We start from the raw sequence: 57209 nt of genomic DNA, 5'->3' as shown, positions 1-57209 counted from the left end.
ATGCGGTAACAAAATGTGTGATTAAGGGCGCCGACTTTCCTGGCATCAATCCTTGATCTTCATCTTGAGAGTGGAGTATTAGGCGGATCACAGGTAGCGATCCGCGAGAATGCTTACTCTGGCATTGTCCAGGATTGTAGCTTGTAGCCCTCCTGGCTCAACTCGGCGCGCACCTCTTCCAGCAGGCTTTCCAGCTGCACCGGGTCGGAATAGGCACTGCTTGGAATCTGTTTGCGACAAATACGAGTGTTGGCCTGGTCGATGACGGTCAGGCTCAGTTCGCCATTACCGTCTTGCGGAGCCCAGGCGACGCATTGAAAAGGTTCGAATGCGTGGCCGGCAATCAAAAGTGCTTCGTTGATACGGAACGGGGTGCTCATGGGTCGTCTCTCCTTGTACCCAAACAAATGATGTGCCGTCGGTTGGGCCTACCGGTCGGCTGTTTATTGGTAGGGGTGGGGCGGGTCACACGTAATAAGAAGTTGGCGCTGATTGAAAACTGACCCAGGGCGGACTGCTGATTTTGCAGCAGCAATAGTGGATAAACTTTGCAGCGTGCCGATCATATGAGCCGCAGTAGACCTGCTGCATGCAGTCATGCAGCAGGGTATTTCAGTCTTTCATTGCTTTACATAACTGCCAGGCGCCGGCTCCAGAGGCGGGAATTTGTCATTCCCTATGTGCGCAACCGCTGGTTGGCGCTCGCCGGAGTGTCCCTCCAGCCAGTTGAACCAATCACTCCACCAGCTACCGGGTTGCTGCTCAGCATTCTTGAACCAGGTCTCCGGGTTTTTCGTGACCCGATTATTGGTCCAGTAATGGCGCTTCTGCTTGGCCGGTGGATTGATGACGCCGGCGATATGCCCTGAAGCTCCTAATACAAAACGCTTGGCCCCGGAGAGCAGGTTGGTGCTGGCGTAGGCGCTTTTCCAAGGCACGATGTGATCATCATGGGTGGCGAGGATGTAAGCGGGAGCGTCAATTGCACGCAAATCCAGCTTGACCCCACAGCACTCCAGCTCGCCTGATTTCAAATCGTTCTGCAGATAGGTGTGGCGCAGATACCAGCAGTACATCGGCCCCGGAAGGTTGGTGCTGTCGTTGTTCCAGAACAGCAGATCAAGCGGGATCGGCTTCTGCCCCTTGAGGTATTTGTCGACGTTGTAGTTCCACCACAGCTCGTTGGGGCGCAGTAGGGAAAAGGTATTGCCCATGTCCTCACCACGAAACAGACCGATGGGACCATTCATGCCGCCGATGGTGCGCTCTCGATAGGCCACCAGTTCTTCGTCGACGAATATGTCGATGGGACCGGTATCCAGGTAGTCAAGGAACGTGGTGAACAGGCTCACGCTGGCGATCTCCCTGTCGCCGCGTGCAGCAAGTACTGCCAGCGCCGTGCTCAGCAGGGTGCCGCCGATGCAGAAGCCCACGCAATTGAGTCGCTGCTCGCCACTGATATCGCGGGTCACCTGCAAGGCGTCGATAACCCCGTGCTCAATCAGGTCATCCCAGGTGGTGCCAGCGTGTTCCTCGTCAAAGTTGCGCCAGGACATCAGGAATACGGGATGTCCCTGTTCCAGCAGGTGGCGGACCATCGAGTTGTCCGGGCGCAGATCAAGGATGTAGTACTTGTTGATCGACGGAGGTACGACGAATACCGGGTGTCGGTACTGGGTTTCGCTTTGCGGGTAGTACTGAATTAGCTGGAATAGGTGATTCTCAAAGACGATTTCGCCGGGGGTGTTGGCCAGATCGACGCCAACCTTGAAGGCGCCGCTATCACACTGGCGCATTTTGCCTTCGTTCATGTCGCTGGCCAGATGCTGCATACCTGTTAGCAGGCTGGCACCTTGAGTCTCGACCGCACGCTGGAGCGCATCAGGGTTACTGACCAGGAAATTGCTTGGCGCACTGGCGGCAATGGCTTGCTCCACCAGATAGCGCAGGCGTTGGCGCGGTTTTTTTTCGTCGATCAGCAGCTTGTCGAGCAGTTTCAGGAGAAAGCTTGCGTTGAGCAGGTAAAACGCAGCGAGGGAGCCGAACAGTGGCTCGCTCCAGTTGCCGCTGGAGAAGCGTCGATCATCGAAGCTGAAGGGTTGGCCGGTCAGCAGTTTTTGGCCGAGTTGGCCCCATTGAACCTGGTAGTCCGCTTGAAGGCTGTCCAGGGTTTCGCGAGGCAACTCGAACCAGGTGCCGTGCTCATGCCCGGAAAACCACGGATTAGTGCTGACCCATAGGCGTAATTGTTGCACTGCAAAGGAAGCGATGAACGGAACCTGGCCTGACCAATAGGTTTTGAATGTATGCGCGTTATTGTCCATAAAGTTCCTTGCCCATACAGATGAGCCGGGCAGAAAAAAAGCCGCGCTTTGCCGGACTCCGGCGTAGCGACGGCAGGAATGCGGGCAGCGTTGTTTGACGCCAATCTGATGCGCGGAACAAGGATCCCAAGTCCGCGCATGGGCTACTCAGATGTCGTTGGTTAGCGCTCGATAGCCAGGCCGACGCCTTGTCCGCCGCCGATGCACAAAGTGGCCAATCCCTTCTTGCCGTCGCGACGGATCAGTTCGTGCACCAGCGACACCAGAATCCGTGCCCCCGACGCGCCGATCGGATGGCCAAGGGCGATCGCGCCGCCGTTGACGTTGACCTTGCTGGTGTCCCAACCCAACTCTTTACCAACCGCCAGCGACTGGGCGGCGAAGGCTTCATTGGCTTCGATCAGGTCCAGGTCCTCGACACTCCAGCCGGCCTTTTGCAGAGTCAGACGTGTAGCCGGGACTGGGCCGATGCCCATGATCGACGGGTCCACGCCGGCGCTGGCATAGGCTTTGATCCGTGCCAGTACCGGAAGGCCCAACGCTTGTGCTTTAGCGGCGCTGGCCAGCAACAGCCCGGCCGCACCATCGTTGAGGGTCGAAGCGTTGCCGGCGGTCACGCTGCCGTCCTTCTGGAATGCCGGTTTGAGTTTCGCCAACGCTTGCGCAGTGCTGTCGATACGCGGCTGTTCGTCGGTGTCGAAGACCAGCGGTTCGCCCTTGCGCTGAGGAATCAGGATCGGGGTGATTTCGCTCTGGAAACGCCCGCCCTCAATGGCTGCGGCGGCCTTCTGTTGTGAGGCGGCAGCGAAGGTATCCTGTGCTTCACGAGAGATCTCGTACTTCTGCGCCAGATTCTCGGCGGTGATACCCATGTGATAGTCGTTGAAGGCGTCCCACAGGCCATCCTGGATCATGCTGTCCTGCAGTTGCGCATGGCCCATACGCAGGCCGGTGCGTGCCTTGGGCAGAACATAGGGCGCCAGACTCATATTTTCCTGACCGCCAGCGATTACCAGTTCCGCGTCGCCACAACGGATTGCCTGGACGGCGAGATGGACCGCCTTGAGACCGGAGCCGCAGACCTTGTTCAAGGTCAGGGCAGGCGTGGTGTGTGGCAAGCCAGCCTTGATCGCTGTCTGGCGTGCCGGGTTTTGCCCAGCGCCGGCAGTGAGTACCTGGCCGAGTATCACTTCATCAATCTGAGCAGCATCGATACCCGTCTGCTCCAGCAAGCGGCGAATCACTGCGGCACCCAGTTCGGTCGCGGGAATTGCAGACAAAGCACCCTGGAAACTGCCAATGGCGGTACGAGTAGCGGCAACGATTACGACTTCGTTCATGCGTGACCTCATCGAAAAGACAAAATTCGTCGAGCAAACCAGGGCATTCCTGCCCTGATCGGGGTTATTGCATGTTCATGCCGCCGTTTACCGAGAAATCGGCACCGGTGCTGTAGGCGGACTCATCGGAAGCCAGCCAGGCCACGATTGAGGCGATCTCTTCGGGTTGGCCAAGGCGACCAACCGGAGTTGCAGCGATCATGCCTTCGAGAATGTCCGGGCGAATTGCCGCGGTCATGGAGGTCTGGATGTAGCCTGGGGATACGGTATTGACGGTCACGCCCTTGCCGGAGACTTCCCGGGCCAGTGCCATGGTGAAACCATGAATGCCAGCCTTGGCGGCGGAGTAGTTGGTCTGACCGAACTGGCCACGCTGACCGTTGATCGAGGAGATATTGATGATCCGCCCCCAACCCTTGGCCAACATGCCTTCAATGACTTGCTTGGTAGTGTTGAACAAGCCCGTCAGGTTAGTCCCGATCACGCTGTTCCAGTCTTCCGGGGTGAGCTTGCGAAAAGAGGCGTCGCGAGTGATGCCGGCGTTGTTGACCAGCACATCGATTGGGCCGAATTGTTCACGAGCCATCTCGAAAGCCTTGCGGGTGGTCTCCCAATCGGTGACGTCGCCATAGATGCATTCGAACTGATAACCCGCTTCCAGCTGGCTGGCAATCCAGTCGTTCTTGCGGCTGGAATCAGAGCTGCAGCCGACGATTACCTTGAATCCTTCCTTGTATAGACGTTGGCTGATTGCCGTACCAATGCCGCCCATACCACCCGTTACCACAGCAATACGACTACGCGACTCCATACTTCTACTCCATTTTTTTTGCGCTGCAGGAGAGAAGATTGTTGGTTATCTACGGGCCGTGCGGAAGTGTTTGAAGGTGACGTTCTCCTGTCCTTCGGTGCCACGCGGGGGAGGTACCCGCTGGCAAAAAATGAGGAATACCTATACTGGGATCAATACTTGAAACTGAATGGATAGTTAATATTTCTGCAACACAGTTGAAATATGTTCAACGCATGTCAGTATCGGCTCCGGACAGGACGTTCGGTTCCACTGGTCATTGAGGACGCCATGTATAGAATGAGTTCAGGTTATGCCAGCATGCTGGCGAATACGTTTTTGGCCCAAGGACTGGATCTTGCCGGTCTGTGCCAAGAGGTGGGACTTGATGTCGAGTTCGTGAATAAACCAGGAGCATTCTGCGAGCGAAGCGTTATCTATCGTCTTTGGGATCTGGCTGCTCAGGCTTCGGATGATCCGAATATCGGTTTGAAAGCCTACGGGGAATTCCATCCCAGTAGTTTTCAGATCGTGGGCTACACGATGATGTCCAGTTCGAATCTGAAAAGGGCGCTTGAACGTCTGGTTCGTTTCAGCCCGTTGATCGGTACCGGATTCAGCCTTTTCCTTGTCCAGGAGCAGCAGCATTACCGATTGGCCAGTCTCGATCATCAGCAACATGGCTCGGTCAAGCCCCGGCAATACACGGATGCAGCCTTGGCTTCGCTGCTGGGTTTCTGCCGTTGGCTGACAGGTGGCAAGTCACCGCAACCGTTGAGTGTGGAGTTCACTTATCCCGAACCTGAAGACACGTCGGAGCATCAGCGACTTTTTGGCTGTCCGCTGAGTTTCGGGGCGGCATATGACAGCATCTTGTTCGATGGCCAGGAGCTTCTGAGTCCGTTGAGTATGGCCAACGAGGCATTGGCCACGCTCCATGACAGTTTTGCCATGGCTCAATTGGACCTGTTGTCCGGTTACTCCATTGTTGGCAGGATTCGCGCGCTGGTTACCGAGCGCTTGAGCCAGGGACAAGGCCAAGGGCAATGTGATATGGAATCGATTGCGGCAGCACTGAACATCAGCAAGCGAACGCTTCAACGAGGCCTTGAGAAGGACGGCACGCAATTCAAGGATGTCCTGAACGATGTGCGCCGGCAGATGGCCGACTTCTATTTGCGCCATTCTCATTTCAACCTGAAGCATGTGACTCACCTGCTCGGCTTTCATGATCACAGCAGCTTCCATAAGGCATGCACCCGTTGGTTCGGTATGACCCCCGGTCAATATCGAGCCCGCGAGTTGTTGCCTGTGCACAAGGAAGTCGCGCCGGTCCGAACCATGAACCTCGTCGGTCTGCGCAGAGATTATAAGATCGCAGGCTTCGCCAACGACTACGCCGAACGGATGCACCGCTAATCCCTTGTGAAGGGTCATTGAGGCTTGGGGCCTGTTGTCCCTTTGCTCGCTTTGCGCTTCGGGGCTTTAACTACGATGGCGGGAGCGGGCAGTGGTGTGATCTGCGGCGACAGCGTTACTGCAAGCGGAGATGGCTCCAAAGGGGTCTCCTGCGGGATGACAACTGTTTCACTGGGTGGTTGGGTCAGGCTGAAGCCCGGCAGGGGGACTTCGAGCAACGCGTGCAGTTCACGCCAGAATTCGCCTTCAGCTCCAACGGTCGCTAGCAGTTCAGGCATCAATTGCCCAACGGCTGTCAGGACCTGGTGGCGTTCCTTTGCCTCTGGTAGCAACAAAGGCAGGCTGCGCAGGCTTTCTTGCGGGTAGGCAAAAACCAGCAGGTTCTGCAATCGGATGGCTTCGCGCAGCGCCGTGGGCTCATTGCTGGAGTCCTGGACCAGCAGATGCACCTGCTGGATCAATTTTTCGATGCTTTCCTTGCCCGCCTTGTCGCTGTCGCGGCCCAGCAAAAACAGAATCCGCACCAACGCTTCCAAGGGGCCACCATGGGGCAGCGAATCCTGCAGGCGTTCGATCAGGGCCTGGTCCTGCTGGTCGGCATGTGCCTGGAGATTTCGCGCAGGCTTGTTGCTGGTGAGGGCGCTCAGTGCGCCGTAAATACCGTAAAAACATATTTCTTGAGTGGCGTCACGCGCATCGCGGTACGCATTCAGGGTGTCTTGCATCTGGTTGGAGAACAGCTCCTGCCAGGCCAGCAACGGGTTGTCTTTGCGTGCGGGACGACGATCACTGCTGACTTTTGATTTGGTCCCGGCTAACCACCACAGCGCCGGATTCAGGCTACTCCATAGCAATTGCTGCTGGTGGAAGGGGTGCGTCCTGCGCATCAATTCGGCAATGGGCTCGTTGACTATCTGACGTAGCCACGGACGTATCAATCCGTCGTAAAACTCGCTGTTGATTTCAGAGGCGCGCTCTACCAGAGAGAATTCGCGATCGTCATCACGGGCCGGTTCGATGTCATCATGGATATCGGCAATTAGCCTTGATTCGAAACGCACTCGATATTGCACGTCACTGCTGCCTGAAGGGGGCGGCAGATCGTCAATCAGCATTTCATACAGCCCCGCCGGCAGCGCATTGATGGCTTCGACCGCGCCGAGCAACCCTCGGTGTTCGCGCCGCGCCACCTGGCCGGAGACAAAAATACCTAAATGGCCGATGCTGGCGTGCCGAAGGTAGACGATGGTACGTCCTGCCTCATGCAAAGCGAGATCGCTGGGATAGACATCGGCGATCCAGTTCAATGCTTGCTGGGGAGGGGTGATGTTGTCTCCGTAGGAACAGAACACCACCACCGGTACTTCGATCCGTTTCAGGTCGATACCGCTGCTCTTGCGGTCGAGACCGCCGGACAATTGGTTGCCGATGAAAAGATCATCGACAATCATCTCGATCTCTTCGCCATTGAGCAGGGTCGGGCTGCCCCACCAGCGTTCGAAGTCGAGGAAGCGCGCAGCCTCGCTGTCGACCTGGCTGAACAACTGGTAGTACTTGCCCCAATAGGTGTTGGCCGGGTCCAGGTTTTCGAAGTTGCTGACCAGCCAGGTACCGTCAAAACGGCCATTGCCCAAGTCGCTGCCAAGGTGAGCCATCCAGCCACCACCCAGCAGGCCACCGGTATAGCGCATCGGATTGCGTCCATTGACACCGGCCCAGTATGACAGGGGGGCGCCATTGATAATGATCAATCCCGGTAGTTCCGGTCGTGTTGCCGCCAGTCCCATCAAGGCCCAGCCGGCCTGGCAGTTACCGATGATGATCGGCTTGCTGTTGACCGGGTGAAGGGCGCTGACGGCTTCGATGAACCGGGCCTGGGCTTCGACGATATTGGCCAGGGTTTGCCCAGGCTGTGGCGAGTGACTGAAAGAGATGAAATAGGTGGGGTGGCCGGCTCTGAGGCTTTCACCTAATACCGAATCCTGTTTGAAGCCGCCGATTCCCGAGCCATGGCCGCCGCGTGGATCAATGATGACCACCGGCTGGCTGTTGCTGTCGATTGTTTGCTCTGGTCCGGGGAGGATTCGCAGCAGTGAAAAGTTGACCGGGCGTGGAAGATCAGAGCCTGCGATCAAGGTTTCATGATCGAACTTGAGCAGCAGCGGATACCCTGCGCGTTCATGGGCCAGCATATTGTCGCCGCGCTGGCGCAGGGTGTCCCAGAACAGTAGGCAGCGTTGGCCGAAGTCGGTGACATATTCCTGCCATTCAGCGGGTGTAGGTTGTCTGAGTTGACCTCGTTTCAGAGGCGCGAGGGTTTTTTTCTGGCGCTGGCGCAAAGCATCAAGGAGGTTCAGCGTGTTGAGGCGTTGCAGGTGACTCAGGTGTTCCCATAGGCCGCGTTGTGAGGAAGGCTTTTCATGTTGCGGTGCAATAATGTCTTCCTGGCCCATGGTGATCTCCTGATGATATGCATGAGAAGCAGGTGCCTGCGGCTCATTAACAAACAGAGCTTTGGCTGTCCGTTCGATGTCAGGAGTCTATAGCGAATATCGGCAGGAGGGGAAAGTCTTTTGTGCGCCGCACAAAAAAATCATTGCCAAAATGATTTGTGCACTGCAATATCAAGTCTAACGCGATGATCGGCAGGATCGCTATCGCGTCCTCAGGCCCATGTCGGCCTTCCAGTATCAGGAGATTCAAGCATGTCTTTTTTCAACTCGGAAAAATTGCAAGACGCTCAGAAAGCCAATCTCGACCTCCTGCAGCAAATCAGCGGCAAAATCTTCTCCAGTGTTGAACAGCTGAGCCAGTTGCAGTTCAAGACCCTGCAAACCTCCACCGAGGAGCAGTTCGACGGCTTTCGCAAGCTGCTTGCGGTACGTGATCCACAAGGATTCGCTGAGCTGCAGGCTTCTTTCACCCAGCCAAATGTGCAAGCCGAACGCTTGGCTAATTTCAATCGCCAAGTGCAAGCGTTGATTGTCGATACTCACTCGGAAATCGCCAAACTGACCTCGCGTCAGGTCGAGGCGGGCACCCAGCAGGTGCAAGAGTTCGTTGAAGTGATCAGCAAGAATGCACCGGCTGGCTCCGAGCCTGTTGTGGCCGCGTTCAAGTCGTCGCTGGCGAATGCCGGTACCGTTTTTGAAAGCGCACAGAAAGCTGTAAAACAGGCTGCTGACGTTGCCCAGAGCGGTTTTGACGCAGCGACCGCCGCAGCCGGCAAAACCGCTCCTGGTGCCAAGGCTACAAGCGGTAACAAGTAAGTCACATTAGAGCAGTTACACTGATGGCGATGGGTTTACTCCCCATCGCCATTTTTTTTCGGCCCGCCACCGGCACCTGGCTTGCCTGGAGGCATGCCGCCGAACAGGCCGAAGAGGTTCTGAGTGTTCAGGTAGAGGGCTTTTGACTGGTCGACATACTGGCGCATCAAATCCTGCATGACCGGTGCCTGCTGGTGCATGAACTCGCTCCAGGTTTCGGAGGACTGAGCGCCGGTCTGGGACTGGATGTCGATGACCGTCTGGATGCTTTTATCCAGGTAGCTGCCGAGGACGCTCTGGTAGGGACCGTAGAACTGGATAATCCCCATCAGCATCTCACTGGAGAATATCGGCTCACCGCCACTTTCGGCTTCCAGAATGACCTGCAGCAAAATACTTCGGGTCAGATCCTCGCCAGTCTTGGCGTCGACCACCTCGAACGGGATTCTATCGACGACCAATTGACGTATATCCGCAAGGGTCAAATGACTGCTGGTGTGCGTGTCATACAGACGGCGATTCGGGTACTTCTTGATCAGACGGGTGGTGTTCCGACTGTTTTCTGTCATGCGGGGCTACTCACAGCGAGCCTGATTTGCAGGCATCTTATCCTACTCTGACCACTGCCACTCCAATGCGTCGCCTCACGCGGCACGCGCTGGGTGGTCAGCGTAAGAACTTTCGGATGCTTTGTGCGCAGTGCCGGGTCGGCAGCTTCGCCAAGGCCGCTTGATGCATGAGCGATATCAGCTGCGGGGCCAAGAGTGTCGCCAAGCTGGAGGTTTGCTTCAGAATGCGGCTGTTCAGCGCCGCACCGCGAAAATTCCTCTAGCCATGGCACGACATCACGACATAAAACATTTCACACACGGCGCCCATGCTGGCCTTTAACGTTCCCGTGACACGGCAGGCTATGGCTGGCTGATTCCATTCTTAGTGAAAAAAATTCCAATCGAAGTGAAAACTCATGAAAACCCTTTGTGCACAGGAGGGCCCATGCGCGCACTTGCCAAGGGTTGCTGCACATTTCGATCATTAATTTGTCAGTTTCGGTCATTGAGCGACAGCGGCGCGGCTCTTAGTCTGTGCCACATGACTGACAGGGGCCGAAGAGTTCCTGCACTTTTTCCGTGATCGCTCGATGTGGAGTTACAAATGGCCGCCGCTCATTACCCGCACCTCTTGGCCCCGTTGGACCTGGGTTTTACCACGCTGCGCAACCGCACCCTGATGGGTTCGATGCACACAGGTCTTGAGGAAAAACCCGGCGGTTTCGAACGCATGGCGGCGTACTTTGCCGAACGTGCCCGTGGCGGCGTTGGCCTGATGGTTACCGGCGGCATCGGCCCTAACGATGAAGGCGGGGTGTATTCCGGGGCGGCCAAGCTGACCACCGAGGAAGAAGCACTCAAGCACCAGATCGTGACTCGTGCGGTGCATGAAGCGGGCGGCAAGATCTGCATGCAGATCCTCCACGCCGGGCGTTATGCCTACAGCCCGAAACAGGTCGCGCCGAGCGCCATTCAGGCGCCGATCAACCCGTTCAAACCTAAAGAACTGGACGAGGAAGGCATCGAGAAGCAAATCAGCGATTTCGTGACCTGTTCGACCCTGGCGCAACAAGCCGAGTATGACGGCGTCGAGATCATGGGCTCCGAAGGTTATTTCATTAACCAGTTCCTCGCCACCCACACCAACCACCGCACCGACCGTTGGGGTGGCAGCTACGAAAACCGTATGCGCCTGCCGGTAGAAATCGTGCGCCGCGTGCGTGAAGCGGTGGGGCCGAACTTCATTATTATCTTCCGCCTGTCGATGCTCGACCTCGTGGAAGGTGGCAGCACTTGGGAAGAAATCGTCACCCTGGCCAAGGCTATCGAACAGGCCGGTGCAACCATCATCAACACCGGAATCGGCTGGCACGAAGCGCGGATCCCGACCATCGCCACCAAAGTACCGCGAGCGGCGTTCAGCAAAGTCACCGCTAAACTGCGTGGCTCGGTGAGCATTCCTCTGATCACCACCAACCGCATCAACACCCCGGAAGTGGCCGAACAAATTCTGGCCGAAGGCGATGCCGACATGGTGTCGATGGCGCGGCCGTTCCTCGCCGATCCGGACTTCGTCAACAAGGCCGCTGAAGGGCGTGCCGATGAAATCAACACCTGCATCGGCTGCAACCAAGCGTGCCTGGATCACACCTTCGGCGGCAAGTTGACCAGTTGCCTGGTCAACCCGCGCGCTTGCCATGAAACCGAGCTCAACTACTTGCCGGTGCAGCAGATCAAGAAAATCGCCGTGGTCGGTGCCGGTCCTGCGGGGCTTTCCGCTGCGACGGTGGCCGCCGAGCGTGGGCATCAAGTGACGCTGTTTGATTCGGCCAGCGAAATCGGCGGTCAGTTCAACGTTGCCAAGCGCGTGCCGGGCAAGGAAGAGTTCTTTGAAACCCTGCGCTATTTCAACCGCAAATTGCAGACCACCAACGTTGAGGTGTGCCTGAACACCCGCGTTGACGTGGCGCAACTGGTCGAGGGCGGTTACGACGAGATCATTCTCGCCACCGGCATTGCGCCAAGAACCCCGGCGATTCCCGGCGTGGAAAACGCCAAGGTGTTGAGCTACCTGGACGTGATCCTTGAGCGCAAACCGGTGGGCAAGCGCGTCGCGGTGATCGGCGCTGGCGGTATCGGTTTCGACGTGTCGGAATTCCTGGTGCACCAGGGCGTGGCCACCAGTCAAGACCTCGAAGCGTTCTGGAAGGAGTGGGGCATCGATACTCACCTTGAAGCGCGCGGTGGCGTGGCGGGCATCAAGGCTGTGCCGCATGCACCGGCCCGTGACGTGTTCCTGCTGCAACGCAAAAAATCCAAGGTCGGCGACGGTCTGGGTAAAACCACGGGCTGGATTCACCGTACCGGGCTGAAGAACAAGCAAGTGCAGATGCTTAACAGCGTCGAGTACCTGAAGATTGACGACGAAGGCCTGCACATTCGTATCGGCGAAACCGGCGAGCCGCAAGTGCTGCCAGTGGACAACATCGTGATCTGCGCCGGGCAGGATCCGCTGCGCGAATTGCAGGACGGGTTGGTGGCGGCGGGGCAGAACGTGCATTTGATTGGCGGCGCGGACGTGGCGGCGGAGCTGGATGCCAAGCGCGCGATCAACCAAGGGTCGCGGTTGGCTGCTGAGTTGTAATCAACCCCCTCGCCACAGGTTGGCTGCTAAGATGCCAGCTCTTTACCCAGAGCCGGCATCGATGCTTCTCCCTCCCAACGACTGGCTACCCCAGGCCCCCCTCGAACCCCTCAAGCTCGACTGGCTCACCGCCGCCGGTATCGAAGTCGCCACCCTGCGCCTCGACCAGATCGACCCGCTGATCAGCGGTAACAAGTGGTTCAAGCTCATCGAACACCTCCACGCCGCTGACCTCGCCGGTGCCAACGGCATCATCAGCCTGGGCGGTGCGCACTCCAATCATCTGCACGCATTGGCTGCTGCCGGCAAACGTTTCGGTTTCCGCACCGTCGGCCTTTTGCGCGGTCACCCTCAAGAAACCCCGACGGTGAAGGACTTGCAGGCATTCGGCATGCAATTGCACTGGTTGGGTTACGGCGGCTACCGGGCGCGGAATGAGCCAGGTTTCTGGCAACCCTGGCAGGCGCAATACCCCGATCTGCATCCGGTACCCGAAGGGGGCGGCGGTCTACGGGGTGCGCGCGGCTGCATACCGTTGAAGGCAATGGTTGACGATCAACTGAGTCATTTGGATTGGAGCGACTACGACGGCTGGTGGCTGGCCTGCGGAACCGGCACCACCCTGGCCGGCCTGGTGCTGGCCGAGGCTGGCGAACGCAAGGTGTACGGTGCGATGGCGGTGCCCGACGATCACGGCGTTGCGCAACACGTCGAATCGATTCTGCAAGAAGCGGGGGTAGCGCTGCGCAACTATGAACTGCTGGACGCCAGCCGTGGCGGCTTTGCCAAAGTCGATCAGCCGTTACTCGACTTCATCGATCAAACTGAACAAGTCAGCGGTATGCCACTGGAGCCGTTGTACACCGGCAAAGCGCTGCTGATGCTCAAGCAGCAAATCGAGGCTGGAAATTTCAAAAAGGGTACACACTTGATCTTCATCCACACCGGCGGCTTGCAGGGACGCCGGGGGTTTCAATAACTACGCCACCGTGGCGCAAAGACGCCTCGGCTTGGGCGAGTCCATCCAATTACAGGAACGCGTTCAACCGTGCTCATTTGCTTTTAGGCATCATCCGCAGCAAGGTGTTATCGCCCACCACATAGTGGTGATAGATCCCGGCCACGGCGTGCAGGCCGATCAGCCAGTAGCCGATGGTGCCACCGAGCACGTGCCAGCCCTGGAGCTGTTTGGCGAAGTCCTTGTCTTCCGCCACCAGCATCGGGAGGTCAAAGCCGTAAAACATCACTTGATTACCCTTGGCGCTGGTCACCAGCCACCCGAGAATCGGCATTGCGATCATAAAAATGTACAACGCCCAGTGCATCAACTTCGCGAGTGTGGTTTGCCAGTGAGGCGAGGCGGGGAAGATCTGCGGTGCGGGCCCCAGGCTGCGGGCGAATAACCTGAGCCAGACCAGCACGAACACAGTCAGGCCCAGCAAGAAGTGCGATTCGACGATCAGCGTTCGACCGCCACTGCCTTTAGGGAAGATCCCGCGAAACTCGATACTGGCGTATACCAGCGCCAGCAAGACCAGCATCAACCAATGCAGCGTGATCGATACGGTGCTGTAGCGTGATTCGGAATTCTTCCATGGCATAGGGTGTTCCTCACAGGTCTGGTCTAAAGCCACCGTTCTTGTCCGACGGTGTTCCTTTACTGTAATCCGATTTGGTGGATTTGCCTGTGGCTATTTGAGTGTTCAAGGCTCTGGATCAAGTGATTGGCAATAAAAAAGCGCCCGTTCCTTTGGGGGACGGGCGCTTTTTATGCGCAGAGAACCGCGATCAGCTGCTTTGCGGCATCTCACCATTGGCCAGGCGCTTGTTGATGTCGGCAATCACTTCCGGCAAGTCGGTGATGGTGTCGATCATGTAGTGCGGGCGTGAGCTTTCGAACATCGCGTGGATACGCTTGCGTTCGCTGTTCAGTTTCTCGCTGCCGAGGGCGCGATAGCCTTCGTAGTCCAGGCCCAGCGCGTTGCCCGAGCAGATCAGCGCCACGGTCCACATGCCGGCACGACGACCTTCGAGAATGCCCGGCACGGTGTCGTCGATCTTCACACAGGCGGCGACATCGTCGATGCCCAGCGCAATCACGTTCGCTAAAGCCTGAGCAGGCCACGGACGACCGTTGGGGACTTCGTCAGTGGCGACCACGTGGTCGGCGACGTAACCGTTGGTGGCGGCCAGCTCGACCACTTTATCCATGACCTGTTTCGGGTAACCGGAGCACGAGCCGATCTTGATCCCTTGTTGGCGCAGGTTGGCGATGGTCTCCAGTGCTCCCGGAATCAGGGCCGAGTGTTCGGCAATTTTTTCGATTTGCAGCGGCATGAAGCGTTTGTAGATGGCGGTGACATCGTCGTCGGTCGGTGCGCGGCCGAACACGGCGCGATAACGCTCGGCGACTTTCGGCTGATCGCACAGGGTGCGGATGTGGTCCCACTTGCCCATGCCCATCGGCCCTCGGGCTTCTTCGATGGAGACCTGAACGTCGAATTCGGCGAAGGCTTCGACAAAGATCTGGGTAGGTGCGAAGGAACCGAAGTCAACGACGGTGCCGGCCCAGTCGAGGATGGCGGCTTGCAGTTTGGTTGGGTTTGCGTAGTTCATGGTGACTATTTTCCTGTGAAAACTGGCTATGGGGAGCAGCTTTTTGTGGGAGTGAGCCTGCTCGCGATGAGGCTCTGTCAGTTGACATTGATGGTGAATGTCGGACCGCTATCGCGAGCAGGCTCGCTCCCACAGGGGAAGGTGGTGTGGTTTAGATCTCTAACACTTCCATCTCGCGCAAAGCTTCGGCAACCGCCGCCACGGCCGCGTGCATCTCGGTCTGATTGACGTGGCCGATGCAGCCGACACGAAAGGTTTCAACCTGAGTCAATTTGCCGGGGTAGAGGATGAAACCCTTGGCCTTGACCCGTTCGTAGAATTCCTTGAACTGGTAACGCGGATCTTTCGGTGCGTGGAACGTGACGATGATCGGCGCCTGAATCGCGGCGGGCAGGAAGCTGCGCAGGCCAAGTTGGGCCATGTCATCAAGCAGCACTTTGCAGTTGTCGGCATAGCGCTGATGACGCGCCGGCAAGCCACCTTCTTCGTTGTATTGCAGCAAGGCTTCGTGCAGCGCCGCGACCACATGGGTCGGCGGAGTGAAGCGCCATTGACCGGTCTTGGCCATGTAGGTGTGCTGGTCGAACAGGTCCATCGCCAGCGAGTGCGAGTTGCCGGCGGCGTTGGCCAATGACTCTTTGCGAGCGAAGACGAAACCCATGCCCGGTACGCCTTCCAGGCATTTGCCGGACGCGGCGATCAGGGCGTCGAACGGCACCTGTTGTGCATCCACCGGCAGCGCGCCGAACGAACTCATGGCGTCGATGATCAGGCGTTTGCCGTGTCGGGCAATGACGTCGGCAATTTCCGGCAGCGGGTTGAGGATGCCGGTGCTGGTTTCGCAGTGAATCAGTGCGACATGCGTGATGCTGGGGTCGGCGTGCAGCAGGCGGTCGACGTCGGCAGCGGTGGTCGGTTCGTCTTCAGCGGTCTCGAAAGTGCTGAAAGAGCGACCGAGCACTTCGCAGATTTTCGCCAGGCGTTTGCCGTAGGCGCCGTTGATCAACACCAGCACTTTGCCGTCGCGGGGCACCAGCGTGCCGATCGCTGCCTCGACCGCGAAGGTGCCGCTACCTTGCAGGGGCACGCAGTGGTGGCTGGCGCCGCCGTTGATGATGGCCAGCAATTGCTCGCACAGGCTGGCGGTCAGTTGATTGAAGCGGTCATCCCATGAACCCCAGTCGACCATCATCGCCTGACGGGTGCGGGTCGATGTGGTCAGTGGGCCGGGGGTGAGCAGGATGGGTTCGGCAGTACTCATTCTCGTGTCCTCGCATTTGATGGGATGAAGCTACGGGACATAAATTGCAATTTGCGGTTGTATCAATCAAATTGTTTGTTGTTATGCCAACCATCAGCGAGAGTTATTCATGAACCTGTTCCAGCTTCGAGCCTTTGACGCCGTGGCCCGCGAAGGCAGCTTCACCCGAGCTGCGACGCGGTTGTTTATCAGTCAGCCGGCGGTGACCGGGCACATCAAGGCCCTGGAGGAGCATTACCAGATCACCTTGTTGCGTCGTACCGCACGACGAGTGGAGCTGACGGAAGAGGGCACCAAACTGGCCGCGATCACTCGGGCCATGTTCGGCCTGGCGGAAGAGGCGCAGGTGATGCTTGAAGCGAACCGGCAGTTGCTGACCGGGCGCCTGGAAGTGGCGGCAGATGGACCACACTTGGTGATGCCGATGTTGGCCAGTCTGCGCGCGCGCTACCCGGGCATCACCGTGAACCTGCGGCTGGGCAATGCCCAGGAAACCCTGACGGCGTTATTGTCCGAGCATGCTGACGTGGCGGTGCTGACCGAGGTTGAACCGCGCAAAGGCCTGCATTTGCAGGCGCTGAGTGAATCGCGGATTTGTGCGTTGGTGCCTGAAAGCCATCCTTGGGCCAAGGCGAACAGCGTGAAGCTCAATGAACTGGATCAGGTGATCATGGTGTTGCGTGAACCGAGTTCGATTACCCGACGCACGTTCGATGAAGCCTGCGCGGCGGCGGTGGTCAATCCACGGGTGTTGCTGGAACTTGACAGTCGGGAAGCGGTGACCGAGGCCGTGGCGGCGGAATTGGGGGTGGGCGTGGTGTCGTCGGTAGAAGTCAGCCATGACCCACGGGTGGCGGCGGTGCCGATTGTGGGGGAAGGACTGGTGAACCGGCACATGATCGGGTGCATGGAGCGGCGGCGGGATTTGCGCTTGATACAGGCGTTTTTTGGATTAGCACCTTCCAGATAAACCGAGGCGCGGTCATCGCGGGCAAGCCTTGCTCCTACAGGAATGGCGTTTCCTCCCGTAGGAGCAAGGCTTGCCCGCGATGGGGCCGGACCTGCCTAAACAAGACTCTCGCGAAGCATCTCCAGAAACGTCGCCACCACCCGCCGCGAGCTCTGCTCGCGCAAGCACACCAGTGTCTCGGTCAATCGCCGTGTGCAATCGGTAATCGGCAACGCACACACCCGCGAGTCAGCACCAAATTCCGCCGCCGACACCACCCCAACGCCAATCCCGACCACCACAGCCTCCCGCGCCGCTTCCCGTCCTTCCACCTGGATCGCCGGGCGAATGCGAAACCCCGCCCGGGCCATTTCCTCTTCCAGTGTCTGGCGCGTCACCGAACCGATTTCCCGCAGCACCAACGGCGTGTCATCCAGGTCCGCGAGACAGATCGACTCGCGATCCGCCCACGGATGATGGCGTGAAACAAACGCCACCATCGGGTCATTGCGCAGTGGCAATGAGATCAGCCGTTCATCGCTGACATCCCGCCCCAGCAAAGCGAGGTCAGCCTGATAGTTGAACAGGCGAAACAGCGACTCATCGGTGTTGCCGGTTTCAATCTTCACACTGATGCCCGGATAGCGTTCGCAGAACCGCGCGATCTGCGGCAGCACGTGCACCGGTGCATCCACCGCGAGGATCAGGCTGCCGGTTTGCAGCGCCTGGGAATCCTGCAACAGCTCCTGCGCTTCGGCCTCAATCACGAACAGTCGCTGCGTGATGGCGAGCAAGCGCTCGCCCAGATCCGTCAGGCGCACCGAGCGTTTGTTGCGGTGGAACAGCAACACACCGAAGCGCTCTTCGAGTTTGCGTACCTGGTCGGAAATGGCCGGTTGCGTGAGGAACAACCGCTCGGCGGCTTTGGTAAAGCTTCCGTGGACGGCCACGGCGTGGAAGGCTTTGAGTTGGGCGTGGGAAACCGACATCGAAACCTCTAGTAACAAGTTGAGCTTATTTTTGAAATACGATAAATCGATTTCACTTATTAATCAGTAATTGTTTTTATCCACCTCAGCCCCGGTGACTGGTCAGTCGAACAGCATCGGTGGCCATGAGCCTGTGCGCGCAACAGCAGGACTCATCTGACCGGTATCGCCACAGGGAAACAGCGATATCGCAGTGCTCAACAATAAAAACACAGGCGTTTCTACCCATTCTGCCGGCACACTCACACCCTGAGGTCAGAACCACAATGAACAATCCCATCGGCACCATCAAGCGTTGGCGCGTGCAGATCTTTGCGATCACCTGGCTCGCCTACGCCGCTTTCTACTTCACCCGCAAAGCGTTTTCCGTGGCAAAACTGGGGATCGCCGAAGACCCCACCTTCATGCTCGACAAAATGGCCATGGCCAACCTCGACGCGATCTACCTGGCGGCGTACGCCTTTGGGCAGTTCACCTGGGGCATGCTCGCCGACCGCTTTGGCCCACGGGTCGTGGTGCTCGGCGGGTTACTGATTTCGGCGGCAGCAGCGCTGGTGATGGGCACTTACGCGACACTGCCGATCTTCGCGACCTGCATGTTGATTCAAGGTTTGGCGCAGTCCACTGGCTGGTCCGGGCTGTGTAAGAACCTCGGCAGTTTCTTCCCCGCGCAACAGCGCGGCAGAGTGCTGGGGTTATGGAGTTCCTGCTATGCCTTTGGTGGGCTGGTGGCATCGCCGTTTGCGGGCTGGTGGGCGTATACGCTGATCGGCACCTGGCATGCGGCGTTCATTTCCAGTGCGGCGGTGGTTGGGCTGGTCGCCGTGCTGTTTTTTATTTTTCAACGCAACAAGCCGCAAGACGTGGGTCTACCGGCGGTAGACCTCGAACCCGAGTTGACGGCTGAAGAGGCTGACGCCCAAAGCAAGATCAGCATTATGGAACCCTTGAAGGAAATCCTGCGCAACCGGACGGTGCTGGTGCTGGGCCTGGCGTACTTTCTGCTGAAACCGGCGCGCTACGCGATTCTGCTGTGGGGCCCGGTGATCGTCTTCGAGCAAATGCCGACGGTGGGCAAGGTTGGCGCGGCGATCATCCCGACCGCGTTTGAACTGGCCGGGTTGCTCGGGCCCATTCTGCTCGGTCTGGCGTCGGACAAGGTGTTCGGTGCCCGACGCATGCCGGCCTGCGTCCTCAGTCTGTTGGCGCTGACGGTGACCCTGGCCTTGTTCATGGGCGCCCTGCACACCGGCAGCGTCTTGCTGGTGGTCGTGCTGTTGTTTGTCATGGGCCTGACCCTGTACGGACCGGACTCGATGATCAGCGGCGCGGCAGCGATTGATTTCGGCACCGCCAAGGCGGGCGCGACGGCGGCGGGTTTCGTCAATGGTTGCGGTTCGGTCGGGGCGATTCTCGGTGGATTGCTGCCGGGTTACTTCGACTCGGTCACCGTGTTCATTGTCTTCGCCGGTTGCGCCTTGTTCTCGGCCCTGGTGTTGATCCCCCACTGGAACAGCCGCCCGGCTGGCCTGCGTACCAACTACCCATTCGTGCCCAATCGGGCGATGGCCATCAAACCCCTGCGTACCTGAATCCTGCCCCTCGCAGCCTGCTGCACTGGCGGCGGGCTGGCGTGTGGGCATCTGACTGGAGATTTTCCCCATGAGACCCTTTTGGCTGGACCAGGCCTTAAAGGCTGAGACGTCTGACACCTGCCCGGCACTGGACGGCGACACCCGCGCGGATGTGTGCATCGTCGGTGGCGGCTACACCGGTTTGTGGACCGCGATCATGCTCAAGGAGCAGAACCCCGAACTCGACGTGGTGCTGATCGAGGCCGACATCTGCGGTGCCGGCGCCAGTGGCCGCAACGGCGGTTGCGCGCTGTCGTGGTCGGCCAAGTACTTCACCCTGGAGCGGCTGTTCGGTGTCGAGGAAGCGGTGCGCCTGGTCAAGGAATCCGAGCGCAGCATTTACGCGATTGGCACCTTCTGCGAACAGTACGGCGTGGATGCCGATTACCGTCTCGATGGCACGCTCTACACCGCGACCAATCGCGCCCAGTGTGGCTCGACCGATGCAGTGATTGCCGCGCTGGAGCGCAATGGCATCAACTCGTTCACCCAGCGTCCGGTCGCCGACGTGCAACGCATGGCCGGTTCCAGCAAGCATTTGGAGGGCTGGTTTTCCCCGGCGGCCGCCAGTGTGCAACCGGGCAAACTGGTGCGCGGCTTGCGGCGGGTGGCGTTGCAGCTGGGCGTGAGAGTTCACGAGAACACCGCGATGACCGGGTTGGAGGAGGGCAAGCCGGCGGGGATTCAAACCCCCAACGGCACGGTTCGCACGGACCGGGTGGTACTGGCGATGAACGCCTGGATGGCCCGGGCGTTCCCGCAGTTCGAGCGCAGCGTGGCGATTGTCTCCAGCGACATGCTGATCACCGAACCACGCCCTGATCTGCTTAACGAAATTGGCCTGACCAGCGGTGTCACCGTGCTCGATTCACGGATTTTCGTGCACTACTACCACAACACCCCGGACGGCCGGATCATGCTCGGCAAGGGTGGTAACACCTTCGCCTATGGCGGGCGGATGTTGCCGGTGTTCGATCAGCCGTCGCCGTACGCCGGGTTGTTGAAAGACAGCCTGAGCGAGTTCTTTCCAGCGTTCGCCGACGCCAAGGTCGAGGCGACCTGGAACGGCCCGTCGGATCGCTCGGTCACCGGTCTGCCGTTCTTTGGCCAGATGAGCGCCAGCGGGAATGTGTTCTACGGGTTCGGCTACTCCGGCAGCGGTGTTGGCCCGTGCCACATGGGTGGGCAGATTCTGGCTTCGATGGTCTTGGGGCTGGACAACGCCTGGACCCGTTCGCCGTTGGTGAACGGCCCCTTGGGGTTTTTTCCACCGGAGCCGATTCGTTACCTCGGCTCCTTGATGGTGCGCAACGCTATCCGCCGCAAGGAGCGCGCCGAAGATCACGGGCGCCGGCCACGGCACCTGGACGTGCGTCTGGCCAAATTTGCCGCAGCGGCCGGCAAGGCTGACAAGGGCTAGCGATTGATCAGCCAATCGAGCAATAAACGTCCATCACGGCGTGATGGGTAAGCGGCTGGAGGCTTTGGCGGGCGGCCTGCGGCGGCACACAACACCGGGCGGTCCGGGTCGCTGTCGAGAAAGCTGATGAGCACCTCAGTGCCGGCGATAGGCAGCCTGGAGGGATCAATCCGACCGTCCGCCGTGGCGAGGGCCACGGGAAGCCATAGGCCGGTCGATTTATCCGCGTCATCTTCCAGTGTTGGCCACAGCCGCACGTGTATTCGATTGTGTTCATCCAGCGCTGCCGGTTGCCCGACCGCGCCCAGCACTAACGCCGTCTGATAACCCGGAATACTCGGCCGGGGCTGTGTCAGTGCGGGCCTGAATTCCGTTGACCATGGAATGGCGGTGAATCGGTTGCTGTAGCGCCGAGGACGTTGGTCGACGAGGATTGAAGGCTGTTGCCCCTCGTGTTGAACATCGGTGGTCAGCCACTGATCGTTGAAATCCGAAAGTGGATGCTCCGCCACTTGTACGATGCTTCCACTGCGCAAGTCAGCTTGATTGCTTTGGCCTTCAATCTGCCGATGCTGGCAGCGCAACCGCTCCAGTCCCCGACGACTGAGTTGCACGCGGTGTGCCTGCTCGGGGGCGGGGCGTGTGGTCGAAACGGATGATTTGGCGAAGGTGTGGTTGGCTGCGCCGTCACCGGTAGCTTGAGGGCCGCGACTGTGGGCGATTCGGCGTTCAGGTCGGGCGCGCGCGTCATGACGCTGGGACAGCTCATGGATGACCGGCAACAAAGACTCGTGACTGGTATCGGCCTGAAAGGGCAGCAACAGCGGCTCCTCGGGGAATTTCTGAGTGTCATCGGCCAGCACCAGCACATGCCCGTCTTGCCGATGTTCGAAGTGATAGTGGATGCCTTCTTCTTCGCAGAGTCGCTGCATCAACATCAAGTCGGTCTCTTCGTATTGAATGCAAAACGGCCGGGGCGGGTAGTGCACGCAGGCCAGTTCCAGGCGATAGCTGGCCTCAGGCAGCGCATGCTCCTGGAACAATTGACGCAGGATTGCCGGCACGCCGAGGCGATGAAACACCCGACGGCAACGGTGGCGATCGAGGTTTTGAACGTAGGGCACTAGCACCAGATGGTAGCCGATGCGATGCAAGCCGCGATGTTCACGGCTGGCGCTATGAACAATGCCGTGAATGCCGGTGTAATCGCCCATGCTCAGATAAGCCGGTTGTTGCAGCAGGGGGGCGAGGTTCATCGCCGGCACCAGGCCAATCACTTCAATGTCGAATCGATAGGGCTGGTTCAGGCCTTCAGCGCCACTGAACTTCAATACCTGCAGGCTCAATCCGCTGTTGAGGAGGGTCAGGGTGTAGAGACTTTCCTTGTCGTTGTGCATCGAACGCGCTTCTGCCATGGAGTACGGACGCGAAGGGTACGAAACCAGGGCACTCAATGGTCACCGTAAATCGGCGTTTCAGAATTGCCCTACGAGTACTGGCGAAAATGTCGATCCGTGATGCCGGTGAGTCAGTCCGCATTTTTTGGTCGATTGCCAACTTTAGGCCGTATAAACTTGCGCAACGCGTCGGCCAATAGATGTCTCGGCGCCACAGATCAAGAGAGTGAGTAATGGGCGCACAGTGGAAGGTTAAACACAAAGAAGCGGCATCCAACGCCAAGGGCAAGATTTTCGGCAAACTGGTGAAAGAAATCACCATTGCTGCGCGCAACGGCGCCGATACCGCCACCAATGCACACCTGCGACTTGTGGTTGAACAGGCCAAGAAAGCCTCGATGCCCAAGGAAACCCTCGATCGTGCGATCAAGAAAGGCGCGGGCCTGTTGGGCGAAACCGTGCAATACCATCGCGTGACTTACGAGGGCTTCGCACCGCACCAGGTGCCGCTGATCGTTGAATGCGTGACCGACAACATCAATCGCACCGTGGCTGAAATCCGCGTGGCGTTCCGTAAGGGCCAATTGGGCGCTTCGGGTTCGGTGTCGTGGGACTTCAACCATGTCGGCATGATCGAGGCGTCCCCGGACAGCCCGGACGCCGATCCGGAAATGGCCGCCATTGAAGCAGGAGCCCAGGATTTCGAGCCAGGTGAAGAAGAGGGCACAACCCTGTTCCTGACCGAGCCAGCGGACCTGGATGCGGTGCAAAAAGCACTGCCAGAGCAAGGTTTCACCGTGTTGGCGGCGAAACTGGGTTATCAGCCGAAGAACCCGGTCAGCGGTTTGAGCGATGAGCAAATGGCTGAAGTCGAAGCGTTCCTGGAAGGCCTCGACAACCATGATGATGTGCAGGATATGTTTGTCGGTCTGGCTGGGTAATTTGCTTATTCAGTAATACCGCTATCGCGAGCAGGCTCACTCCTACAGTTGAATTGAGTTCTATCTGACGAACTCGGTCAACTGTAGGAGTGAGCCTGCTCGCGAATGACCGCGCAGCGGTCACCTATCTTGCAGTTCCCGCACAATCTCGCTAAACCCCGGTCGCTTCAATACCTCTGGCTGACAGCAACGCTCCTGCAACACTTCCAGCTCCTCGCGCGCAACATCGCTCAGCCCCGAGTCGATACGTTCCAGCAATTCCCCCAGCAACACACCAAATGCCCGCACCTCGATCCGTTGCAGCGCTCGGCTTTCAGGGCTGTCGCAGGTTGCGTGGAAAGACGCCGCGCCAAAATCCCCCAGCAGGCAATCACCGTGCTCGTTCCACAGAATATTGTGGCCATAGAGGTCGCCGTGGGTGATGCCTTGGCGGTGCAAGTGTTTGGCCACCGAGGCGACGCCATGGGCGATTCGCAATGCCACGCCCGCGCTGAAACGGGTGTCATCGGTGTAGATGTCGCGGGTGCAGGAGGCCAGGCTCGGCAGCGCGGCCAGATTGCGATAACTCGGATCGATCAGTTGCATGACCAGCCCGGCTTGCTGGTCGGGATGATCGACGATTCGGCCTTCGACCCGGATCAGGTTAGGGTGAAGGCCGGCGGTGATGCAGGCGTTCATTTCGTGCAGGGGTGAACCGTCGCTGGTCATTTCACCCTTGTAGAGCTTGACCGCGACCGGCATGGCCGGTTGCCCCGGTTGTTGCCATGTGGCCCGATAAATCACCCCCGAAGCGCCTTCGCCCAGTTGCTGCTCCAGACGCAATTGATCCCAGGGAATCTGGGCCGTGGCTTCCAGTGCAGCCGCATCGGCTTCGGTTTCCAGCGGGTTACCGGCGTACGCCAGCCAGGTTAGGCTGGGCAAGGCCAGTAGCCATTCGGGCAGTTCACTGAGCTGATTGGCGGCGATGCGAATCAGTTCGAGCCGATGGCACTGACTCAGGCTGCGGGGCAGGCGCTGCAAGCGGTTGCCGGCGAGCATGAGTTTTTGCAGGTACGGTCGGTCGCCCAGTTCAGTAGGCAGTTCGGTGATGCGGTTGTCGGTCAGGATCAACCAGCGTAGCAACGGCGGCAGCGCGGCAGCAGGGACGGTTTCGATGGCATTGGCCTTGAAACCGATCATCGTCAACGCGGCGCATTGGCCCAGGCACGCCGGCAGTTCGGTGAACAGGTTGTCCGAACAGAACAGCACCCGTAAGCGGGTCAGGCGATGGAGGTCATCCGGCAGGCTGCGCAAGGCGTTGCCGGTGAGGTTGAGCACTTCCAGCGAGTCTGCCAGGTCAAAGATTTCCCGGGGGAATTCTGTCAGGCCGCAAGCCAGGTCCAGGCGGGTGATGCCAGTCAATTGGCCGGCGCGCAGTTGGGCGAGGGTATCCATGAGCGAGTTCGCTTTTGATCAAGGGAAGGCGCAGGGGCCTGGAAATGGGCGACATGATAGCGGTAAAGCAGACTCGCCTGTCAGGTGGGTACGCGTACCTCCAGCAACTGCCCCAAACGGCTGCGCGTACGCGCCAGATCGATGGCATCGCCGCCCAGGCTTTCACGCAACGACTGTTGGCCGAGCAGTGTCAGGTGCTTGTCCTGATCGTATAAAACGTCGATCAAATTGATAAAACGCTGCTGCGCGGCGATCGAACAGTCGGCCAGGTTGGGCAGTTCGTCAATGATCCAGTGATCGAAGCGCCGGCACAGCTCCAGATAATCCATGACCGCCGTGGGGTGATCGCACAGATCGCCAAAGGTGAAGCCGATGGTCCTTGCTTCACAGTGCCGCGCTTGAAAGTGCCGGGTGCCGACCGGCAGTTGCAACGGCAGGGCGTCGCGTTCGGGCAGGTTCAATGCCTGGCGTTGCGTCACGCTACCCGGCCAGACATACCGCCCTTGAGTAAACACCTGCTGCGCATGCGTTTTCACCTGACTGCGGTAGTCATGCGGGCCGCCGACCTCCATCACGTGCATGCGGGCGTGGATCAACTCGATGACCGGTTTGAAACGCGCGTGGTAGAGCGGGTTGGGTAACAACCCTTCCGGCGGATAGTTGGACGTTACCATCAGCAGAATGCCGCGACGGAACAGCGCCTTGAACAACCGCGTGATGAGCATCGCATCGCCGATGTCATGGACGTGAAACTCGTCGAAACACAACACCTGGCAATCGCTCAGCAGTTCATCGAGGGTGACTGCCAGCGCATCGGGTTGATCGCGATGGGTGAACATGCCCTGATGCAACCGGGCAAAGAACTCGTGGAAGTGCAGCCGCTGTTTTGTCTCGATCGGGATCGCCTGGAAGAAGCCGTCGAGCAACCAGCTCTTGCCGCGTCCAACCGCGCCATGCAGGTAAAGACCGGGGAGCGTTTTCGCCGACTCGCCGAGCAGTGCGGTGGCGTGCTGCGCCATGCAGTCGATCACTCGCTGCTGGCTGTGGCTGAGGGTGTAGCCCTGGGCATGGGCCTTTTGACGGAAGTAATCGTGGACGACTTTGCCCGCCGAGATGCCACTGGCCGGCGCCGCAAGCGCTTTGCGCAAAAGACTGCGCAAGAAAGGCAAGCGTGATGTCAGTCGCGAACGGTTGGGCGATCGAGCGGCCATGGTCATAACATCCAGAAATCGTCAGGCCGGCTCCCCGAGCAGCAGCGGCGGCGTAGTGTAACCAGATGGGTAATTGCCCATCCAGTCATGTCGATGGACGATGCGGGTTGTCGGACAGGGATTACAGCCTGTAGCAGCTGTCGAGCCTGCGAGGCTGCGTTCGACTGCGCAGCAGTCGTGAAATCAGGCAAAGCGGTGTTCCAGAAGGACCGTGTGTGCGGGGTTTACGACTGCTGCGCAGCCGAACGCCGCCTCGCGGTGCTCGACAGCTGCTACAAGCCGGACGCCGCCTCGCGGTGCTCGACAGCTGCTACAAGCCGGACGCAGCCTCGCGCTGCTCGACAGCTGCTACATCGATAGCGGAGCTGCCGAGCTGGGTGCGGGGGCAGTTATCTACCGTTCGATGCTGCGATTCCACCGCGCGTTCCACGCCGGGCGCTGTTCGTTGACCTGATCCCAATCGATGGCAATCGCCGTTTGCAGGTACTGCTTCATCGCCTCGACCTGGCCGCGCGTCTTGTCGGTGGTCGGGGTGTTCGGGTTGGACGGGATCTGGTCGCCGTCTTCCAGTGCAGCGGCTTGCGCTTCAGGCGTCAGCAAGAACGCGGCGAGTTTTTGTGCCAGTTCCGGCTGGGTGTTGTTGGCGATGGCGCACTCCGCGACGTTGAGCACCACGGCGCCTTCCTTCGGTTGCGCGTATTCGACCGGCATGCCTTTGAGTTTCAGCGCAGTGACCTGAGTCGGGGTCAACGGGAACAGCGCGGCTTCGTCGGTCTGGAGCATCTCGGAAATTTTCGCCGAGCTCGGAATGTATTCCAGCACGTTGCGTCCGACGGTGTTTGGCCAGGCCTTGAAACCCGGCTCGACGTCGGTTTCGCTGCCGCCCTGGATGCGGTTGAACATCAGGAAACCGTGCAGGCCGAAGGTCGACGAGGCCATCGACTGGAACACCAGTTTGTCCTTGAAGCGCGGGTCGGCCATGTCCATCCAGGACGTCGGTGCGCTCCAGCCTTTCTCCTTGAACAACCGGGTGTTGTACGCCAGCCCGGTGACGCCGAGACTGACCGCCACGGCCTGATCCTTGATTCGGCCTTTGGCGGGAATCTGCGCCAGGGGCGGGCTGTCCTCAAGCTTGTCACACAGGCCCATAGCGATGGCGCGGTACATGATGCCGTCGTCGAGGAACATCACGTGCAGTTGCGGGTTGCCTTTACTGGCCTGGACCTTGGCCAGAATATCGGCGGAGGTACCGGGCACGATGACCACTTTGACGTTATTGGCTTTTTCGAAAACCGGCAATACCTTGTCGGCGTACAGCCGCTCCATGGTCCCGCCGTTCATGCCCAGATAAAGCGTCGGCTCGGCGTGAGCCTGGGTAACCGTGAGCAGGGCGCTCAGGCATGAAAATCCGAGCAGTGCAGTGCGTTTGAAATGATTCATTGGCGCGACCTTCCTCTTTCAAGCTACGGAGATGGAGTGAAACCGGGTGATGGAAAACGCATCCAGCGACGTCGACGAGGCGCCGTTGCAGATGATCTCGGTGAGCGCCTGGCCCACCGCCGGCCCTATCTGAAAACCCGCACCGGCAAAGCCGAACGCGTGCAACAGACCGGGTTGAGTGCTGCTGTGGCCGATCACCGGTTGGCGGTCGGGCAGATATCCTTCAGTGCCGCTCCAGGTGCGAATCGCCTGAGCGCCTTCAAGAAACGGGTAAAGTTCGACGGCCTGGCGCAGGATATCGATCACCGCTTGTTGGCCGGGGCGCGCACGGGCACCGTCGAGTGCAAAGCCTTGGCCACCGCCGAGCACGCAATTGCCGCGAGCGACCTGACGGGCATAAATGCCGCCGCCTTCAACGCCGGTGCTGGCATTCATCACCAGGGGCAACGGCTCGGTGACCAGCATCGCCGGGTGCCCGGCGTGCATGGGCACCGCTTCGCCGAAGTGTTCGGCAAGGCTGCCGGCCCAGGCGCCGGCGCAGTTCAGCAGCCATGGCGCGTGCAGTTCGAGACCGTTTTGGGTGCTGACCCGAAAGCGCTGGCCGTCGTGCTCCACGGAAGAGACCGCTGATTGTTCATGAACCTGTGCGCCGTGGCGACGCGCGGCTTGGGCGAAAGCGGGGGAAACCAGTCGCGGGTTGGCGTGACCATCGTCGGGGCAAAACGAAGCGCCGACGGCGACGTCACCGACCCAAGGAAAACGTGCGCGCAATTCAAGGCGATCAAGGACCTGCAAATCGAGGCCGAAACCCTGGCTGCTGGTGGCGTAATCCTGCAAAGCGCGCAAGTCGTCGAGGCTGCGCGCGAGCTTCAAATGGCCGCTGCGCTGATATTCACCGTCAATGCCAATCCACTGTGGCAGTTGTCCCCAAATCTCGTGGGCCCGCTGCGACAAGGGCAATTGCGACAGCGGCCGACCCTGACGCCGCACGCCGCCATAGTTCACTCCGCTGGAATGTGAACCGCAAAAATCCCGCTCCAGCAATGCCACACGACGTCCGGCTTTGCTGAGAAACAGGGCGGCCGAGGCACCGACGATGCCGCCGCCGATGATGATGGCGTCAACTTCGATCACGATTCGACCTCCAGGCCAAACGGCAGCGGCTTGATCGGCGCTTGTGCGCGCAGTCGACCGATCTGCGATACGTCACGCTGGCTTTCGCAGGCAATAATTTCTGCGGCACCAGCGCCACACATCCGCCCCTGGCAGCGGCCCATGCCAACGCGGCAATGGGCTTTGACCCGGTTGATTTCCCAGTGGCCTTCGCGCACGACCTGACGGATATCGCCGGCGCGCACTTCTTCGCAGCGGCAGATCATCACGTCGTCTGCGGTTTCGGTTGCCCAGTGTTCGGGGAAGATGAAGGCCTGTTCCAGCCCTTTGCGAAAGGTGTTTACCTGGGTGAGCGATTGTTCCAATTGGACGCAGCGCTGCGGCGCAATCAGGTAGCCGATGTCTTCGAGCGCGGCCAGCGCTGCCCGTTCACCGGCCATTTCCGCGGCATCGGCGCCCATGATCCCGGCGCCGTCACCGGCCAGATAAACCTCGGCGACACTGCTGCGCCCGGCACTGTCACGTTGCGGCAGCCAGGCGCGGTTGAGCGGGTTCCAGGCAAATTCGCAGCCCAGCAAATCGGCGAGTTGGGTTTCGCTACGCAGGCCATGGGCGAAGGCGACGGCGTCACACGTCAGGCGTTGTTCGCCCTTTGAGCCGGACCAGTTGAGCGACTGAACCCGGTGTTCGCCGTCGATGCGTTGCAAGGTGGCGCCCTGATGCACCGGGATGCCGTGAGCGGTCAGCCAGCTGCGGTAATAAATGCCTTTGGCCAGCGTAGCCGGTTGCGAGAGCAAGCCGGGCAGGGCGCGGACTTGGGCACTGAAGGGTGAACTGTCGAGCACCGCGACCACTTTCGCGCCGGCCTTGGCGTATTGATATGCGACCAGATATAGCAATGGACCGCTGCCGGCGAACACCACGCGTTCCCCGATGGCGCAGCCCTGAAATTTCAGGGCGATCTGCGCCGCGCCGAGGCTGTAGACGCCGGGTAACGTCCAGCCTTGCACCGGCAGAATCCGGTCGGTGGCGCCCGTAGCGACAATCACGCGGGAGAATTCAATTCGTGCGGCGCGACCTTCATGCAACGTGTCGAGCGCATCCGTTTCGGCATTCCACACCAGGGTATCCGGCCGATAGTCGAGCTGTTCGCGCAACGTATCCAGGGTCTGATGCAGCGCCTCGGCCTTGCCCGCTTCGAAGCCATACAACTTGACCGCCGAACGCTTGAAGTTGGCCGGCTGGCGCCGATAAATCTGCCCGCCACCGCGCGCGGCTTCATCCAGCAAAACCGGGCGAACGCCATGCGCCACCAGCGTCTGCGCCGCCCGAATCCCGGCCGGGCCGGCACCGATGATCACCACGGGCTTCATACCCACCACCATTCAAATGATCGCCGCAACACCCTTGTGGGAGCGAGCCTGCTCGCGAAGACGGCGGTAGTTTCAACATAGGTGGTGACTGATACACCGCTTTCGCGAGCAGGCTCGCTCCCACATTTGATTTGTGTTGATTGCAGGTGTTGTGATCGCCGCTGAACCCCTGTGGGGTTGCAGTTGAAAGGTGTGTTCATAGCGAGCGCCCCGGTTCGCGGGTGATGTGGTGATCGTTCTCAAGCAGCGTCGAACACGCGCGCACGCGCCGGCCATCGCCCAGGCGGACCCAGCAGTCCTGACACGCCCCCATCAGGCAGAACCCGGCGCGGGGCTCGGCGCTGAAGTCGCTGCCGCGCAGGTGGTCGCTGCAGGTCAGCACCGCGGTCAGCACGGTGTCTCCGAGCAGGGCGGTGGCCGGTTGGCCGTCGAGGGTAAAGTTCACGGCCGGGCGGTCGCCCTCGGCCAGTCGTTTCAGCAAAGCCATGGCGCCCTCATTGTTTACCCACCAGCACCCGATCAAGGCCGTAGACCCGATCAAGCAGAATCATGGTCAGCGCGGTCAGCGCGATCACCAGGGCCGACACCGCCGCCATCATCGGATCGATGGATTCGGTGGCGTACACGTACATGCGCACCGGCAGGGTTTGCGTGGCCGGCGAGGTGACGAAAATCGACAGCGTGACCTCGTCAAAGCTGTTGATGAACGCCAGCAACCAGCCCCCCGCTACCCCCGGCAGAATCATCGGCAAGGTGATTTCCCGGAACAGCGTGAAGCGTCCGGCGCCGAGGGATTGCGCCGCATGTTCGGCGCTACGATCCAGGCCAATGGCCGAGGCCAGCACCAGTCGCAGCACATAGGGAGTGATCACCAGCACATGGGCGAAAATCAGCCAGGTGAAGCTGCCGTTGACCCCCATCAGCGCAAACAGACGCAGCAAGGCAACGCCCAGCACCAAGTGCGGAATGATGATGGGCGACAGGAACAGACCGTTGAAAAAGTCCCGTCCCGGAAACTCGAAACGGGTGATCGCCAATGCCGCTGGCACCGCAATCAGGGTCGCCAGGCTGGCGGCGCAGAACGCCAGAATCAAGCTGTTGTAGAACGCATCGACAAAATCGGCGCGCTCGAAGACCGCACGGAACCAGCGCAGTGAAAACTCCGTGGTCGGCAGGCTCAGGGTGTTTTCCGGGGTGAACGCAACGAGGCAGACCACCACCAGCGGCGCGAGCATGAACAGCACCACCAGGGCATGGAACAGCAGGGCGAAAGGACCGTTCTTGGACATGACGAGTTATCCCAATGACTTCTTGTAGCGGCCTTCGATCATCCGGTTCCACGACAGCATGATCAGCAGGTTGAGCAACAGCAGCGCCACGGCAATCGCCGCGCCCATCGGCCAGTTCAGCTCCGACAGGTACTGGTCGTAGATCAGTGTGGCGACCATTTTCAGTCGACGCCCGCCCAGCAGGCCGGGGATGGCAAATGAGCTGGCGGCCAGGCCGAACACGATCAAGGTGCCTGACAACACGCCCGGCATAATCTGCGGCAGAACCACCTGACGCATCACCGTGAAGTGACTGGCGCCGAGGGACATCGCCGCTTGTTCGGCGGCCGGGTCGAGTTTCTGCAGCGAGGTCCAGACCGGAATAATCATGAACGGCAGCATCACGTGAACCAGCGCTATCACCACCGCGAACGGCGTGTACAACAGCTTCATCGGCGAACCGCCGAAGGCTTGCAGGGTTTGATTGACCAGGCCGTCGGCGCCGAGCAACAGGCTCCAGCCGAACGCACGCACCACCACCGAAATCAGTAGCGGCGTGAGGATCAAAATCAAAAAGATCGAACGCCACGGTGCGCCCATGCGACTGAGGATGTAGGCCTCGGGCACGCCGATCACCACGCAAAGCAGGGTAGTCAGGGCGCTGATCCACATCGTGCGCAGAAAGATCTCGTAGAAGTACGGGTCGCCCAGCAGGCTGCTGTAATGACTGAGGGTGTAGGCGTCGCCATTGATCCCCGAGCTGTAGTCGAAGACGTTGAACGACAACACCAGCGTCAGCAGCAGCGGGATGGCCAGCAGGCTGACGTACAACGCCAGGGCCGGTGCCGACAACAAATACCCTTGGCGTCCCTGGCGAACGGCGACCAACGTACTCATGCCGACACCTCATCGACAGTCAGCACCCGCAGCAGCGTTGCATCCCAGTCGAGACCGACCGCTGTGCCTTCGTTCAGCGGTGTCGAACCGTCGTTGCGACGCACCACGCTGATGTCGCCCAGGGTCGTGGAGACGCCATACAACCATTGGCTACCGAGGAAGAAGCGGCTGGCGATCTTGCCCTGTAGACGCCCGTGATCTCGCTCGCGCAGATCGATTTTTTCCGGGCGCAGGCTCAGGGTCAGCTCGCCGCCACTGCGCACTTGCACCACGCCCGAGCCGTCACGTTCGCCGGGTAGCAGGTTGGCTTTGCCGACGAAGCCGGAAATGAACTCGGTGCGTGGATGTTCGTAAAGGGTGTAAGGCGCGTCGATTTGCGTGATGCGTCCGGCCTGCATCACCACCACGCGGTCGCTGATGGACAGCGCTTCGGATTGGTCGTGGGTGACCATCAGCGTGGTGATCCCGACTTCGCGCTGAATGCGGCGGATCTCGAATTGCATTTCTTCGCGCAGGTTGGCATCGAGGTTGGACAGCGGCTCGTCGAGCAGCAGCACGGGCGGCTCGATCACCAAGGCCCGGGCCAGTGCCACACGCTGGCGCTGGCCACCGGAAAGCTCGCGTGGATAACGCTCGGCATGTTGATCCAGGCGCACCAGTTTCAGCACCCGGGCCACGCGTTGCTGCAACTCGGCGGCGGGTACTTTGCGCATCCGCAGGCCGAAGGCGACGTTGTCTTTGACGGTCATGTGCGGGAACAGCGCGTAACTCTGGAATACCACGCCCAAGCCACGGCTGGCGGGTTTGGCGTGGGTGATGTCACGGCCGTCGAGCAGGATGCGACCGCTGGTGACTTCAACGAAGCCGGCGATCATTTGCAGGGTGGTGGTTTTGCCGCACCCGGACGGACCGAGCAAAGACACGAACTCGCCTTTCTCCACCGATAGGTTGGTAGCCACGACGGCGTCGATTTCGCCGTAACGTTTGCCGAGTCCTTCAAGTTGCACAAAAGCCATGACTGCGCTCCACCTGAGATTGTTATGCGTCACCCGAAGGCGCGCTTTTTTGTATGGGCAGATACGAAAAGGTCTTGCTGGGTGCGTTGGCGCTCGACTTGAGTCGGCTGCCGCTGTTGTTCGAATCGCCCCTGTGGACGCAGATTAGGACGAAGACTAGGATGGGCTCAATGGCCTATTTCACTGAAGCGATGACTATTTTCGATTTCATTCAGTGAGTAAATTTATTGTCGAGAAACCATATGCCTGATTCCACTGAGCGGAATGAAAACAAAAATGAAGTCGGTGTCGGCGCGGTCTCCCGATTGTTTGCCGTGCTGCGCAGCCTCGGTGACACCGTCGAGGGCGGGGAGCGCGTGACGCAACTGGCGCAGCGCATCGGCTTGTCGCAACCCACTACGCACCGTTTGTTGCGCAGCCTGATGGACGAGGGCATGGTCGAACAGGATGTGCGCAGCAAACGCTATCGCCTGAGCCTGGATTTTTTTGCCTTGGCGGCGCGTGCGGGCAATACCGGCAACCTGCGCGAACTGGTGCGACCGTCGCTGCTGCGGCTCTCGGCTTCGTTGGGGGATTCGTTGTTTCTATTGGCGCGCAGCGGTTTCGACGCGATCTGCCTGGACCGCAGCGAAGGGCCGTTTCCGATCCGCACGTTCACCGGCGATATCGGTGGGCGAGTGGCGCTGGGAGTGGGTCAGGGCAGCCTGGCGATTCTGGCGTTTCTACCGGAGGAGGAGCGTGACACGGTGATTCGCTACAACTTGCCGCGACTCAAAGATTTCCATCTTTACGACGAAGTGTTCCTGCGCGCGGAGGTCAAGAACGTGCGCTCGCTGGGTTATGCCGGGCGCAACACCGGTGTGCTGCAAGGCATGGCCGGGGTGGCGGTGCCGATTCTGGATCGAGAGGGGCGGGCGGTGGCGGCGTTGAGTGTGGCGACGGTCAGTGACCGGCTTGGGCCGGATCGATTGCCGACGGTGGTGGAAATGCTCAAGCGCGAAGCCTCGATGATCGGGCCGCGGATTAATCCCTTCGATCCGCTGCTGCGAAGGCCTTCGCAGGTGTTTGGGCAGGGCTGAATAAATCGCTGATCCCCCTTGTAGGAGTGAGCCTGCTCGCGATGAGGCCGGTACATCCAACATTGATGTCAACTGGCCCACCGCTATCGCGAGCAGGCTCACTCCTACAGTTGATTGGGGGTAGGTCCAGGTTTTGTAATCGACGCCGACCTCTGTGGGAGCACCACAAGGGGATCCGCGGTGTGGTCAGAATTGTGCGGTTTGCTTGAGCATCTGCGCCGCCGGCGTGTCGCTCGGGCTGACCATCGCATAGTTGTAGCCGCTGCCAGACCAGTACTCGGCCTGCAACTCGCCATCGCTGCGACTTCCCCGTGGCAGCAAGTTGTTTTTCGGTCCCGGTGGGCGCACGTAGAAGCTGATCTTGTGCCCGCCCTGATCTTCATAAACCACCATCGCCGCCGGCCCTTGTTCGGTGCTGAGCAAACGGCCGCTGACCGGTTTGAAACCTGCGCTCGACAGGTCCGGCAGGCGATTGGCGCGGGTGAAATAACGGTCGAGCCAGCCCTGCATGTCGCCGTCGGCGCTGACTTTATAGTCGGCTGGCAGGATGCCTTGCTGGGCGATCAGGCGATAAGCCTGCATGGCATCGGTCATCGGCGGCGGGGCGCCGGGCAGGGTCATCTCGCGCGCTTGCCAGCCGCTCAACCCACCGACACTGACGGCGATCAACAGCACGGCCGCGCTGGCCAGATGACGACGGGATTGGTGTTTAAGGCGCTGGCGAATCAGCGCCGGGTCAAGCTCCTGATTGACGGGTTGTTGCAGGGCTCCGCTCAGGGCTGCCCGCAATTGTTGGGCGTCGTGCTGCCAGGCGCGCACTTGCGCGGCCATTTGCGGGTTGCTGGCCAGATAGGTCTCGACCAGACGTCGGTCGGCGTCGTCGAGTTGGTGATCGACGTAAGCGTGCAGGTCACGCTCGCTTGGGGGCATGCTGATCATTTGAGTATCCGCAAAGAAGGGCTGGTGATTTCGCCGTCGCTGAGCTGGCGCAAGGCCTGGCGGGCGCGGGACAGGCGGGACATCACGGTGCCGGTGGGGACGTCGAGAATCTCGGCGACCTCTTTATAACTCAAACCTTCCACCGACACCCAAAGCAGCAGCGCGCGCTGTTCGGTGGTGAGTTGATCGAAGGCGTGCAGCGTCGATTGGGCAATCACCGTGCGTTCGACCGACGGCTGTGCGTCGTCGCGCCCGGTAAAGAATTCGAGCATTCGCGCATAACGCCGGGTGCGGCGATGGGCATCCAGAAACTGCCGGTACAGAATCGAAAACAACCAGGCGCGCAAGTCGCCCCCAGGGCGTTTGTCACCCCAGCTCGACAGCGCTCGCTCCAGGCTCGACTGCACCAGATCGTCGGCGCTGCTGGGATTGCGCGTCAGTGAAACGGCGAAACGCCGCAACCTGGGAATGATTTCTCTGAGTTGTTCGTCGATATCGTTCATGTGTTTCTGACTAGTCACTACGCTTTGGACTAGGAAGACGCCCGGTATTCGAGGTTATTCCACGCCTGCAAAAATAAACACCGGGCGATGGAATAAAGCACGGTGGGGTACGTCTGCTTGATTCTTCTCACTTGTGGCCGATGGCCCTGGAGTTATTCATGGTAGATCGCTCATCACCGCCCACCCGGCCACCGCTGAGTGCCGCAAGCCTGACGCTGCGTTTGACTGGCATTGCGGTGGTGGTCGCCGCGCTGGCCGGTGCCTTTGCCTACGTCAACGGCACACTCGACCCACAGCGCCTGACGCCAAAAGCGCTGATCAACGTGCTGGAAAAGAACAACGGCGTACACCCGGGTTTCCGCCGTAACCACGCCAAAGGCGTGTGCGTGATCGGCCATTTCGAAAGCACCGCTGAAGCACGCAGTTATTCCCGTGCGCAGGTGTTCAGCGAAGCCCGGACCCCGGTGGTCGGGCGATTCGCACTGCCCGCCGGCAACCCTTACGCACCGGACAGCGCCGTACCGATTCGCAGCATGGCGTTGCGATTCACCCAGGCCAATGGTCAACAGTGGCGCACCGGGATGAACAGCATGCCGGTGTTCCCGGTGGGCACTCCTGAGGCGTTTTATCAATTTCAGCAAGCCCAGTCACCGGATCCTGCCACTGGTAAACCCAACCCGACGGCGGCCCCGGCATTCTTCGGTTCTCATCCGGAATCTGCGCCGTTCCTGGCCTGGATCAAAACCGCCAAGCCGTCGGCCAGTTATGCGACGGAGACTTACAACAGTGTCAACGCGTTTTACCTGGTGAACGCGGCCGGTCAACGCCAGGCAGTGCGTTGGCAAATGGTGCCGGTGGCGCAGGATGCAGTGGGTGCCACAGCGCCTGAAGGCAGTGATTTTCTTGAGAAAGACCTGGTTCAGCGCTTGTCGGCAGGGCCGCTGCGTTGGCAGTTGAGGATCACGCTGGCGAACCCGGAGGATCCGGTCGACGACGCCAGCAAGGCCTGGCCCGACGGTCGCAAAGTCCTGAATGCCGGCACCTTGGTCCTTGAAAGTACGCAGCCACAACTCAATGGCGAGTGCCGCGACATCAACTACGATCCGCTCGTGCTGCCCAGCGGTATCGAAGGTTCCCACGACCCGTTGCTCGCTGCTCGTTCAGCCGGTTACGCCAATTCCTACTTGCGCCGCACCAGTGAAGTCAGTCAGTTGCCCGCCGCTAAACAGGAGGCTCAACAATGAGCGCTCAACCGAACCATTTCGCGCCGTTGGCGCGGCTGCTGCATTGGCTGATGGCGCTGATGATCATTGCGATGCTGTTTATCGGCGCGGGGATGGTGGCCTCGGTGTCCGAGCGTCATGAGTGGTTGATTCATCTGCACAAGCCGTTGGGCGTGGCGATTTTGCTGCTGGTGATCGTGCGTTTGTTCGTGCGCTTTTCCACGCAACAGCCACCGTTGCCAGCAGACTTGCCGGGTTGGCAGGCACTGGCGGCCAAGGCCTCGCACGTCTTGCTGTACGTCTTGATGTTGGTATTGCCGTTGCTCGGTTGGGCAATGATTTCGGCGGCGGGGGACCCGGTGATGCTTGGCACTTCGATCCAGTTGCCGTCGATCCTGCCGGCCAATGCACAGGTGTTTGCGTTCCTGCGCAAGGCGCATGGGTATCTGGCGTATCTGCTGTTTCTCACCGTTCTGCTGCACTTGGCGGCGGCGTTGTTTCACGGTTGGGTGCGGCGCGATGACGTGCTGGACAGCATGTTGCGCGGCAAGGATCGCGGCTGACCTTGTAGCAGCTGGCGCAGCCTGCGTCCCGTGTAGCAGCTGCCGAAGGCTGCGTCCGGCTGCTACAGGGGCCGGGCGATCAGCGCAGGGTGTCGACCATGTCGGCGATGGTGGTCAACACGTCTTTGCCCAATTGCTTCGAGCGCTTGCCGGACCAGCCCGTGAGCGCATTCGGTGCATCGTTGTTGTCCTTGAACGGCATCTCCAGGGTCAACGACAGGCAGTCGAATTTCTGACCGACGCTGTTGCAGGCCAGGGTCATGTTGGCTTTTCCCGGCTCATCGCGGGTGTAGCCGTGCTTGGTCTGGAAATCCTTGGTCAGGTGTTTCAGATGGCTGCGGAAATGCTCTTCGAGTTTTTCGATTCTCGGCGTATAGCCTGGATTGCCTTCGCAGCCGGCGGTGAACACGTAAGGGATTTCTTCATCGCCGTGGACGTCGAGGAACAGGTCGACGCCATATTTTTCCATCTGCAGTTGAGCGAACAGCACTTCCGGGCTGAGGTCCTGGCTGGCGCTCTGCCAGGCGCGGTTCAGGTCCTGGCCCATGGCGTTGGTGCGCAGGTGACCAAGGAAGGCTCCGTCCGGGTTCATGTTCGGGATCAGGTACAGGTCGGCGCTGGCCAGCAGTTTGTTCAACACTGGGTCGTCGTGTTTTTCCAGACGTTCGATCACGCCTTCCATAAACCACTCGGCCATGTGTTCGCCGGGGTGTTGCTGAGCGATCATCCAGACCTTGCGCCGGCCTTCGGCACCCGTGCCCTTACGCAGCAACTGGATGTCTCGACCTTCAACACTCTTACCCGTGGCCAGCAGCTCGGTGCCGGCCTTGGTCAGTGCCTGTTCGATCAGCCAGTCGTGACGGCCACGACCGTAAGGTTCGAAGTAGGCAAACCAGGCGTGCGTGGCGGTGGTTTCGAGGCTGAAGCGCAGGCAGTCGCCTTCAAAGATGGTGGGGACGCGGAACCAGTTGACGTGATCGTAGGATGCAACGGCCTGATAACCGTCCCAGGCTTTGTTGTATGAGGACTTGCTGGCGTTGTTCAGGCGAAACCAATGTTCCTGACCCACGTGCAGGCCGCTGGCCTTGAAGTGGAACCATTGAAAATGCTGGCTGCGAGTGTCGGGTTTGATGGCCAGTAACGCTTGAAGCGGATTGCTGATATCCAGTACTTCAATGTTGCCGCTGTCAAAGTTTGCACTGATGTCGAAGGAAGATTTGGCCGCAGTCATAGTCGGTTCCTGAATATGATTTTTATGGCTGCTACTTTACACGCTGGAAAGGATCAGGCGGCTGGAAAAAATCGCCAAGTCCTATAGGTCGCCATTGTTTTTCCTCAGAACCCGGGTTGTGGAATGGCGCATGGTTCCTGAGGAGGGCAGGATTGCTGGACGGCTACCGTTGCGCCATTCACCCCGAACATCGCCCTGCGGTGAAGTGAAACCTTCATCGGCGCGTATAGATCACCATCAGGATGGCCCCCTGCACCGAGCCCGCGCTGTGTGCCGCGTTCGGTGCGCGGCAACAGTAGTCGCCGACGTTCAGTGTTCGGTTCTGATCGTAGAATGAGCCTTGGAGTACGAACAGTTGCTCCAACTCCCCTTCATGGGTATGGCTGGCAACATGGGCGCCAGGGTCGACTTTCATCAACAGGGTTTTTTCTCCGCGCTCGCTGTCCTCAAACAGCGGTTTGATCCAGAAGCCTTCAGCCTTTGTCGGCAACCAGTCATCCATCGAGGACGAGTAATAAATAGAGCCTTCGACCGGTCCCTGGATGCCGTTTTTCCCGGCAATGCTCCACGAGGGTGTTTCATTGCTTTGCATGTTTTTCACCTGAGTTCGTTTACAAGTCCTTGACCAGTCTCAAGGCATCGTAGATCGCGGCGTGGGTGTTGCGCGCAGCCACAGCGTCGCCGATGCGAAATAACTGAAATCTGCCGTCCGGGTTGGTCACAACCTGTTGTGGGTTGCCGACGATCAGGTCCTGATGTTCGACCACACCGCCGTTGCTGGAAGCGGATTTCAATTCGAAATACAGTTCGTCCAGCGGTCGGGTGCCGTGGTTGACCACCACTTGATCGACGCGTCGAACCTTGCGCGCATTGCCGTAATCGCTGTCGATCGTGGCCAGCAGATCCTGACCCTCGCGCTCGACGGCGAGCAGCCGGTAGGTGACGGTGAAGGTGGTATCCAATGCTTGCAGCGAGCGCATGTAGGGCACCAGATTCATCGCCATGACTTCCGGCGCGAAGGTCCGGTCCGGCGTCATGATCTCGACTTTTGCGCCACTTCTGGCGATGAACTCGGCAGCCTGCAGCGCCGCATGATCACCGGCGTCGTCGAACAGCAGGACATTGCGCCCGGGTTTCACATCCCCGGCAATAATGTCCCAGGTGGAGACCACCAGCTCATTGCCAGCCGAGAGAATTTCGGTATGGGGCAGGCCGCCGGTGGCGATGATCACCACATCCGGGATCATCATCGTGCTGGTCGCCTTGATTGCCTGGTTCGCCAGCCGCAGCTGGAGAATCGTCTTGGGGTGCGTGTTCACGCTGATGGCGATCGGGTATCTGGACATGTGGTCCGACACGATGAAAACCCTGTCGATGATCTTCGTCTGCACGGTGATATCCGTCGTCATCGGTTTGCCGACCGGGATCGCGATGGCCCGCTCCAATCGTCTGCAGAACCTGGTCAGCCCGGTACTGGATGTGATGCAGACCCTGCCGAGCTTTGTCTACTTGATTCCGGTGGTGATGTTGCTGGGGATCGGCAAGGTTGCGGGGCTGATAGCGGTTGTGATCTACGCCTTGCCGCCGATGATCCGCCTGACCAATCTCGGCATCCGTCACGTTGACGCGGAGATGCTGGAGTGCGCCGACGCCTTTGGCTCGTCCAGTTGGCAGAAACTGAAAAACGTCCAGTTACCCTTGGCGTTGCCCTCGATCATGGCCGGCATCAACCAGACGATCATGATGGCGCTGGCCATGGTGGTCATCGCGTCGATGATCGGGGTTCAAGGCTTGGGCCAACCGGTGCTCAAGGCTATTTCCAATCAGTATTTCACCCTGGGCATTTTCAACGGGCTGGCCATTGTCGGTATTGCGGTGATCTTTGACCGAGTCAGCCAAGCCTATGGCCGAAGACTGCAAAAGCACTTGGAGAGGGTTCATGGCCACTAATCTGACCAACGATTTCGGCATCGAAATCAGGCATCTCTACAAGATCTTCGGTTACCAGGCGCAGGCCAGTATCGAGCGGGTCAAACAGGGCATGAGCAAGGCTGAACTGTTGAGCAATCACAGTCATGTGCTGGGGTTGAAGGACATCAATATCAGCATGCCGTCCGGGGGGATTCAGGTGATCATGGGGCTTTCCGGTTCGGGTAAGTCGACCTTGATCCGCCATATCAACCGATTGATCGAACCTACCGCCGGCGAAGTCATCGTCGGTGGCGTGGATGTGCTCAAGATGAGCCAGAATGATCTGCGAGAGTTTCGCCGACATAAAATTTCCATGGTGTTTCAGAAGTTCGCGCTGCTGCCAAACCGCACCGTGCTCGACAATGCGGTTTATGGGCTGGAGATCCAGGGAATGTCCCGTGACAGGCAAGTAGAGATTGCTACAGGCTGGTTGGACCGGGTAGGTCTTCAGGGGTATGCGAGTCACTATCCCAATCAGCTGTCCGGAGGCATGCAGCAGCGCGTCGGCCTGGCCCGGGCATTGGCCAGTGATGCGCCGATTCTGTTGATGGATGAAGCGTTCTCGGCCCTGGATCCGCTGATCCGCATGGACATGCAGTCGGTGCTGCTGGACCTGCAAAAAGAGATCAAGAAGACCATCGTGTTCATTACCCATGATCTTGATGAGGCACTGCGCATTGGTGATCGCATCGCAATCTTGCGTGATGGCGAGGTGGTGCAACAAGGCACCCGACAGGAAATCGTCATGAATCCTGCCGATGATTACATTGCCAACTTCGTCAAAGAAGTGAATCGGGGGCGGGTGATCGGCGTCGAGGCAATCATGCGGCCCATTGTTCAGGTGAAAGTCGGAGCGACGTTGGCCGTACCCATGGGGACGTCATTGGAGTCAGCGGTCAAAAGACTTGTTGAAGCGGGGCTCGATGAATTGGTGGTCACAGACAGTCAGGGTCAGCCAGTGGGGCAGTTGGCGCTGAAGTCGATTATAGCGACGATGGTCACCTCGATAGTGAACGAGGAGTCGCAGGTAATTCAGCCAAGAGTGACGTCGAAAGCGTGACGGCTTACCGAAGGAAAACCAGGAGAAATTGCGGGTTGCAGAGGGGGGCGTCCTCCATGACGCAGGCGCAGCTTAGAGACTGTGCGATTGATTCTCAAGTGCTATTTGTACATTAGTTTGGCCCAATGATGCCGGGGCTTCTTTTGCCAACTGATATTCTTTTGATATCATCCGCGCCATCGAATTTGCAGCACCAAAAAGACTTCATTAGCCTGAAGGTAAAGCCAGAATAACTGGCAAAAAAAACCCGGCAAAAAGCCGGGTCAAAAACCGTGATTAGCCTGATGAGGAGATAGTCCAGGAGACCGACCTAAGGTCACTTGGACAATCGACTGATCTCGCGACCAGCTGCATGCAATAATAATCATTCTCGTTTGCAAGTCAAATGATTTTATCTGCACGATTGGAAAATTCTTTCCTGTCCTCCCTGAAAGCACGTCCGCTTCACACGTTCTGATGCCCTTGCAAAGACCGATCGATCATCGCCTTGGCCATGTCGATCATGTGCACCGTCGAAAAGGCCAGGTCGCGGCTCGCACCGTGCAGGTTGCTGGCTGATTCATGTGCCGTCGCCGCAGCGCATCGCAACAAATCCGAGGCATGAACCAGCGCCTCTTCTGCGCTGATGTCCGGGTTCACGTCAAAAAACCGCTCCACAGCAGCGGGTTCGGACACAGTTGGTTTCAAGTAATAATCCAGCGCTCGCTGTGCGGCGGCATTGCCTTTTGGCGAGGTCAGGGTGGTATCGATTTGCATATCTGGCAGGTCATTGCTGGGTAACGTCATGACGATGGCAAGCTCCGTGATAGATTCAGATCCGTAAATCCATCCTAGTACGAACTGTATTTGTGACTGGAATTTAAATACTACAATTTGTGTTTTGTTGGTCGGAGTACCCCACGTATCGTGCCGCACATGGATAAATGGATTGAGTTAGTCAAAGCCAAGATGAGTGACCTCAAAGTCACTCAAGAGGTCCTCGCCGACCGCCTCGGGATGTCCCAGGGTGGCGTGGGTCACTGGCTGAATAAGCGCCGTCAGCCGAGCATCGAAGACATGAATCGTGTCTTGCGCGCGCTCGGGATGGATTTTCTGGAAGTGGCGACGGTGATTCGCGAGCGTCTGGTCTTGCAGGACGACGAGCCTTGCCTGGCCCACAAGTACAACCCGTACTTCCGCTATCCCGTCAGTGACTGGCGCGAGCCCGCGCAAGTGCGTGACGGTGAGTTATCGGTCTACGGCAAACCGCGTTTCGAGCTGACGGATTACCACGCACAGGGCGCGGCTTTCTGGCTGGTGGTGGTGGGGGATGCGATGACCGCACCCACAGGCGTGAGCATCGCCGAGGGCATGATGATTCTGGTGGACCCGGCCATTGTGCCGGAGCCTGGAAAGCTGGTGATCGCGCAGTGGTCGGACAGCACCGAGGCGACTTTTCGCAAACTGATCGAAGAGGGCGGGCAGCGTTACCTGGTCCCGCTCAATCCGACGTATCCGAAAGCCCTTTACACCGATGAATGTCGAATTCTCGGTGTAGTGGTTCAGGCAACGGCTAAATTCTAATCAGATCGGTCCTCGTAAAACGTAGGACCGATCTTCATTTCACGCTTCTTCCAGCTCGACCAACGCACTGCCTTCGCTGACCATTTCGCCTTCCTGGCAATACAAGGCCTTGATCACGCCCGCATGGGGCGCGCGAATGCTGTGCTCCATTTTCATCGCTTCCAACACCACCAATTGCGCCCCGGCTTCGACCGTTTGCCCGGCCTCTACCAGTACTCGTACGATGCTGCCGTTCATTGGAGCGGTGAGCCCACCGTGATGACTGTGGCTGGCTTCGACGGCGCTGATCGGGTCATAGGATTCGATGCGGCGCAGTTCACCTTCCCATTGCAGATAGACATGGTCGCCACGACGGATTGCCCGGTGCTGACGGCGTACGCCGTTGTGCTCAGTCAGCAATTGCTCACCTTGAAGGTGGGCTGTGCGGATGTCGCCCAAGGTTAGCGCGCGGTCCTGGCCTTCGCAGCTCAAGTGCAGGGTGATTTCTTTCGGTAAACCGGCACGGAAACCATTGCCGATAGCCCATGGCGAACTCACGTCATCTGCACGCGGTGAGTCTGGCTGGCTCTGGGCAACCGCCTGAGCGGCAGCCTGCCAAAACGCGTCGCTGAGGTCCGAAGGTGCTGGCAACAATTGCTCCTGAAAACGCGGGATAAACCCGGTGTCCAGTTCTGCAGCAGCAAACGCAGGGTGCGCGATGATCCGGCGCAGGAAGTTGATGTTGGTCTTGAGTCCGCCAATCGCAAACTCATCGAGCATGCTCAGCAACCGCAAGCGCGCCTGTTCACGGTCTTCGCCCCAGGCAATCAACTTGCCCAGCATCGGGTCATAGAACGGTGAAATTTCGTCGCCTTCTTCAACACCGCTGTCGACCCTACGTCCCGGGCCTTCGGCTGATTCACGATACAATTCCAGGCGTCCGGTGGCCGGCAGGAAATCATTGGCCGGATCCTCTGCGTACAGTCGCACTTCAATCGCGTGACCGATCAGAGGTACTTCGGCCTGGGTCATCGGCAGCGCTTCGCCACGGGCCACGCGAATCTGCCAGGCCACCAAGTCCAGGCCAGTGATGGCTTCGGTGACCGGGTGTTCAACCTGCAGGCGCGTGTTCATTTCCATAAAGAAGAACTCACCGCGCGAATCCAGCAAAAACTCCACGGTGCCGGCACCGACATAACCGATGGCTTGTGCCGAGCGAACAGCGGCTTCGCCCATGGCACGACGCAGCTCCGGGCTCAAGCCTGGCGCGGGTGCTTCTTCGACGACTTTCTGGTGGCGACGCTGGATCGAGCAGTCACGTTCATTCAGGTACAGGCAATTGCCATGCTGATCGGCAAAGACCTGGATTTCCACGTGGCGCGGTTTGAGCAGGTACTTCTCTACCAGCATCCGTGAATCGCCAAACGAGGATTTCGCTTCTCGCTGGGCCGAAGCCAGGGCTTCGGCCAACTGGCTGACGTCCTCGACCACTTTCATGCCTTTGCCGCCACCGCCGGCGGTGGCCTTGAGCAGCACTGGATAGCCGATGCGCTCACACGCATCGCGGAAGGTGTCGAAGTCCTGAGCTTCGCCGTGATAACCCGGCACCAACGGCACGCCGGCAGTTTCCATCAGCGCTTTGGCGGCGGATTTGCTGCCCATGGCGTCGATGGCCGAGGCGGGCGGGCCGAGGAAGATCAGGCCGGCGTCTTCAATCGCGCGGGCGAACCCGGCGTTCTCCGACAAAAAGCCGTAACCCGGATGGATCGCCTGAGCGCCGCTGGCCTTGGCTGCCGCAATCAGTTTGTCGATTTGCAGGTAACTGTCGGCGGCTTTGCTGCCACCGAGGTCGACGCGGATATCCGCCTCGCGGCTGTGTCGCGCTTCACGGTCAGTGGCGCTGTGCACGGCCACGGTGGTCAGGCCCAGGGCTTTGGCGGTGCGCATGACGCGGCAGGCGATTTCGCCACGGTTGGCCACCAGCAGGGTGGTGAGAACAGGTGCGCTCATCAACGCGGCTCCTTGGTGGTGGGGGCTTGCCAGCTCGGCGGACGCTTTTGCAAAAAGGCGCGCAAGCCTTCCTGACCTTCGGGGCTGACGCGGATGCGGGCGATGGCGTTTTCGGTGTAGCGACGCAGTGCCGGGGTCAACGCGCCATGGCTGACTTCACGCAACAAGTCTTTGCTGACGCGCATGGCGGCGGGGCTGTTGAGCAGCAGGTTGTCGATCCACTGGTCGACCTTTTGCTCCAACTCGGCGGTTGGATAGCTTTCCGACAACAAACCGATTTCCCGCGCCCGTTGCCCGCCGAAACGTTCGGCGGTCAGCGCATAACGGCGTGCCGCGCGTTCACCGATGGCCTGCACCACGAACGGGCTGATCACCGCTGGCGCCAGGCCGATGCGCACTTCCGACAGGCAGAACTGCGCGTCGTCGGTGCCAATGGCCATGTCGCAGCAACTGATCAGGCCCAGCGCACCGCCGAAGGCCGCGCCTTGTACTACGGCCAGGGTCGGGACTTTCAACTTGGCGAGGTTGTACATCAACTCCGCCAGTTCCCGGGCGTCGTCGAGGTTGGTGCCGTAATCGAGTTCGGCTGATTGCTGCATCCACGCCAGGTCCGCGCCGGCGCTGAAATGTTTGCCGCGTCCACGCACTAGCAAAAAGCGCAGGCTGGTGTCGCTCGCCACGGCGTCCAGCGCGAGGATCAGTTCGCGGATCATTTGCGCGTTGAACGCGTTGTTCTTTTCTTCACGGCTGAGCCACAGGGTGGCGAAACCCCGTGGGTCGGTCAGCAGTTCGAGGGTATTGAAGTCGCTCATGGTTTTCTCCCGATCACATCCGGAACACGCCGAAGCGGCTCGGTTCGATAGGCGCGTTCAACGACGCGGACAAGGCCAGGGCCAACACATCACGGGTTTGTGCCGGGTCGATGACGCCGTCGTCCCATAGCCGTGCGCTGGAGTAGTAGGGGTGACCCTGTTCTTCGTATTGATCGAGGATCGGTTGCTTGATCTCGGCTTCCTGCTCGGCGCTGAAGCCCTGACCACTGCGTTCGGCCTGCTCGCGCTTGACCTGCACCAACACCCCGGCAGCCTGCTCAGCGCCCATCACACCAATGCGTGCGTTTGGCCACATCCACAGGAAGCGCGGGTCGTAAGCGCGCCCGCACATGCCGTAGTTACCGGCACCAAAACTGCCGCCGATGATCACGGTGAATTTCGGCACTTTGGCGCAGGCCACAGCGGTCACCAGTTTTGCGCCATGCTTGGCGATACCACCGGCCTCGTACTTCTGGCCGACCATGAAGCCGGTGATGTTTTGCAGGAACAGCAACGGGATGCCGCGCTGGCAGGCCAGTTCGATAAAGTGCGCGCCTTTCTGCGCAGCTTCAGCGAACAGGATGCCGTTGTTGGCGAGGATCGCGATCGGGTAGCCGTGCAGGTGGGCAAAGCCGCACACCAGCGTGGTGCCGAACAGTGCTTTGAATTCATCGAACACCGAACCGTCGACCAGACGCGCGATCACTTCGCGCACATCGAACGGTTGCTTGGCGTCCGCCGAAACCACGCCGTACAACTCGTCGCTGCTGTACAGCGGCGCAATAGGGTTGCGTTGTTGCAGTTCGCCGAGCTTGCGCCAGTTGAGGTTGGCGACGCTGCGTCGCGCTATGGCCAAGGCGTGTTCATCGCTCTCGGCGTAATGGTCGGCGACCCCGGAAATCTTGCAGTGCACATCGGCCCCGCCGAGGTCTTCGGCGCTGACCACTTCACCGGTCGCGGCTTTCACCAGCGGTGGGCCGGCGAGGAAAATCGTCGCTTGCTGGCGCACCATGATCGCTTCGTCAGCCATCGCGGGCACATACGCACCACCGGCGGTGCACGAGCCCATCACCACGGCAATCTGTGGAATGCCCATGGCGCTCATGTTGGCCTGGTTGAAGAAGATCCGCCCGAAGTGCTCGCGATCCGGGAACACTTCATCCTGACGTGGCAGGTTGGCGCCGCCGGAGTCCACCAGATAGATGCACGGCAGGCGATTCTGCTGGGCGATGGTCTGGGCGCGCAGGTGTTTTTTCACGGTCAGCGGGTAGTACGAGCCACCTTTTACCGTGGCGTCGTTGGCGACGATCATGCATTCGACGCCTTCCACGCGGCCGATCCCGGCAATCACGCCAGCGGCCGGAACGTCTTCACCGTAAACCTCATAGGCCGCCAGTTGGCTGATTTCCAGAAACGGCGAACCCGGATCGAGCAGGCGATTGATCCGCTCGCGGGGCAGCAATTTGCCCCGCGAAGTATGGCGTTCTTGAGCCTTCGGGCCGCCACCCAGCTGCACTTGGGCGAGCAGGGTGTGCAGGTCGTCGACCTGTTTGAGCATCGCCGCGCTGTTGGCTGCGAACTCCGCCGAACGGGGGTTGAGCTGGGTATGCAGGATAGCCATGGACAGCTCCGATTAGCGGGTTTCGTTGAACAGTTCGCGACCGATGAGCATGCGACGGATCTCACTGGTGCCGGCGCCGATTTCGTACAGCTTGGCGTCACGCAGCAGACGACCGGCTGGAAATTCGTTGATGTAACCGTTGCCACCCAGAATCTGGATCGCGTCGAGGGCCATTTGCGTGGCGCGTTCGGCGCTGTACAGAATCACGCCGGCAGCGTCCTTGCGCGTGGTTTCGCCACGTTCGCAGGCCTGGGCCACCGCGTAGAGGTAGGCGCGGCTGGCATTGAGTTGGGTGTACATGTCGGCAACCTTGCCCTGGATCAGCTGGAATTCGCCGATGCTTTGGCCGAATTGCTTGCGGTCGTGAATGTACGGAACGATCAGGTCCATGCACGCCTGCATGATTCCGGTCGGGCCGCCGGAGAGCACAACGCGCTCGTAGTCGAGGCCGCTCATCAACACTTTCACGCCGCCGTTGAGCACGCCGAGAATGTTTTCTTCCGGCACTTCCACGTCATCGAAGAACAGCTCGCAGGTGTTCGAACCGCGCATGCCGAGCTTGTCGAACTTGTTGCTGCGGCTGAAGCCTTTCCAGTCGCGTTCAACGATGAACGCGGTGATGCCGTGGGGGCCTTTTTCCAGGTCGGTCTTGGCGTAGATCACGTAGGTGTTGGCGTCAGGGCCGTTGGTGATCCAGGTCTTGCTGCCATTGAGCACGTAGTGATCGCCGCGTTTATCGGCACGCAGCTTCATCGAGACCACGTCGGAACCGGCATTCGGTTCGCTCATGGCCAAGGCGCCGATGTGCTCGCCGCTGATCAGTTTCGGCAGGTATTTGCTTTTCTGTTCGTGGTTACCGTTGCGGTTGATCTGGTTGACGCAGAGGTTGGAGTGGGCGCCGTAGGACAAGGCAACCGACGCCGAACCACGGCTGATTTCTTCCATGGCCACGACGTGGGCCAGGTAACCCAGGCCGGCACCGCCGTACTCTTCCGGCACGGTAATACCCAGCAGACCCATGTCGCCGAATTTGCGCCACAGGTCGGCGGGGAACAGGTTGTCGATATCGATCTGAGCCGCGCGCGGGGCGATCTCTTTGGCGACGAAGGACTGAACCTGATCGCGCAGCATGTCGATGGTTTCACCGAGGGCAAAATTCAGGGATGGGTAGCTCATGGGGCACCTTTTGGCTTTTTTGTAGGGCGGGGAGGGCAGTGATTCGTTTCTCACCTTTACGTTAACGTAAGCCTGTGACGAATGGCTGTCAATCACCCTTTACGTTAACGTCAACTTGAGCGACTCTGTAGGAGCAAAGCTTGCTCGCGATGAACGATAACGCGGACTTACACTGACACCGCGTTACTCCTATCGCAGACAAGTCGGATCGCCGCATTGCTCGTTCCTACAATAAAGACAATAGGGGTCATCATGGATCAACCCAGTGCAAGCCCGCAGCGCAGCTATACCCGTGGCTCCCAGGACAAAGCCTTGCTGGCGATGACCATCGGTCAGGCGTTCGATAACACCGTTGCGCAGTACGCGACCGGGGAGGCGCTGGTCGTGCGCCATCAGCAGCTGCGTTACACCTGGCAGCAACTGGCCGACGCCGTAGACCTGCATGCCAGAGCGCTGCTCGCGCTGGGCTTGCAGGCTGGTGATCGTCTCGGCGTCTGGGCACCGAACTGTGCCCAGTGGTGCATCAGCCAGTTCGCCAGTGCGAAAATCGGCGTGATTCTGGTCAATATCAACCCGGCATACCGCAGTTCCGAACTCGAATACGTGTTGAAGCAATCCGGTTGCCAATGGCTGGTCTGCGCCGGCGCGTTCAAAACCTCCGATTATCACGGGATGCTGCTAGGTCTCGTTCCTGAACTGGCCGAGCAATCCATCGGAAAATTGCACAGCGAACGTCTGCCCGACCTGCGCGGTGTCATCAGTCTGGATGCGCAACCGCCTTCAGGTTTTCTGCCCTGGTCGCAATTGGCGGATCTGGCTGCCAGCGTTTCGATGGAACAGCTGCGCGAGCGCCAGGACAGCCTGCATTTCGATCAGCCGGTGAACATCCAGTACACCTCCGGCACCACCGGGTTCCCGAAAGGCGCGACCCTCAGTCACTACAACATCCTCAACAACGGTTACATGGTCGGCGAAAGCCTCGGCCTGACCGCCGATGATCGCCTGGTGATTCCGGTGCCGCTGTATCACTGCTTCGGCATGGTCATGGGCAATCTGGGCTGCATGACCCACGGTAGCACCATGATTTATCCGAATGATGCTTTCGATCCGCTGCTGACCCTGACTACCGTCGCCGAAGAAAAAGCCACGGCGCTTTATGGCGTACCGACCATGTTCATCGCCATGCTCGATCAGCCCAAGCGTACCGAGTTTGATCTGTCGAGCCTGCGCACCGGGATCATGGCTGGTGCCACGTGCCCCATCGAGGTGATGCGCCGGGTCATCAACGAAATGCACATGAACGAAGTGCAGATTGCCTACGGCATGACGGAAACAAGCCCTGTGTCGTTGCAGACTGGTCCGTCGGACGAACTGGAGTTACGCGTGACCACCGTCGGCCGCACCCAGCCACAGCTGGAAAGCAAAATCATCGACGAGGCCGGTAACCTCGTGCCGCGCGGCACCATTGGCGAGCTGTGCACCCGCGGTTACAGCGTGATGCTCGGTTACTGGAACAACCCGCAAAGCACCGCCGAGGCCATCGATCAGGCCGGCTGGATGCACACCGGCGACCTGGCCAGCATGAACGACGAAGGCTATGTATGCATTGCCGGGCGCAACAAGGACATGATCATCCGGGGCGGTGAGAACGTTTACCCACGGGAGCTGGAGGAGTTCTTCTTCACCCACCCGGCGGTGGCTGACGTACAAGTGATCGGCATCCCGTGCTCGCGTTATGGTGAAGAGATCGTCGCCTGGATCAAATTCCACCCGGGTCACAGTGCCACCGAGCAAGAACTCCAAGCGTGGTGCAAGGAGCGCATCGCGCACTTCAAGACGCCGCGTTACTTCAAGTTCGTGGAGGAGTTTCCGATGACAGTGACCGGCAAGATCCAGAAATTCCGGATGCGCGAGATCAGCGTCGCGGAGCTCAAAGCGAAGCTGTAGGAGCTGGCTTGCCAGCGAAGGCGTCGGGACATCCAGCATTCATGTTGACTGACTCGCCGCCATCGCGGGCAAGCCTCGCTCCTACAAAGGGCAGCGAAAACCTGAATGCCAGAAAGCACAAAGGGGAGCCGAAGCTCCCCTTTAATTTTGTCGTTGCGCGTGCTCTTTTTTTATTATTGAGGGGCGGTTTATTGTTGTTTTTAGAAACCGTGACCCTTTACCGCTGTTTTTGTCGATCCCCATCCGGGATCAAGAGCAAACGTATTTTTTTGAGCGCTGATCTACTTTTTCGCTGAGCGATCCAACCAGTTCGGGAGCTACCTGAAGGTAGTTTTATTGTTCTCTGCCCGGTTGCGGGTAACTCCGAAAAGCACCCTGAAAAGCACACCTTCTCCAAAAAAATCTGTTAGCTGCGTCTCTGCCGTGTTGTTTTTGTTATGTCAGAGTCGTTACGTCTTATTTTTATTAGTGTTTGCTGCTTTTTTTGTTCTTGTTATGCAGTAGAGATAGCAGGAGCCGTGCCAACTTTTTAAAACCCTTTAAAATCAATGATTTATAATTTTGTAGGGTTTTTCTATCGGTCGAATCCCGACAATTTGTTTCCGTGTTACTCGCTTGTGCCCACGTTTCAGACGTCGCGGTAACACCCGAAGGCCTCACTGTGCACTGCGAGCCTTGGCCACACGCGAACCGGTCGGACGACCCAGCACCGTGCAAATCTGTTGACCGGCCAGGATTAATGCATCCAGGTCGATACCGGTCTCGATACCCAAGCCATTGAGCAGATACACCACGTCTTCGGTGGCGACGTTACCGCTGGCGCCCTTGGCGTACGGGCAACCGCCGAGGCCGGCGATGGAGCTGTCGAACACCGAGATCCCTTCCAGCAGGCTGGCGTAGATGTTGGCCATGGCTTGGCCGTAGGTGTCGTGGAAGTGTCCGGCGAGTTTTTCACGGGGCACGTCGGCCGAGACCACCTCGAACATCTTGCGCGTGGCGCCAGCGGTGCCCGTGCCGATGGTGTCGCCCAGCGACACTTCGTAACAGCCCATGGCGTAGAGCTCGCGCGCAACCCGGGCGACTTGCTCGGGGGCGACGTTACCTTCGTAAGGGCAGCCCAGCACGCAGGACACATAACCGCGTACGCTCACGCCATGTTGTTTGGCGGCGTCCATGATCGGTACGAAACGCTCCAGGCTTTCGCTGATCGAGCAGTTGATGTTGCGCTGGGAAAACGCTTCGGACGCGGCGGCGAATACCGCTACTTCCTTCACACCCGCCGCCATCGCGTCTTCAAACCCACGCAGGTTGGGGGCGAGCGCGCCATAGGTCACGCCGGGTTTGCGCTGGATCTGCGCGAAGACCTCGGCGGAGCCGGCCATTTGCGGCACCCATTTGGGCGAGACGAAACTGCCGACTTCTATATATCCGAGGCCGGCGGCGGTCAGCGCGTCGACCAGCTGCACCTTGTCGGCAACGCTGATCGGTTGGGCTTCGTTTTGCAGGCCGTCGCGGGGGCCGACTTCGACAATGCGTACGTGGGTGGGAAGGGACATGGCGTTGGACCTGTTGAAATTGTATGAATGTTCACAGAACCCTGTAGGAGCTCAGCTCCTACACGACCTGCTGGCTCTTGATGGTTTGTTCCAGCGCCTGAGTACAGCGCTCCTGCGCGGTGTCCAGTTCCAGCTTCATCTGCTCGATGTCGAGCATCTGCTGCTCCAACTGTTCGCGGCGCTCGGCGATCTTGCTCAACATGGTTTGCAGTTGTTTCTGATTGCCGCCGGTGGGGTCATACAGCTCGATCAACTCGCGGCACTCGGCCAGGGAGAAGCCAATGCGCTTGCCCCGCAGGATCAGCTTCAGGCTGACTTTGTCGCGAGGCGAGTAGATGCGCTCCTGACCGCGACGCTCGGGGCTGAGCAGGCCTTGTTCTTCATAAAAGCGGATGGCCCGCGTGGTGATATCGAGCTCGCGGGCGAGGTCGGAAATGCTGTAAGTCTGGCTGCTCATGGAAGCGCTCGAAAAAGGTCATGGCGCTAAGCTAATGGCAGGTTGACGTTTACGTCAAGGGGCTGGGAGCTTTGGTGGTCTGGCGGGCCTCATCGCGAGCAGGCTCGCTCCCACAGGGGTTATCAGCAATGTCACAGATTTTGTGTTCACCGCCGATCCCATGTGGGAGTGAGCCTGCTCGCGATGCGGCCGCCTCGGTCTAAAGTCCTACACCTTTTCGAGCTTCTTCTCATGTGCCGTCACCTGCTGGCACAACTCGATCATTTGCTCGCGCATCCAGCGGTTCGCCGGGTCCTGGTCGGTGCTTTCGTGCCAGTAGAGGTGAGTTTCCACCGGTGGCACGTCGTTGACCGGCAGGCTGAAGGCGTGCAAATCATTGCGACGGGCGAAGCGCTCCGGCACGGTCATGACCATGTCGGTCTGTTGCAACACTTGCGAGGCCATCAGGTAATGCTGGGACCGCAGGGCGATCTTGCGCTGGATGCCCATTTTTCCCAGGGCCAGATCAACATGACCCAGTCCGCTGCGGCGGCTGGAGATGTGGATGTGGGTCATCGACAGATAATCATCCAGGGTGAATTTCTCTTTGCCCGCCAGCGGATGGCCCTTGCGCATGGCGCACACGTAACGGTCTTCCATCAACTTGACGTGACGCACTTGCGGGTCGGTGTTGAGCGGTGCATCCACCGCGAAGTCGAGACGCCCGGCCGCCAGTTCCTTGGTGGTTTCGCGGCGCTTGGACAAGAAGCTTTCGATGATCACCGTCGGTGCCAGGCGGCGCAGGCGCTGGAACAGCGGCGGCAGGATCACCGCTTCGGTGAGGTCGGTCATGCTGATGCGATAAGTCTTGACCGCCTGCAGCGGGTTGAAAATGCGGCTTTCCTGCACCGACACGCGCAACAGGGAGAGGGCGTTTCGCACTGGCCCGATGATGTTCTGGGCCATGGGCGTCGGCACCATGCCTTGGGCGGTACGCACAAACAACGGATCGTTGAAGGTCTCGCGCAAGCGAGCCAGAGCGTTCGAGACCGCAGGCTGGGTAATGCCGACAATCTGCCCGGCGCGGGTCAGATTGGCCTCGGTGTAGATCGCGTCGAAGACGATGAAAAGGTTGAGGTCGACCTTGCTCAGATTCATTGCGCTGCACTCTTATTGTTTGGGGCTTTTTGTTGTGGCCGGAGGCCTTGACGATCAGTCGATCATATATCGGTGATGAATGTTAATACACGCCGAGAATAGGCTAGGTAAATTTTCATAGCTGTTCTAGCATCGATTGCATGACCTAAACAACCTCTGCCCAAGAAGGTAATGCTCATGGATTTCGCTTATTCGCCCAAGGTTCAGGAACTGCGTGAGCGCGTAACCGCGTTCATGGACACTTACGTTTATCCCGCTGAGGCGGTGTTCGAACGCCAGGTTGCCGAAGGCGATCGCTGGCAGCCGACCGCGATCATGGAGGAGCTCAAACTCAAGGCGAAGGCTGAAGGCCTGTGGAATTTGTTTCTGCCTGAATCCGAACTCGGCGCCGGCCTGACCAACCTTGAATACGCACCGTTGGCCGAAATCATGGGCCGCTCGTTGCTGGGATCAGAGCCGTTCAACTGCTCGGCGCCCGACACCGGCAACATGGAAGTGCTGGTGCGCTACGCCAACGAAGAACAGAAACAACGCTGGCTCGAACCGCTGCTGCGCGGAGAGATCCGCTCGGCGTTCGCCATGACCGAGCCGGATGTTGCCTCCTCCGACGCCACTAACATGGCTGCTCGCGCTGTGCGTGATGGCGACGAGTGGGTCATCAACGGCAAGAAATGGTGGACCTCGGGTGCCTGTGATCCACGCTGCAAGATTCTGATATTCATGGGCCTGAGCGATCCTGATGCGCCGCGCCACGCCCAGCACTCGATGATTCTGGTGCCGGTGGACACACCGGGCGTGAAGATTGTTCGTCCGCTGCCGGTATTCGGTTATGACGACGCCCCTCACGGCCACGCCGAAGTGCTGTTCGAAAACGTCCGAGTGCCGTACGAAAACGTCCTGTTGGGCGAAGGACGCGGCTTCGAAATCGCTCAGGGGCGCCTTGGCCCAGGCCGGATTCACCACTGCATGCGTTCAATCGGCATGGCTGAACGGGCGCTGGAATTGATGTGCAAACGCTCGGTCAGCCGTACCGCGTTTGGTAAGCCACTGGCGCGTCTGGGCGGCAACATCGACAAGATCGCCGACTCGCGGATGGAAATCGACATGGCACGCCTGCTGACGTTGAAGGCGGCGTACATGATGGACACCGTGGGCAACAAGGTGGCGAAGAGCGAGATCGCGCAGATCAAGGTGGTCGCGCCGAACGTAGCCTTGCGGGTCATCGACCGGGCGATTCAGATCCATGGCGGGGCAGGGGTTTCCAACGATTTCCCGCTGGCCTACATGTATGCGATGCAGCGCACCCTGCGCCTGGCCGACGGCCCGGACGAAGTGCACCGCGCGGCCATCGGCAAATTCGAAATCGGCAAGTATGTGCCGAAAGAGATGATGCGTAGCGGGCAGTAAGTTAGACCGCGTTATCGTTCATCGCTGGCAAGCCCGGCTCCCACAGGTATAGCGTGATCCTGTGGGAGCCGGGCTTGCCAGCGATGGCGTCAGTCAATTCAACACAGCAACATCAGATTCAATACACCCAAACCTCAACCCGCCGATTCTTGATTCGCCCCTCATCCGCACTGTTGGCCGCCACTGGCATTTCGGCGCCAAAGCCGCGAATTTCGCGAAACACCACGCCGCTTTTCACCAGTTCACGCCGCACCGCCATGGCCCGCAACTTCGACAGCAAATCGGCGCGCGCCGGGTCACTCTTGGCATCGCCAAACCCTACCAGCGTGACTTGGCGATTGGTTTTATCACGCTGCTTTATATAGTCGAGCACCCGTGACAGGTCTTGCAGTGCCTTGTTGTCGAGCGTCGCGCTGCCTTCTTCAAAGCGGAAATTCACCGACAGCCGCTGAGCATGACGACTGAGTGCCTGATAACCCTCCGGCATCATCGCATTCGGCGTGACCGTGATGGCCTGGACGGTCTGGGCGATAAAACCGTTAGCCGCGACAATCGCCTGACCTTGGTTGCTTTGCGCGAACGCCGCCAAGGCCTCGGCCCAAGGGTTTTTCCCATGCGGGGGCAAGTAAAAGAACAGTCGGCGGGACAACGGATAGTCTTCCGTGGCGATCAGGCTATTGAGCGGCGGCATTGCCTGGGATTGGCCATCGACGATCGCCACGGCTTTGGCCTGGCGCACATAAGGCAGGCCGATGAACCCGATGCCTTGCGGGTCGAGGCTGACGGCGTCGGACAATTGCTCGCTGGATTCGAAGCGTTTCGCGGCGCTGTTCAGCGTTTTCCCACGATGACTGAGGACTACTTCGTTAAACGTGTCGTAGGTGCCCGATTGGTCATCCCGCGCATAGAGGTGAATCGCTCCACCGCTGCCGCCGAGTTCTTCCCAGGTTTTTGCTTCGCCGCTGAAAATTCTCGCCAGTTGTTCGGTGTCGAGTTGATTCAGCGGGTTCTGCGGGTGAAGGATGATTGCCAGCCCGTCGATGGCGATGACTTGCTCGGCCTCGGGGCTTTTGAAGTCGCCCAAGGGTTCGAGGTCTACAAGTTCGCTGTCTTTGATTGGGCGCGAGGACGCGGCGAGGTCGGCGCTGGCGTTTTTCAGGGCCGTGAACCCGGTGCTGGAACCATGGGCCGCGACTTCAACCACGACTCGGCGGCCCTGTGCGGTTTCGCCGATGATGCGTTGTTCGTTGGCTTTATCCGCACGTTCACTGTGAACCTTGATCAGACCCTGCTCGCGCATCAGGCCTTCGACCAGCGCCGGGCCCAGGGCCGCGCCGATGGTGTTGGATCCCTGCATGCGCAGCACGGCGCCATTGACGGGTATCGGTAAATCAGCGGCCGATGCCGTCAATGGCAGGCCGGCGCACAGCATCAACACAAACAAAACGCGCAGCGTCATGCCGGCACCTTAAAAAATCATAGAAAGTGCGGGGAGAATAAGTCAGCAAGATTTCCGAAAGATGACAATTGCCCCTGTAATTGGATGGACTCGCCCACGCCGAGGCGTCAATGCGCCACGGTGGCAGTCTAAGAAGCCAACGGCAGCGAGGGCGAGTCCATGAAAAAGAATACGACGCTTAAACAGTCCCTGTCTTCAACCGATGTGTCGGCCTGTACGA

49 protein-coding genes and 3 pseudogenes are annotated in these 57209 nt (G+C 59.3%); 17 read left to right on the top strand and 35 right to left on the bottom strand.

Annotated elements, in window-relative coordinates; translation table 11 throughout:
* Positions 1-113 precede the first annotated feature (113 nt).
* From KGB06_RS15710 to phbB, 4 genes are all read right to left on the bottom strand, one after another.
* Complete coding sequence (locus KGB06_RS15710; protein WP_223517260.1) at positions 114-380, bottom strand: hypothetical protein; 267 nt, start codon at positions 378-380, stop codon at positions 114-116.
* A gap of 240 nt (positions 381-620) precedes the next feature.
* A complete protein-coding gene (gene phaC, locus KGB06_RS15705; RefSeq protein WP_223517258.1) occupies positions 621-2324 on the bottom strand; it encodes a class I poly(R)-hydroxyalkanoic acid synthase in 1704 nt (567 codons plus the stop codon).
* Between the two features lie 161 nt (positions 2325-2485).
* On the bottom strand, positions 2486-3664 hold the full coding sequence (locus tag KGB06_RS15700) for an acetyl-CoA C-acetyltransferase (RefSeq protein ID WP_223517256.1): 1179 nt from the start codon (positions 3662-3664) through the stop codon (positions 2486-2488).
* 64 nt (positions 3665-3728) lie between these two features.
* The gene (phbB, locus tag KGB06_RS15695; protein ID WP_223517254.1) at positions 3729-4475 is read right to left on the bottom strand and encodes an acetoacetyl-CoA reductase; all 747 of its coding nucleotides are present in this window, start codon (positions 4473-4475) and stop codon (positions 3729-3731) included.
* 270 nt (positions 4476-4745) lie between these two features.
* Here phbB and KGB06_RS15690 point away from each other — a divergent pair, with 270 nt between their 5' ends.
* Positions 4746-5873, top strand: a complete 1128-nt coding sequence (locus tag KGB06_RS15690) for an AraC family transcriptional regulator (RefSeq protein WP_317849409.1) — start codon at positions 4746-4748, stop codon at positions 5871-5873.
* 14 nt (positions 5874-5887) lie between these two features.
* On the opposite strand, the gene KGB06_RS15685 is transcribed toward KGB06_RS15690, so the two are convergent.
* Positions 5888-8326, bottom strand: a complete 2439-nt coding sequence (locus tag KGB06_RS15685; protein ID WP_223517250.1) for a DUF3141 domain-containing protein — start codon at positions 8324-8326, stop codon at positions 5888-5890.
* Positions 8327-8578: 252 nt separating this feature from the next.
* On the opposite strand from KGB06_RS15685, the gene phaP reads away from it, so the two are divergent.
* Entirely contained in the window at positions 8579-9142 is a 564-nt protein-coding gene (gene phaP / locus KGB06_RS15680) for a TIGR01841 family phasin (protein ID WP_223517241.1), read from the top strand.
* A 35-nt stretch (positions 9143-9177) separates the two neighbouring features.
* Here the strand turns inward: phaP and phaR are convergent, their stop codons facing one another.
* Both phaR and KGB06_RS30110 read right to left on the bottom strand, forming a co-directional pair.
* Entirely contained in the window at positions 9178-9711 is a 534-nt protein-coding gene (phaR, locus tag KGB06_RS15675; protein ID WP_223517231.1) for a polyhydroxyalkanoate synthesis repressor PhaR, read from the bottom strand.
* A gap of 59 nt (positions 9712-9770) precedes the next feature.
* Positions 9771-9893, bottom strand: a pseudogene (locus KGB06_RS30110) (IS630 family transposase); the annotation flags it as partial.
* A 404-nt stretch (positions 9894-10297) separates the two neighbouring features.
* On the opposite strand from KGB06_RS30110, the gene KGB06_RS15670 reads away from it, so the two are divergent.
* Positions 10298-12337, top strand: coding sequence for an NADPH-dependent 2,4-dienoyl-CoA reductase (locus KGB06_RS15670; protein ID WP_223517229.1), 2040 nt, complete (start codon positions 10298-10300; stop codon positions 12335-12337).
* 61 nt (positions 12338-12398) lie between these two features.
* Positions 12399-13316, top strand: a complete 918-nt coding sequence (locus KGB06_RS15665) for a 1-aminocyclopropane-1-carboxylate deaminase/D-cysteine desulfhydrase (RefSeq protein ID WP_223517228.1) — start codon at positions 12399-12401, stop codon at positions 13314-13316.
* A 73-nt stretch (positions 13317-13389) separates the two neighbouring features.
* On the opposite strand, the gene KGB06_RS15660 is transcribed toward KGB06_RS15665, so the two are convergent.
* The 3 genes from KGB06_RS15660 to KGB06_RS15650 all read right to left on the bottom strand — a co-directional run bounded on the left by KGB06_RS15660 (position 13390) and on the right by KGB06_RS15650 (position 16214).
* Positions 13390-13938, bottom strand: coding sequence for a cytochrome b (locus KGB06_RS15660; RefSeq protein WP_223517226.1), 549 nt, complete (start codon positions 13936-13938; stop codon positions 13390-13392).
* A gap of 187 nt (positions 13939-14125) precedes the next feature.
* Positions 14126-14953 (bottom strand): phosphonoacetaldehyde hydrolase, encoded by an 828-nt coding sequence (gene phnX, locus KGB06_RS15655; protein WP_223517224.1) that lies wholly within the window; start codon positions 14951-14953, stop codon positions 14126-14128.
* A gap of 151 nt (positions 14954-15104) precedes the next feature.
* Positions 15105-16214 (bottom strand): 2-aminoethylphosphonate--pyruvate transaminase, encoded by a 1110-nt coding sequence (locus tag KGB06_RS15650; protein ID WP_223517222.1) that lies wholly within the window; start codon positions 16212-16214, stop codon positions 15105-15107.
* A gap of 109 nt (positions 16215-16323) precedes the next feature.
* Here KGB06_RS15650 and KGB06_RS15645 point away from each other — a divergent pair, with 109 nt between their 5' ends.
* Positions 16324-17184 (top strand): LysR substrate-binding domain-containing protein, encoded by an 861-nt coding sequence (locus KGB06_RS15645; RefSeq protein WP_223517220.1) that lies wholly within the window; start codon positions 16324-16326, stop codon positions 17182-17184.
* A 95-nt stretch (positions 17185-17279) separates the two neighbouring features.
* Here the strand turns inward: KGB06_RS15645 and KGB06_RS15640 are convergent, their stop codons facing one another.
* Entirely contained in the window at positions 17280-18152 is an 873-nt protein-coding gene (locus tag KGB06_RS15640) for a LysR family transcriptional regulator (protein WP_223517218.1), read from the bottom strand.
* 266 nt (positions 18153-18418) lie between these two features.
* On the opposite strand from KGB06_RS15640, the gene KGB06_RS15635 reads away from it, so the two are divergent.
* A complete protein-coding gene (locus tag KGB06_RS15635; protein WP_223517216.1) occupies positions 18419-19744 on the top strand; it encodes an MFS transporter in 1326 nt (441 codons plus the stop codon).
* 70 nt (positions 19745-19814) lie between these two features.
* Complete coding sequence (locus KGB06_RS15630; RefSeq protein WP_223517214.1) at positions 19815-21206, top strand: FAD-dependent oxidoreductase; 1392 nt, start codon at positions 19815-19817, stop codon at positions 21204-21206.
* On the opposite strand, the gene KGB06_RS15625 is transcribed toward KGB06_RS15630, so the two are convergent.
* Positions 21203-22603 (bottom strand): type VI secretion system Vgr family protein, encoded by a 1401-nt coding sequence (locus KGB06_RS15625; protein ID WP_223517212.1) that lies wholly within the window; start codon positions 22601-22603, stop codon positions 21203-21205. The genes KGB06_RS15630 and KGB06_RS15625 overlap by 4 nt on opposite strands.
* 233 nt (positions 22604-22836) lie before the next feature.
* Here KGB06_RS15625 and KGB06_RS15620 point away from each other — a divergent pair, with 233 nt between their 5' ends.
* Positions 22837-23544, top strand: a complete 708-nt coding sequence (locus KGB06_RS15620; RefSeq protein ID WP_223517210.1) for a YebC/PmpR family DNA-binding transcriptional regulator — start codon at positions 22837-22839, stop codon at positions 23542-23544.
* A 120-nt stretch (positions 23545-23664) separates the two neighbouring features.
* On the opposite strand, the gene KGB06_RS15615 is transcribed toward KGB06_RS15620, so the two are convergent.
* The 9 genes from KGB06_RS15615 to KGB06_RS15575 all read right to left on the bottom strand — a co-directional run bounded on the left by KGB06_RS15615 (position 23665) and on the right by KGB06_RS15575 (position 33296).
* Complete coding sequence (locus KGB06_RS15615; RefSeq protein WP_223517208.1) at positions 23665-24978, bottom strand: protein kinase; 1314 nt, start codon at positions 24976-24978, stop codon at positions 23665-23667.
* 80 nt (positions 24979-25058) lie between these two features.
* Complete coding sequence (zapE, locus tag KGB06_RS15610; RefSeq protein ID WP_223517206.1) at positions 25059-26189, bottom strand: cell division protein ZapE; 1131 nt, start codon at positions 26187-26189, stop codon at positions 25059-25061.
* A gap of 393 nt (positions 26190-26582) precedes the next feature.
* Positions 26583-27629, bottom strand: coding sequence for an ABC transporter substrate-binding protein (locus KGB06_RS15605; RefSeq protein ID WP_223517205.1), 1047 nt, complete (start codon positions 27627-27629; stop codon positions 26583-26585).
* 18 nt (positions 27630-27647) lie between these two features.
* Positions 27648-28763 (bottom strand): NAD(P)/FAD-dependent oxidoreductase, encoded by a 1116-nt coding sequence (locus KGB06_RS15600; RefSeq protein ID WP_223517203.1) that lies wholly within the window; start codon positions 28761-28763, stop codon positions 27648-27650.
* A complete protein-coding gene (locus KGB06_RS15595; RefSeq protein ID WP_223517201.1) occupies positions 28760-30115 on the bottom strand; it encodes an NAD(P)/FAD-dependent oxidoreductase in 1356 nt (451 codons plus the stop codon). The genes KGB06_RS15600 and KGB06_RS15595 overlap by 4 nt, the downstream gene beginning before the upstream one ends.
* Before the next feature lie 196 nt (positions 30116-30311).
* Entirely contained in the window at positions 30312-30602 is a 291-nt protein-coding gene (locus tag KGB06_RS15590; protein WP_223517200.1) for a (2Fe-2S)-binding protein, read from the bottom strand.
* Between the two features lie 7 nt (positions 30603-30609).
* Positions 30610-31404, bottom strand: coding sequence for an ABC transporter permease (locus KGB06_RS15585; RefSeq protein WP_223517198.1), 795 nt, complete (start codon positions 31402-31404; stop codon positions 30610-30612).
* A gap of 6 nt (positions 31405-31410) precedes the next feature.
* A complete protein-coding gene (locus KGB06_RS15580) occupies positions 31411-32280 on the bottom strand; it encodes an ABC transporter permease (protein ID WP_223517196.1) in 870 nt (289 codons plus the stop codon).
* Complete coding sequence (locus KGB06_RS15575; RefSeq protein WP_223517194.1) at positions 32277-33296, bottom strand: ABC transporter ATP-binding protein; 1020 nt, start codon at positions 33294-33296, stop codon at positions 32277-32279. The genes KGB06_RS15580 and KGB06_RS15575 overlap by 4 nt, the downstream gene beginning before the upstream one ends.
* Before the next feature lie 242 nt (positions 33297-33538).
* On the opposite strand from KGB06_RS15575, the gene KGB06_RS15570 reads away from it, so the two are divergent.
* On the top strand, positions 33539-34375 hold the full coding sequence (locus KGB06_RS15570; RefSeq protein ID WP_223517192.1) for an IclR family transcriptional regulator: 837 nt from the start codon (positions 33539-33541) through the stop codon (positions 34373-34375).
* A 186-nt stretch (positions 34376-34561) separates the two neighbouring features.
* On the opposite strand, the gene KGB06_RS15565 is transcribed toward KGB06_RS15570, so the two are convergent.
* Positions 34562-35314, bottom strand: coding sequence for an anti-sigma factor family protein (locus KGB06_RS15565; protein ID WP_223517190.1), 753 nt, complete (start codon positions 35312-35314; stop codon positions 34562-34564).
* Entirely contained in the window at positions 35311-35817 is a 507-nt protein-coding gene (locus KGB06_RS15560) for a sigma-70 family RNA polymerase sigma factor (RefSeq protein ID WP_223517188.1), read from the bottom strand. The genes KGB06_RS15565 and KGB06_RS15560 overlap by 4 nt, the downstream gene beginning before the upstream one ends.
* A 158-nt stretch (positions 35818-35975) precedes the next feature.
* On the opposite strand from KGB06_RS15560, the gene KGB06_RS15555 reads away from it, so the two are divergent.
* The gene (locus KGB06_RS15555) at positions 35976-37061 is read left to right on the top strand and encodes a catalase family peroxidase (RefSeq protein WP_223517186.1); all 1086 of its coding nucleotides are present in this window, start codon (positions 35976-35978) and stop codon (positions 37059-37061) included.
* Positions 37058-37603: a cytochrome b gene (locus KGB06_RS15550; protein ID WP_223517184.1), complete on the top strand. Its 546-nt coding sequence runs from the start codon at positions 37058-37060 to the stop codon at positions 37601-37603. The genes KGB06_RS15555 and KGB06_RS15550 overlap by 4 nt, the downstream gene beginning before the upstream one ends.
* 79 nt (positions 37604-37682) lie before the next feature.
* On the opposite strand, the gene KGB06_RS15545 is transcribed toward KGB06_RS15550, so the two are convergent.
* Positions 37683-38834, bottom strand: coding sequence for a M14-type cytosolic carboxypeptidase (locus KGB06_RS15545; protein WP_223517182.1), 1152 nt, complete (start codon positions 38832-38834; stop codon positions 37683-37685).
* Positions 38835-38947: 113 nt separating this feature from the next.
* Here KGB06_RS15545 and KGB06_RS15540 point away from each other — a divergent pair.
* A pseudogene (locus KGB06_RS15540) lies at positions 38948-39037 on the top strand (hypothetical protein); the annotation flags it as partial.
* 11 nt (positions 39038-39048) lie between these two features.
* Here KGB06_RS15540 and KGB06_RS15535 read toward each other — a convergent pair.
* The gene (locus KGB06_RS15535; protein ID WP_223517180.1) at positions 39049-39426 is read right to left on the bottom strand and encodes a cupin domain-containing protein; all 378 of its coding nucleotides are present in this window, start codon (positions 39424-39426) and stop codon (positions 39049-39051) included.
* Positions 39427-39445: 19 nt separating this feature from the next.
* Positions 39446-40075, bottom strand: a pseudogene (locus KGB06_RS15530) (N-methylproline demethylase); the annotation flags it as partial.
* Here KGB06_RS15530 and KGB06_RS15525 point away from each other — a divergent pair.
* On the top strand, positions 40059-40784 hold the full coding sequence (locus KGB06_RS15525) for an ABC transporter permease (protein WP_223517178.1): 726 nt from the start codon (positions 40059-40061) through the stop codon (positions 40782-40784). The pseudogene KGB06_RS15530 and the gene KGB06_RS15525 sit on opposite strands and share 17 nt — an antisense overlap.
* Entirely contained in the window at positions 40774-41865 is a 1092-nt protein-coding gene (locus KGB06_RS15520) for a glycine betaine/L-proline ABC transporter ATP-binding protein (RefSeq protein ID WP_223517176.1), read from the top strand. Before KGB06_RS15525 ends, KGB06_RS15520 begins: the two co-directional genes overlap by 11 nt.
* A 444-nt stretch (positions 41866-42309) precedes the next feature.
* On the opposite strand, the gene KGB06_RS15515 is transcribed toward KGB06_RS15520, so the two are convergent.
* Entirely contained in the window at positions 42310-42651 is a 342-nt protein-coding gene (locus tag KGB06_RS15515; RefSeq protein WP_223517174.1) for a DUF6124 family protein, read from the bottom strand.
* A 129-nt stretch (positions 42652-42780) separates the two neighbouring features.
* On the opposite strand from KGB06_RS15515, the gene KGB06_RS15510 reads away from it, so the two are divergent.
* Positions 42781-43428: a LexA family protein gene (locus KGB06_RS15510; protein ID WP_223517172.1), complete on the top strand. Its 648-nt coding sequence runs from the start codon at positions 42781-42783 to the stop codon at positions 43426-43428.
* A 39-nt stretch (positions 43429-43467) separates the two neighbouring features.
* Here the strand turns inward: KGB06_RS15510 and KGB06_RS15505 are convergent, their stop codons facing one another.
* Genes KGB06_RS15505 through KGB06_RS15490 form a run of 4 tightly spaced genes read right to left on the bottom strand, consistent with a single transcriptional unit; the run spans position 43468 to position 49026 of the window.
* Positions 43468-45417, bottom strand: a complete 1950-nt coding sequence (locus KGB06_RS15505; RefSeq protein ID WP_223517170.1) for an acetyl/propionyl/methylcrotonyl-CoA carboxylase subunit alpha — start codon at positions 45415-45417, stop codon at positions 43468-43470.
* Positions 45417-46229 carry a gamma-carboxygeranoyl-CoA hydratase gene (locus tag KGB06_RS15500; protein WP_223517168.1) on the bottom strand — a complete coding sequence of 271 codons (813 nt, stop codon included), beginning with the start codon at positions 46227-46229 and terminating at the stop codon, positions 45417-45419. The genes KGB06_RS15505 and KGB06_RS15500 overlap by 1 nt, the downstream gene beginning before the upstream one ends.
* A gap of 13 nt (positions 46230-46242) precedes the next feature.
* The gene (locus tag KGB06_RS15495; protein WP_223517166.1) at positions 46243-47850 is read right to left on the bottom strand and encodes a carboxyl transferase domain-containing protein; all 1608 of its coding nucleotides are present in this window, start codon (positions 47848-47850) and stop codon (positions 46243-46245) included.
* Positions 47851-47862: 12 nt separating this feature from the next.
* Positions 47863-49026 (bottom strand): isovaleryl-CoA dehydrogenase, encoded by a 1164-nt coding sequence (locus KGB06_RS15490; protein ID WP_008031893.1) that lies wholly within the window; start codon positions 49024-49026, stop codon positions 47863-47865.
* 252 nt (positions 49027-49278) lie between these two features.
* Here KGB06_RS15490 and KGB06_RS15485 point away from each other — a divergent pair, with 252 nt between their 5' ends.
* Positions 49279-50973 carry an AMP-binding protein gene (locus KGB06_RS15485; RefSeq protein ID WP_223517164.1) on the top strand — a complete coding sequence of 565 codons (1695 nt, stop codon included), beginning with the start codon at positions 49279-49281 and terminating at the stop codon, positions 50971-50973.
* 656 nt (positions 50974-51629) lie between these two features.
* Here the strand turns inward: KGB06_RS15485 and KGB06_RS15480 are convergent.
* The 3 genes from KGB06_RS15480 to KGB06_RS15470 all read right to left on the bottom strand — a co-directional run bounded on the left by KGB06_RS15480 (position 51630) and on the right by KGB06_RS15470 (position 54123).
* Positions 51630-52529: a hydroxymethylglutaryl-CoA lyase gene (locus KGB06_RS15480; RefSeq protein ID WP_223517162.1), complete on the bottom strand. Its 900-nt coding sequence runs from the start codon at positions 52527-52529 to the stop codon at positions 51630-51632.
* A gap of 58 nt (positions 52530-52587) precedes the next feature.
* On the bottom strand, positions 52588-52986 hold the full coding sequence (locus KGB06_RS15475) for a MerR family transcriptional regulator (protein WP_223517160.1): 399 nt from the start codon (positions 52984-52986) through the stop codon (positions 52588-52590).
* Positions 52987-53193: 207 nt separating this feature from the next.
* Positions 53194-54123, bottom strand: a complete 930-nt coding sequence (locus KGB06_RS15470; RefSeq protein ID WP_223517159.1) for a LysR family transcriptional regulator — start codon at positions 54121-54123, stop codon at positions 53194-53196.
* 177 nt (positions 54124-54300) lie between these two features.
* Between KGB06_RS15470 and KGB06_RS15465 the strand changes: the two genes are divergently transcribed.
* The gene (locus KGB06_RS15465) at positions 54301-55530 is read left to right on the top strand and encodes an acyl-CoA dehydrogenase (protein ID WP_223517157.1); all 1230 of its coding nucleotides are present in this window, start codon (positions 54301-54303) and stop codon (positions 55528-55530) included.
* A gap of 118 nt (positions 55531-55648) precedes the next feature.
* On the opposite strand, the gene KGB06_RS15460 is transcribed toward KGB06_RS15465, so the two are convergent.
* Positions 55649-56989 (bottom strand): substrate-binding domain-containing protein, encoded by a 1341-nt coding sequence (locus KGB06_RS15460; protein ID WP_223517155.1) that lies wholly within the window; start codon positions 56987-56989, stop codon positions 55649-55651.
* Positions 56990-57209: the final 220 nt, after the last annotated feature.

Origin of the sequence: Pseudomonas sp. GL-B-19, assembly GCF_019956415.1 — a bacterium.
Lineage (GTDB): Bacteria > Pseudomonadota > Gammaproteobacteria > Pseudomonadales > Pseudomonadaceae > Aquipseudomonas.
Note: the sequence above shows the minus strand (reverse complement) of the source record. Positions and strands in the feature narration are given on the sequence as shown.

Coding starts and splice junctions, on each gene's coding strand:
- KGB06_RS15560 (WP_223517188.1), bottom strand. CDS start 35,817: ATGAACGATATCGACGAACAACTCAGAGAAATCATTCCCAGGTTGCGG.
- KGB06_RS15660 (WP_223517226.1), bottom strand. CDS start 13,938: ATGCCATGGAAGAATTCCGAATCACGCTACAGCACCGTATCGATCACG.
- KGB06_RS15690 (WP_317849409.1), top strand. CDS start 4,746: ATGTATAGAATGAGTTCAGGTTATGCCAGCATGCTGGCGAATACGTTT.
- KGB06_RS15545 (WP_223517182.1), bottom strand. CDS start 38,834: ATGACTGCGGCCAAATCTTCCTTCGACATCAGTGCAAACTTTGACAGC.
- KGB06_RS15710 (WP_223517260.1), bottom strand. CDS start 380: ATGAGCACCCCGTTCCGTATCAACGAAGCACTTTTGATTGCCGGCCAC.
- KGB06_RS15470 (WP_223517159.1), bottom strand. CDS start 54,123: ATGAATCTGAGCAAGGTCGACCTCAACCTTTTCATCGTCTTCGACGCG.
- KGB06_RS15595 (WP_223517201.1), bottom strand. CDS start 30,115: ATGAAGCCCGTGGTGATCATCGGTGCCGGCCCGGCCGGGATTCGGGCG.
- KGB06_RS15620 (WP_223517210.1), top strand. CDS start 22,837: ATGGGCGCACAGTGGAAGGTTAAACACAAAGAAGCGGCATCCAACGCC.
- KGB06_RS15480 (WP_223517162.1), bottom strand. CDS start 52,529: ATGTCCCTTCCCACCCACGTACGCATTGTCGAAGTCGGCCCCCGCGAC.
- KGB06_RS15525 (WP_223517178.1), top strand. CDS start 40,059: ATGATCACCACATCCGGGATCATCATCGTGCTGGTCGCCTTGATTGCC.
- KGB06_RS15590 (WP_223517200.1), bottom strand. CDS start 30,602: ATGGCTTTGCTGAAACGACTGGCCGAGGGCGACCGCCCGGCCGTGAAC.
- phaR (WP_223517231.1), bottom strand. CDS start 9,711: ATGACAGAAAACAGTCGGAACACCACCCGTCTGATCAAGAAGTACCCG.
- KGB06_RS15665 (WP_223517228.1), top strand. CDS start 12,399: ATGCTTCTCCCTCCCAACGACTGGCTACCCCAGGCCCCCCTCGAACCC.
- KGB06_RS15510 (WP_223517172.1), top strand. CDS start 42,781: ATGGATAAATGGATTGAGTTAGTCAAAGCCAAGATGAGTGACCTCAAA.
- KGB06_RS15465 (WP_223517157.1), top strand. CDS start 54,301: ATGGATTTCGCTTATTCGCCCAAGGTTCAGGAACTGCGTGAGCGCGTA.
- phnX (WP_223517224.1), bottom strand. CDS start 14,953: ATGAACTACGCAAACCCAACCAAACTGCAAGCCGCCATCCTCGACTGG.
- KGB06_RS15635 (WP_223517216.1), top strand. CDS start 18,419: ATGAACAATCCCATCGGCACCATCAAGCGTTGGCGCGTGCAGATCTTT.
- KGB06_RS15565 (WP_223517190.1), bottom strand. CDS start 35,314: ATGATCAGCATGCCCCCAAGCGAGCGTGACCTGCACGCTTACGTCGAT.
- KGB06_RS15535 (WP_223517180.1), bottom strand. CDS start 39,426: ATGCAAAGCAATGAAACACCCTCGTGGAGCATTGCCGGGAAAAACGGC.
- KGB06_RS15645 (WP_223517220.1), top strand. CDS start 16,324: ATGAACCTGTTCCAGCTTCGAGCCTTTGACGCCGTGGCCCGCGAAGGC.
- KGB06_RS15585 (WP_223517198.1), bottom strand. CDS start 31,404: ATGTCCAAGAACGGTCCTTTCGCCCTGCTGTTCCATGCCCTGGTGGTG.
- KGB06_RS15570 (WP_223517192.1), top strand. CDS start 33,539: ATGCCTGATTCCACTGAGCGGAATGAAAACAAAAATGAAGTCGGTGTC.
- KGB06_RS15625 (WP_223517212.1), bottom strand. CDS start 22,603: ATGCACAACGACAAGGAAAGTCTCTACACCCTGACCCTCCTCAACAGC.
- KGB06_RS15700 (WP_223517256.1), bottom strand. CDS start 3,664: ATGAACGAAGTCGTAATCGTTGCCGCTACTCGTACCGCCATTGGCAGT.
- KGB06_RS15630 (WP_223517214.1), top strand. CDS start 19,815: ATGAGACCCTTTTGGCTGGACCAGGCCTTAAAGGCTGAGACGTCTGAC.
- phaC (WP_223517258.1), bottom strand. CDS start 2,324: ATGGACAATAACGCGCATACATTCAAAACCTATTGGTCAGGCCAGGTT.
- KGB06_RS15685 (WP_223517250.1), bottom strand. CDS start 8,326: ATGGGCCAGGAAGACATTATTGCACCGCAACATGAAAAGCCTTCCTCA.
- phaP (WP_223517241.1), top strand. CDS start 8,579: ATGTCTTTTTTCAACTCGGAAAAATTGCAAGACGCTCAGAAAGCCAAT.
- KGB06_RS15475 (WP_223517160.1), bottom strand. CDS start 52,986: ATGAGCAGCCAGACTTACAGCATTTCCGACCTCGCCCGCGAGCTCGAT.
- KGB06_RS15490 (WP_008031893.1), bottom strand. CDS start 49,026: ATGAGCTACCCATCCCTGAATTTTGCCCTCGGTGAAACCATCGACATG.
- KGB06_RS15495 (WP_223517166.1), bottom strand. CDS start 47,850: ATGGCTATCCTGCATACCCAGCTCAACCCCCGTTCGGCGGAGTTCGCA.
- KGB06_RS15605 (WP_223517205.1), bottom strand. CDS start 27,629: ATGAATCATTTCAAACGCACTGCACTGCTCGGATTTTCATGCCTGAGC.
- KGB06_RS15550 (WP_223517184.1), top strand. CDS start 37,058: ATGAGCGCTCAACCGAACCATTTCGCGCCGTTGGCGCGGCTGCTGCAT.
- KGB06_RS15520 (WP_223517176.1), top strand. CDS start 40,774: ATGGCCACTAATCTGACCAACGATTTCGGCATCGAAATCAGGCATCTC.
- zapE (WP_223517206.1), bottom strand. CDS start 26,189: ATGGCCGCTCGATCGCCCAACCGTTCGCGACTGACATCACGCTTGCCT.
- KGB06_RS15505 (WP_223517170.1), bottom strand. CDS start 45,417: ATGAGCGCACCTGTTCTCACCACCCTGCTGGTGGCCAACCGTGGCGAA.
- phbB (WP_223517254.1), bottom strand. CDS start 4,475: ATGGAGTCGCGTAGTCGTATTGCTGTGGTAACGGGTGGTATGGGCGGC.
- KGB06_RS15485 (WP_223517164.1), top strand. CDS start 49,279: ATGGATCAACCCAGTGCAAGCCCGCAGCGCAGCTATACCCGTGGCTCC.
- KGB06_RS15615 (WP_223517208.1), bottom strand. CDS start 24,978: ATGGATACCCTCGCCCAACTGCGCGCCGGCCAATTGACTGGCATCACC.
- KGB06_RS15650 (WP_223517222.1), bottom strand. CDS start 16,214: ATGAGTACTGCCGAACCCATCCTGCTCACCCCCGGCCCACTGACCACA.
- KGB06_RS15575 (WP_223517194.1), bottom strand. CDS start 33,296: ATGGCTTTTGTGCAACTTGAAGGACTCGGCAAACGTTACGGCGAAATC.
- KGB06_RS15640 (WP_223517218.1), bottom strand. CDS start 18,152: ATGTCGGTTTCCCACGCCCAACTCAAAGCCTTCCACGCCGTGGCCGTC.
- KGB06_RS15500 (WP_223517168.1), bottom strand. CDS start 46,229: ATGAGCGACTTCAATACCCTCGAACTGCTGACCGACCCACGGGGTTTC.
- KGB06_RS15580 (WP_223517196.1), bottom strand. CDS start 32,280: ATGAGTACGTTGGTCGCCGTTCGCCAGGGACGCCAAGGGTATTTGTTG.
- KGB06_RS15670 (WP_223517229.1), top strand. CDS start 10,298: ATGGCCGCCGCTCATTACCCGCACCTCTTGGCCCCGTTGGACCTGGGT.
- KGB06_RS15515 (WP_223517174.1), bottom strand. CDS start 42,651: ATGACGTTACCCAGCAATGACCTGCCAGATATGCAAATCGATACCACC.
- KGB06_RS15555 (WP_223517186.1), top strand. CDS start 35,976: ATGGTAGATCGCTCATCACCGCCCACCCGGCCACCGCTGAGTGCCGCA.
- KGB06_RS15460 (WP_223517155.1), bottom strand. CDS start 56,989: ATGACGCTGCGCGTTTTGTTTGTGTTGATGCTGTGCGCCGGCCTGCCA.